This window comes from Mycobacterium parascrofulaceum ATCC BAA-614, from assembly GCF_000164135.1.
GTDB lineage: Bacteria > Actinomycetota > Actinomycetes > Mycobacteriales > Mycobacteriaceae > Mycobacterium > Mycobacterium parascrofulaceum.
Genome location: NZ_GG770557.1, coordinates 263,467 through 312,748 on the forward strand (window position 1 = coordinate 263,467; position 49,282 = coordinate 312,748).

The 49,282-nt window shown below is 69.2% G+C and carries 52 protein-coding genes and 2 pseudogenes; 32 read left to right on the plus strand and 22 right to left on the minus strand.

From position 1 onward, the window contains the following. Positions 1-143, plus strand: a 143-nt coding sequence (locus HMPREF0591_RS31325; protein WP_007170995.1) for a PPE family protein, SVP subgroup, incomplete at its 5' end; no start/stop codon positions are given. A 29-nt stretch (positions 144-172) separates the two neighbouring features. After that, positions 173-1,447, plus strand: a complete 1,275-nt coding sequence (locus HMPREF0591_RS22575) for an alpha/beta hydrolase (protein ID WP_007170996.1) — start codon at positions 173-175, stop codon at positions 1,445-1,447. Here the strand turns inward: HMPREF0591_RS22575 and HMPREF0591_RS22580 are convergent. After that, complete coding sequence (locus HMPREF0591_RS22580) at positions 1,444-2,058, minus strand: TetR/AcrR family transcriptional regulator (protein ID WP_007170997.1); 615 nt, start codon at positions 2,056-2,058, stop codon at positions 1,444-1,446. The two genes, HMPREF0591_RS22575 and HMPREF0591_RS22580, sit on opposite strands and share 4 nt — an antisense overlap. A 61-nt stretch (positions 2,059-2,119) precedes the next feature. Here HMPREF0591_RS22580 and HMPREF0591_RS22585 point away from each other — a divergent pair, with 61 nt between their 5' ends. Then, positions 2,120-2,566 (plus strand): DUF1707 domain-containing protein, encoded by a 447-nt coding sequence (locus tag HMPREF0591_RS22585; protein ID WP_007170998.1) that lies wholly within the window; start codon positions 2,120-2,122, stop codon positions 2,564-2,566. On the opposite strand, the gene HMPREF0591_RS22590 is transcribed toward HMPREF0591_RS22585, so the two are convergent. Next, positions 2,553-3,005, minus strand: a complete 453-nt coding sequence (locus HMPREF0591_RS22590) for a protease inhibitor I42 family protein (RefSeq protein WP_007170999.1) — start codon at positions 3,003-3,005, stop codon at positions 2,553-2,555. The two genes, HMPREF0591_RS22585 and HMPREF0591_RS22590, sit on opposite strands and share 14 nt — an antisense overlap. 234 nt (positions 3,006-3,239) lie before the next feature. On the opposite strand from HMPREF0591_RS22590, the gene HMPREF0591_RS22595 reads away from it, so the two are divergent. From HMPREF0591_RS22595 to HMPREF0591_RS22625, 7 genes are all read left to right on the plus strand, one after another. Then, positions 3,240-4,832: a Na+/H+ antiporter gene (locus HMPREF0591_RS22595; protein ID WP_007171000.1), complete on the plus strand. Its 1,593-nt coding sequence runs from the start codon at positions 3,240-3,242 to the stop codon at positions 4,830-4,832. A 33-nt stretch (positions 4,833-4,865) separates the two neighbouring features. Continuing rightward, a complete protein-coding gene (locus HMPREF0591_RS22600; RefSeq protein ID WP_007171001.1) occupies positions 4,866-6,053 on the plus strand; it encodes an AAA family ATPase in 1,188 nt (395 codons plus the stop codon). Positions 6,054-6,197: 144 nt separating this feature from the next. Then, complete coding sequence (locus HMPREF0591_RS22605; RefSeq protein ID WP_007171002.1) at positions 6,198-6,845, plus strand: TetR/AcrR family transcriptional regulator; 648 nt, start codon at positions 6,198-6,200, stop codon at positions 6,843-6,845. After that, positions 6,838-8,361: an FAD-dependent monooxygenase gene (locus tag HMPREF0591_RS22610; protein ID WP_007171003.1), complete on the plus strand. Its 1,524-nt coding sequence runs from the start codon at positions 6,838-6,840 to the stop codon at positions 8,359-8,361. The genes HMPREF0591_RS22605 and HMPREF0591_RS22610 overlap by 8 nt, the downstream gene beginning before the upstream one ends. 143 nt (positions 8,362-8,504) lie before the next feature. Continuing rightward, positions 8,505-8,708, plus strand: a complete 204-nt coding sequence (locus HMPREF0591_RS22615) for a hypothetical protein (RefSeq protein WP_007171004.1) — start codon at positions 8,505-8,507, stop codon at positions 8,706-8,708. 1 nt (position 8,709) lies between these two features. Further along, positions 8,710-9,495, plus strand: a complete 786-nt coding sequence (gene budA / locus HMPREF0591_RS22620) for an acetolactate decarboxylase (RefSeq protein WP_007171005.1) — start codon at positions 8,710-8,712, stop codon at positions 9,493-9,495. A gap of 85 nt (positions 9,496-9,580) precedes the next feature. Then, positions 9,581-10,726 carry a glycosyltransferase gene (locus tag HMPREF0591_RS22625; protein ID WP_007171006.1) on the plus strand — a complete coding sequence of 382 codons (1,146 nt, stop codon included), beginning with the start codon at positions 9,581-9,583 and terminating at the stop codon, positions 10,724-10,726. Positions 10,727-10,764: 38 nt separating this feature from the next. Here HMPREF0591_RS22625 and HMPREF0591_RS22630 read toward each other — a convergent pair whose 3' ends face one another. The 5 genes from HMPREF0591_RS22630 to HMPREF0591_RS22645 form a co-directional block, all read right to left on the minus strand. Continuing rightward, entirely contained in the window at positions 10,765-11,241 is a 477-nt protein-coding gene (locus HMPREF0591_RS22630; RefSeq protein WP_007171007.1) for an MPT63 family protein, read from the minus strand. Between the two features lie 203 nt (positions 11,242-11,444). After that, complete coding sequence (locus HMPREF0591_RS34095; RefSeq protein ID WP_244269073.1) at positions 11,445-11,753, minus strand: hypothetical protein; 309 nt, start codon at positions 11,751-11,753, stop codon at positions 11,445-11,447. Beyond that, positions 11,717-12,775 carry an APC family permease gene (locus HMPREF0591_RS22635; RefSeq protein ID WP_007171009.1) on the minus strand — a complete coding sequence of 353 codons (1,059 nt, stop codon included), beginning with the start codon at positions 12,773-12,775 and terminating at the stop codon, positions 11,717-11,719. The genes HMPREF0591_RS34095 and HMPREF0591_RS22635 overlap by 37 nt, the downstream gene beginning before the upstream one ends. Before the next feature lie 59 nt (positions 12,776-12,834). Beyond that, positions 12,835-13,284 (minus strand): hypothetical protein, encoded by a 450-nt coding sequence (locus HMPREF0591_RS22640; RefSeq protein ID WP_007171010.1) that lies wholly within the window; start codon positions 13,282-13,284, stop codon positions 12,835-12,837. Positions 13,285-13,297: 13 nt separating this feature from the next. Further along, positions 13,298-13,765 carry a hypothetical protein gene (locus HMPREF0591_RS22645; RefSeq protein WP_007171011.1) on the minus strand — a complete coding sequence of 156 codons (468 nt, stop codon included), beginning with the start codon at positions 13,763-13,765 and terminating at the stop codon, positions 13,298-13,300. A 102-nt stretch (positions 13,766-13,867) separates the two neighbouring features. On the opposite strand from HMPREF0591_RS22645, the gene HMPREF0591_RS22650 reads away from it, so the two are divergent. Continuing rightward, complete coding sequence (locus HMPREF0591_RS22650; protein WP_040623646.1) at positions 13,868-14,722, plus strand: sulfurtransferase; 855 nt, start codon at positions 13,868-13,870, stop codon at positions 14,720-14,722. Between the two features lie 3 nt (positions 14,723-14,725). Here the strand turns inward: HMPREF0591_RS22650 and HMPREF0591_RS31330 are convergent, their stop codons facing one another. After that, entirely contained in the window at positions 14,726-15,583 is an 858-nt protein-coding gene (locus HMPREF0591_RS31330) for a 5'-methylthioadenosine/S-adenosylhomocysteine nucleosidase family protein (protein WP_083212401.1), read from the minus strand. Positions 15,584-15,726: 143 nt separating this feature from the next. Between HMPREF0591_RS31330 and HMPREF0591_RS22665 the strand changes: the two genes are divergently transcribed. From HMPREF0591_RS22665 to HMPREF0591_RS22695, 7 genes are all read left to right on the plus strand, one after another. After that, positions 15,727-16,524 (plus strand): alpha/beta hydrolase, encoded by a 798-nt coding sequence (locus HMPREF0591_RS22665; RefSeq protein WP_007171014.1) that lies wholly within the window; start codon positions 15,727-15,729, stop codon positions 16,522-16,524. Between the two features lie 7 nt (positions 16,525-16,531). Continuing rightward, on the plus strand, positions 16,532-17,314 hold the full coding sequence (locus tag HMPREF0591_RS22670; protein ID WP_007171015.1) for an SDR family NAD(P)-dependent oxidoreductase: 783 nt from the start codon (positions 16,532-16,534) through the stop codon (positions 17,312-17,314). Next, a complete protein-coding gene (locus HMPREF0591_RS22675) occupies positions 17,311-18,183 on the plus strand; it encodes a TIGR03619 family F420-dependent LLM class oxidoreductase (protein ID WP_007171016.1) in 873 nt (290 codons plus the stop codon). The genes HMPREF0591_RS22670 and HMPREF0591_RS22675 overlap by 4 nt, the downstream gene beginning before the upstream one ends. Next, positions 18,183-18,911 (plus strand): hypothetical protein, encoded by a 729-nt coding sequence (locus HMPREF0591_RS22680; RefSeq protein WP_040623747.1) that lies wholly within the window; start codon positions 18,183-18,185, stop codon positions 18,909-18,911. Before HMPREF0591_RS22675 ends, HMPREF0591_RS22680 begins: the two co-directional genes overlap by 1 nt. Positions 18,912-18,995: 84 nt before the next feature. After that, positions 18,996-19,490, plus strand: a complete 495-nt coding sequence (locus tag HMPREF0591_RS22685) for a lipoprotein LpqH (protein WP_007171018.1) — start codon at positions 18,996-18,998, stop codon at positions 19,488-19,490. Between the two features lie 87 nt (positions 19,491-19,577). Further along, a complete protein-coding gene (locus HMPREF0591_RS22690) occupies positions 19,578-20,588 on the plus strand; it encodes a zinc-dependent alcohol dehydrogenase (RefSeq protein WP_007171019.1) in 1,011 nt (336 codons plus the stop codon). A gap of 43 nt (positions 20,589-20,631) precedes the next feature. Beyond that, the gene (locus tag HMPREF0591_RS22695; RefSeq protein ID WP_007171020.1) at positions 20,632-21,621 is read left to right on the plus strand and encodes an alpha/beta fold hydrolase; all 990 of its coding nucleotides are present in this window, start codon (positions 20,632-20,634) and stop codon (positions 21,619-21,621) included. A 127-nt stretch (positions 21,622-21,748) separates the two neighbouring features. Here the strand turns inward: HMPREF0591_RS22695 and HMPREF0591_RS22700 are convergent, their stop codons facing one another. After that, the gene (locus tag HMPREF0591_RS22700; RefSeq protein ID WP_007171021.1) at positions 21,749-22,951 is read right to left on the minus strand and encodes a cytochrome P450; all 1,203 of its coding nucleotides are present in this window, start codon (positions 22,949-22,951) and stop codon (positions 21,749-21,751) included. A gap of 17 nt (positions 22,952-22,968) precedes the next feature. Beyond that, complete coding sequence (locus tag HMPREF0591_RS22705; RefSeq protein ID WP_007171022.1) at positions 22,969-23,622, minus strand: TetR/AcrR family transcriptional regulator; 654 nt, start codon at positions 23,620-23,622, stop codon at positions 22,969-22,971. A gap of 190 nt (positions 23,623-23,812) precedes the next feature. On the opposite strand from HMPREF0591_RS22705, the gene HMPREF0591_RS22710 reads away from it, so the two are divergent. Next, positions 23,813-24,598: a spirocyclase AveC family protein gene (locus tag HMPREF0591_RS22710; protein WP_007171023.1), complete on the plus strand. Its 786-nt coding sequence runs from the start codon at positions 23,813-23,815 to the stop codon at positions 24,596-24,598. A 9-nt stretch (positions 24,599-24,607) separates the two neighbouring features. Here the strand turns inward: HMPREF0591_RS22710 and HMPREF0591_RS22715 are convergent, their stop codons facing one another. Together HMPREF0591_RS22715 and HMPREF0591_RS22720 are read right to left on the minus strand one after the other, a co-directional pair. Then, entirely contained in the window at positions 24,608-25,582 is a 975-nt protein-coding gene (locus HMPREF0591_RS22715; RefSeq protein WP_007171024.1) for an LLM class flavin-dependent oxidoreductase, read from the minus strand. A 95-nt stretch (positions 25,583-25,677) separates the two neighbouring features. Continuing rightward, positions 25,678-26,226: pseudogene (locus tag HMPREF0591_RS22720) on the minus strand (LLM class flavin-dependent oxidoreductase); the annotation flags it as partial. 152 nt (positions 26,227-26,378) lie between these two features. Between HMPREF0591_RS22720 and HMPREF0591_RS22725 the strand changes: the two are divergent. Both HMPREF0591_RS22725 and HMPREF0591_RS22730 read left to right on the plus strand, forming a co-directional pair. Continuing rightward, positions 26,379-27,473 carry an NAD(P)H-dependent amine dehydrogenase family protein gene (locus HMPREF0591_RS22725; RefSeq protein ID WP_007171026.1) on the plus strand — a complete coding sequence of 365 codons (1,095 nt, stop codon included), beginning with the start codon at positions 26,379-26,381 and terminating at the stop codon, positions 27,471-27,473. 66 nt (positions 27,474-27,539) lie between these two features. Beyond that, positions 27,540-28,691: a MalY/PatB family protein gene (locus tag HMPREF0591_RS22730; protein ID WP_425270242.1), complete on the plus strand. Its 1,152-nt coding sequence runs from the start codon at positions 27,540-27,542 to the stop codon at positions 28,689-28,691. Here the strand turns inward: HMPREF0591_RS22730 and HMPREF0591_RS22735 are convergent. Then, complete coding sequence (locus tag HMPREF0591_RS22735; RefSeq protein ID WP_007171028.1) at positions 28,688-29,416, minus strand: DUF2652 domain-containing protein; 729 nt, start codon at positions 29,414-29,416, stop codon at positions 28,688-28,690. The genes HMPREF0591_RS22730 and HMPREF0591_RS22735 overlap by 4 nt on opposite strands. A gap of 114 nt (positions 29,417-29,530) precedes the next feature. Here HMPREF0591_RS22735 and HMPREF0591_RS22740 point away from each other — a divergent pair, with 114 nt between their 5' ends. Next, positions 29,531-30,439 (plus strand): haloalkane dehalogenase, encoded by a 909-nt coding sequence (locus tag HMPREF0591_RS22740; RefSeq protein WP_007171029.1) that lies wholly within the window; start codon positions 29,531-29,533, stop codon positions 30,437-30,439. 137 nt (positions 30,440-30,576) lie between these two features. On the opposite strand, the gene HMPREF0591_RS22745 is transcribed toward HMPREF0591_RS22740, so the two are convergent. Beyond that, positions 30,577-31,320: a 3'(2'),5'-bisphosphate nucleotidase CysQ gene (locus HMPREF0591_RS22745; protein ID WP_007171030.1), complete on the minus strand. Its 744-nt coding sequence runs from the start codon at positions 31,318-31,320 to the stop codon at positions 30,577-30,579. 164 nt (positions 31,321-31,484) lie between these two features. Here HMPREF0591_RS22745 and HMPREF0591_RS22750 point away from each other — a divergent pair, with 164 nt between their 5' ends. Beyond that, positions 31,485-32,039 carry a hypothetical protein gene (locus HMPREF0591_RS22750; protein ID WP_170826150.1) on the plus strand — a complete coding sequence of 185 codons (555 nt, stop codon included), beginning with the start codon at positions 31,485-31,487 and terminating at the stop codon, positions 32,037-32,039. A 23-nt stretch (positions 32,040-32,062) separates the two neighbouring features. Here HMPREF0591_RS22750 and HMPREF0591_RS22755 read toward each other — a convergent pair whose 3' ends face one another. After that, positions 32,063-33,238 (minus strand): thiolase family protein, encoded by a 1,176-nt coding sequence (locus HMPREF0591_RS22755; protein ID WP_007171032.1) that lies wholly within the window; start codon positions 33,236-33,238, stop codon positions 32,063-32,065. Between the two features lie 127 nt (positions 33,239-33,365). Here HMPREF0591_RS22755 and HMPREF0591_RS22760 point away from each other — a divergent pair, with 127 nt between their 5' ends. Beyond that, positions 33,366-34,496 (plus strand): NDMA-dependent alcohol dehydrogenase, encoded by a 1,131-nt coding sequence (locus HMPREF0591_RS22760; protein WP_007171033.1) that lies wholly within the window; start codon positions 33,366-33,368, stop codon positions 34,494-34,496. 30 nt (positions 34,497-34,526) lie between these two features. Continuing rightward, complete coding sequence (locus HMPREF0591_RS22765; RefSeq protein WP_007171034.1) at positions 34,527-34,919, plus strand: DoxX family protein; 393 nt, start codon at positions 34,527-34,529, stop codon at positions 34,917-34,919. A gap of 60 nt (positions 34,920-34,979) precedes the next feature. Here HMPREF0591_RS22765 and HMPREF0591_RS22770 read toward each other — a convergent pair whose 3' ends face one another. Next, positions 34,980-35,567: a TIGR03086 family metal-binding protein gene (locus tag HMPREF0591_RS22770; RefSeq protein ID WP_007171035.1), complete on the minus strand. Its 588-nt coding sequence runs from the start codon at positions 35,565-35,567 to the stop codon at positions 34,980-34,982. Positions 35,568-35,658: 91 nt separating this feature from the next. Here HMPREF0591_RS22770 and HMPREF0591_RS22775 point away from each other — a divergent pair, with 91 nt between their 5' ends. The 4 genes from HMPREF0591_RS22775 (at position 35,659) to HMPREF0591_RS22790 (ending at position 40,672) form a co-directional block, all read left to right on the plus strand. Beyond that, a complete protein-coding gene (locus tag HMPREF0591_RS22775) occupies positions 35,659-36,546 on the plus strand; it encodes a DMT family transporter (RefSeq protein WP_007171036.1) in 888 nt (295 codons plus the stop codon). Positions 36,547-36,719: 173 nt separating this feature from the next. Next, entirely contained in the window at positions 36,720-37,469 is a 750-nt protein-coding gene (locus HMPREF0591_RS22780; protein ID WP_007171037.1) for a sensor domain-containing protein, read from the plus strand. A gap of 195 nt (positions 37,470-37,664) precedes the next feature. Beyond that, positions 37,665-38,990: a magnesium transporter MgtE N-terminal domain-containing protein gene (locus HMPREF0591_RS22785; RefSeq protein ID WP_040623750.1), complete on the plus strand. Its 1,326-nt coding sequence runs from the start codon at positions 37,665-37,667 to the stop codon at positions 38,988-38,990. Between the two features lie 29 nt (positions 38,991-39,019). Beyond that, positions 39,020-40,672, plus strand: coding sequence for an Nramp family divalent metal transporter (locus tag HMPREF0591_RS22790; RefSeq protein ID WP_040623752.1), 1,653 nt, complete (start codon positions 39,020-39,022; stop codon positions 40,670-40,672). On the opposite strand, the gene HMPREF0591_RS22795 is transcribed toward HMPREF0591_RS22790, so the two are convergent. Further along, positions 40,662-41,687: a TIGR03617 family F420-dependent LLM class oxidoreductase gene (locus HMPREF0591_RS22795; protein WP_007171040.1), complete on the minus strand. Its 1,026-nt coding sequence runs from the start codon at positions 41,685-41,687 to the stop codon at positions 40,662-40,664. The genes HMPREF0591_RS22790 and HMPREF0591_RS22795 overlap by 11 nt on opposite strands. 107 nt (positions 41,688-41,794) lie before the next feature. On the opposite strand from HMPREF0591_RS22795, the gene HMPREF0591_RS22800 reads away from it, so the two are divergent. Beyond that, positions 41,795-42,277 (plus strand): hypothetical protein, encoded by a 483-nt coding sequence (locus tag HMPREF0591_RS22800; protein WP_007171041.1) that lies wholly within the window; start codon positions 41,795-41,797, stop codon positions 42,275-42,277. Between the two features lie 18 nt (positions 42,278-42,295). Here HMPREF0591_RS22800 and HMPREF0591_RS22805 read toward each other — a convergent pair whose 3' ends face one another. Continuing rightward, complete coding sequence (locus HMPREF0591_RS22805) at positions 42,296-42,511, minus strand: hypothetical protein (protein WP_007171042.1); 216 nt, start codon at positions 42,509-42,511, stop codon at positions 42,296-42,298. A gap of 103 nt (positions 42,512-42,614) precedes the next feature. Next, positions 42,615-44,549, minus strand: coding sequence for a molecular chaperone HtpG (gene htpG / locus HMPREF0591_RS22810; protein WP_040623753.1), 1,935 nt, complete (start codon positions 44,547-44,549; stop codon positions 42,615-42,617). A gap of 124 nt (positions 44,550-44,673) precedes the next feature. On the opposite strand from htpG, the gene HMPREF0591_RS22815 reads away from it, so the two are divergent. Continuing rightward, entirely contained in the window at positions 44,674-45,291 is a 618-nt protein-coding gene (locus HMPREF0591_RS22815; RefSeq protein WP_007171044.1) for a TIGR03085 family metal-binding protein, read from the plus strand. An 8-nt stretch (positions 45,292-45,299) separates the two neighbouring features. On the opposite strand, the gene HMPREF0591_RS22820 is transcribed toward HMPREF0591_RS22815, so the two are convergent. The 3 genes from HMPREF0591_RS22820 to HMPREF0591_RS22830 form a co-directional block, all read right to left on the minus strand. Continuing rightward, positions 45,300-46,850 (minus strand): class I adenylate-forming enzyme family protein, encoded by a 1,551-nt coding sequence (locus tag HMPREF0591_RS22820; RefSeq protein WP_007171045.1) that lies wholly within the window; start codon positions 46,848-46,850, stop codon positions 45,300-45,302. After that, the gene (locus HMPREF0591_RS22825; protein WP_040623653.1) at positions 46,847-47,692 is read right to left on the minus strand and encodes an acyl-CoA thioesterase domain-containing protein; all 846 of its coding nucleotides are present in this window, start codon (positions 47,690-47,692) and stop codon (positions 46,847-46,849) included. The genes HMPREF0591_RS22820 and HMPREF0591_RS22825 overlap by 4 nt, the downstream gene beginning before the upstream one ends. 121 nt (positions 47,693-47,813) lie before the next feature. Then, positions 47,814-48,551, minus strand: a complete 738-nt coding sequence (locus HMPREF0591_RS22830) for a VIT1/CCC1 transporter family protein (protein WP_007171047.1) — start codon at positions 48,549-48,551, stop codon at positions 47,814-47,816. 538 nt (positions 48,552-49,089) lie between these two features. On the opposite strand from HMPREF0591_RS22830, the pseudogene HMPREF0591_RS33235 reads away from it, so the two are divergent. Further along, positions 49,090-49,282 (plus strand): annotated as a pseudogene (locus HMPREF0591_RS33235) (chitin-binding protein); the annotation flags it as partial.

The window sequence follows — 49,282 nt, forward strand, 5'->3', positions numbered from 1 at the left end:
TGGCGCCGGAGGAGGCGGGGCCGGTCACGGCGGTGCCGGCGGGGATGCCGGCGATGGCGGCGGCCGGCAGGGGCGGTTACGGCTTCAGCACCCCGCGGTACGGGGTGAAGCCCACCGTGATGCCCAAGACGGTGTTCGCCTGAGGCGCGCCGCGCCTCGTTAAGGTGAGCCCATGCGGACAGCACGAATCATCCACGTCATCCGGCAGATCGGGTCGCTCGTGGTCACGGCGGTGACCGCGCTGTCCACGCTCAACGCCTACCGGCCGTTGGCGCGCAGCGGATACCTCTCGCTGTTCTCGTGGATGTTCGGGCTGGTGGTCACCGAGCTGCCGCTGCAGACCTTGGTCAGCCAGCTCGGCGGCCTGGCGCTGACCGCCCGCCGCCTGACCCGGCCGGTGCGGTTCGCGGCGTGGGCGGTCGCGGGCGTGTCGGCGCTGGGCCTGCTGAACTTCAGCCGCGCCGGGCACAAGGCCAACGTGCCGCTGACCGAGGCACTGGACCGCGGCCTGGGCGCGTCGCGCCTCACCGAAGCCGGGGATCTGTGGCGCCGCCCGGCCGGCAGCGGCACCGCCAAGACGCCGGGGCTGTTGCGAATGATGCGCATCTACCGCGACTACGCGCACGACGCCAACATCAGCTACGGCGAATTCGGCAGCGCCAATTTCCTCGACATCTGGCGCCGCCCCGACCTGGACCCGACCGGCAAGGCTCCGGTGCTGTTCCAGATTCCCGGGGGCGCCTGGACGACGGGAAACAAACGCGGACAGGCACACCCGTTGATGAGCCACCTGGCGGAGTTGGGCTGGGTGTGCGTGGCGATCAACTACCGGCACAGCCCGCGCAACACCTGGCCCGACCACATCGTCGACGTCAAGCGCGCGCTCGCGTGGGTGAAGGCGCACATCGCCGAGTACGGCGGCGACCCCGAATTCATCGCCATCACGGGCGGTTCGGCCGGCGGCCACCTGTCGTCGTTGGCCGCGCTCACCCCCAACGACCCGCAGTTCCAGCCCGGCTTCGAGGACGCCGACACGCGGGTGCAGGCGGCGGTGCCGTTCTACGGCGTCTACGACTTCACCCGCTTCAACGACGCGATGCACCCGATGATGCCCGCGCTGCTCGTCAAGTCCGTTGTCAAGCAACGCCCGTCGACGAACATGCAGCCGTTCATCACCGCCTCGCCGGTGAACCACGTGTCGGCCGACGCTCCCCCGTTCTTCGTCCTGCACGGCCGCAACGACTCGCTGGTGCCCGTCGAGCAGGCGCGCGCGTTCGTCGAGCGGCTGCGGCAGGTGAGCAACCAGCCCGTCGTGTACGCCGAATTGCCGTTCACCCAGCACGCTTTCGACATCTTCGGTTCGGCGCGCGCGGTGCACAGCGCCGTCGCCGTCGAGCAATTCCTGGCCGAGGTCTACGCGACGCTCCGCCAGGCCAATGTCGCCTAGCCGCCCAGCATTTGGGTCACCACGCTGGCGATGATGGCCTCCGGGTCCCGCTCGATGCCGACCGTGCGCAGCTCGCCGCCGATCGCCAGCGACGCGACGCCGTGCACCAGCGCCCACAGCGGCGCGGCGAGTTCGCGCGGGTCGTTCCCGCCGACTAGGCCCGCCTCCTGACAGGTCGCGATCGCACCGAGCAGGTCACCGAAGGCCTGCTCGCCGGCGGCCGCCAGGTCGGGATGATCGGCCTTCGACAGCTCGGCACCGAACATGACCCGGTAGTGATCCGGGTGGGCGACGGCCCAGCGCACATACGCACGACCGAGCTCGGCCACCCGGTCCTTCGGGTCGGGCGCGGCGTCGCCGGCCGCGGCGAGTGCGGCGTGCAGGTCCCGGAAGCCCTGTTCGGCCACCGTCGCGAGCAACGCGGCCTTATCGGCGAAGTGCCGGTACGGGGCGGCGGCGCTGACCCCGGCGCGCCGCGCCGCCTCGGTCAGCGTGAAGCCCTTCGGTCCCTTCTCGGCCACCAGTGACAACGCCGCGCTGCTCAGGGCGCGTTTGAGGTCGCCGTGGTGGTAGCTGTCGCGGTGCGCCGCCGATTTCCGCTCCCGTGCCATGTTGACGACATTAACATTGCGGACTATGTTAAAGCCATTCACATCTCTGGAAGGGGACGAAATGGACCAGCAGCTCATGACCCCCCGCGCCGGCGACCGCGACCGGGAGAGGGCGGCCGACCGCCTCGGCCAGGCGCTCGCGCAGGGCTACCTGAATCTCGACGAATACGAGCAACGGACGCAGGCGGTGTTCGGCGCGCACACCACCGGCGAACTCGACCGGATCCTCGCCGACCTGCCGCTGGAACGCATCCGGCGCGCCGACCCGCGCCGCCGTGCCGCCCGCGTCGAGGCCGCCCGCCGCGGCGTGCGCCTTCACCTGGCCGCCTACCTCGTGATGACCGTCGTCGTGCTGACCGTGTGGGCGGCCGTCGCCGCCACCACCGACGCGACGTACTTCTGGCCGGTCTGGCCCATCCTCGGCGCGGGGATCGGCGTGCTCAGCCACGCGCTGGGCGTCCGCCCGGCGGCGAAAGGCTGTGTGGCGGAACGGTTTACTGCACGGTGATGGTGGCCGTGTAGGTGCACGCCGGTTTGGGGTCCTTGCCGACGAAGCTGGTGTAGGACGTGCCGATCGTCGTGGTCCCGGGCCTGAGCGCCGTGAACTTCCACACCTCCATGCCCGGCGCGCCCAGCGCGTCGGAGCTCGGCGGCACGAACTCGTGACTGATTTGCTTGAGCACCGCCGGCTCGCCGACCTTCATGTCCGGCGCCCATCGGTACGGGGTGGTGTAATTCGAGCCCAGCTTCACCACCAGCGTGTTGCCGACGGACAGGGTCATGCTCTGCTTGACCGTGTCCTTGGTCAGCACGTCGGTCATCGGCACCTGCAGCGTCTTGGTCGACGGGGGGTTCCTGGAAGCGAAGTGGCAGCCCACCAACATCGGCGAAACGAGCATGGCGACGGTCACCAAGAGCCTGATCTTCCCGACAGTCATCGAGCCCATTATGGCCTGTTGCGCGTGCGGCGTGTGGGCGGCACTTGCGGGACCGGCTCCCGGCCGGCCCGCGCGCGCCGAGCCCGTGGGCACCACCGCACTCTCGAATTTGATAGCGCCGGCGCTATCAAATTCGAGAGTCACGCCGGCACTCCCCGCACGGGGCTGAAGTGACCGATGTGACAAAGCCGGCACGCGACCACCCGATCGGCGCGCAGCGGGCGTGTCCGGCAGGATGGGCTGGTGTTTGGCCTCGTCCTGATCGTTGCGCTCGTCTCCACCGTCATCGTCGGGACGGTGCTCGGCCGGCGCTACCGCGTCGGTCCCCCGGTGTTGCTCATCGTGCTCGGCACGCTGCTGGGTCTGATCCCCAGCTTCGCCCACGTGCACATCAACGGCGAGATCGTGCTGCTGCTGTTCCTGCCCGCGATCCTCTATTGGGAGGGCCTGAACACCAGCTTCCGTGAGATCCGGGCGAACGCGCGCATCATCGTCTTCCTCAGCGTCGCCCTGGTGATCGCGACGGCGGTCGCGGTGTCGTGGACCGCGCGGGCGCTGGGCATGGACTCCCACACGGCGGCCGTGCTGGGCGCCGTCCTGTCCCCCACCGACGCCGCGGCCGTCGCCGGCCTGGCGAAGAAGTTGCCCCGCCGGTCGGTCACCGTCCTCAAGGCCGAGAGTCTCATCAACGACGGCACGGCCCTGGTCCTGTTCGCCGTCACGGTGCACGTCGCAATCGGCGGGTCCGCGATCGGCCCGACCGACCTGGTGGTCCGTTTCGTCGGCTCGTACCTGGGCGGCATCGCCGCCGGGCTACTGGTCGGCGGCGCGGTCACGCTGCTGCGCAAGCGAATCGACGCCCCGCAGGAGGAAGGCGCGCTGAGCCTGCTGACGCCGTTCGCGGCCTTCCTGCTGGCGCAGAGCATGGAGTGCAGCGGGGTCGTCGCGGTGATGGTCGCGGCCCTGGTGCTCGCCTACGCCGGGCCGGTGGTGATCCGGGCGCGATCCCGCCTGCAGGCCTACGCGTTCTGGGACAGCGCGACGTTCCTGCTGAACGGGTCGCTGTGGGTGTTCGTCGGCGTCCAGATCCCCGGGGCGCTGCGCGGCATCGCCGGTGTGGACGGCGGGATCCGGCACGCCCTGTTCATCGCGCTCGCCGTCACCGCCGTGGTGATCCTGTCGCGCATTTTCTGGGGCGAGATCACCGTGCTGCTGATCCGGCTGATCGATCGCCGGGAGGTGCAGCGCGAACGTCGCGTCGGCTGGCGTCAGCGTTTCGTCACCGCCTGGGCCGGCTTCCGGGGGGCGGTCTCGCTGGCCGCGGCGCTGGCCGTCCCGACCACCACGCTCAGCGGCGCACCCTTCCCCGACCGCAGCCTGCTCATCTTCGTCGTGGTGGTCGTCATCCTGGTGACGGTGCTGGTCCAGGGCACCACGCTGCCCGCGGTGGTGCGCTGGGCGAAGATGCCCGAGGACCTCGCCCACGCGGAGGAGTTGCAACTGGCCCGCACCCGCGGCGTTCGGGCCGCCCTCGACGCGTTGCCGACGGTCGCCGACGAAGTCGGCATCGGCGACGACCTGCGGCGCCGGCTGCAGAAGGAATACGAGGAGAAGGCCGCCCTGGCGCTGGCCACCGAGGACGGTTCGACCGGCGACCATCTGGTCAAGAAGAAGGACCTGGTGCGCCGGGTGCGGCTGGGCGTGCTGGAACAGAAGCGCCGCGAGATCACCGCGCTGCGCAACCGCAACCTCATCGACGACATCGTGCTGCGCGAGCTGCAGAACGAGATGGACCTCGAGGAAGTGCAGCTGCTGGACGCCGCCGACAACGAGTAGGGCGCGTCGGTCCTCGACCGTACAGTCGGCTCCATGTTGCAGACGGTGGCGATCCGCGGGTATCGCTCGCTGCGCGAGGTGATCCTGCCGCTAGGCCGGCTGTCGGTCGTCACCGGCGCCAACGGCGCCGGCAAGTCGTCGCTGTATCGCGCGCTGCGGCTGCTGGCCGATTGCGGCCGCGGCGAGGTGATCGCGTCGCTCGCCCGCGAGGGCGGGTTGCAGTCGGCGCTGTGGGCGGGCCCCGAGGAGCTCAAGGGCGCCCACCGCACCGGCAAGGCCGAGGGCACGGTGCGCACCCGGCCGGTGTCCCTCGAAATGGGTTTTGCCTCAGATGATTTCGGCTACCTCGTCGACCTGGGCATGCCGCAGATGGCGGGGATCAAGTCCGCCTTCGGGCGCGATCCCGAGATCAAGCGGGAGGCGCTGTTCGCGGGGCCGGTGCTGCGGGCCAGCGCGACGCTGGTGCGCCGCACGCGCGAGTTCGCCGAGGTGAGCGCGGACTCGGGGCGCGGGTTCGACGAGTTGTCCCGCTCGTTGCCGCCGTATCGCAGCGTGCTGGCCGAGTACGCCCACCCGCACGCGCTGCCCGAACTCGCCGCCGTGCGCGAGCGGCTGCGCGGGTGGCGGTTCTACGACGGCTTCCGCGTCGACGCCGGGGCGCCGGCGCGGCATCCGCAGGTGGGCACGCGCACCCCGGTGCTCTCCGACGACGGGAGCGACCTGGCCGCCGCCATCCAGACGATCATCGAGGCGGGTTTCGACGACCTGAGCCGCGCCGTCGCCGACGCGTTCGACGGCGCCACGGTGTCGGTCGCCGAGCACGACGGGATCTTCGACCTGCAGCTGCACCAACGCGGCATGCTGCGGCCGCTGCGCTCCGCCGAATTGTCCGACGGCACAATCAGATTCCTGCTGTGGGCCGCCGCGCTGTCCAGCCCGCGGGCGCCGTCGCTGATGGTGCTCAACGAGCCGGAGACCTCGCTGCATCCCGACCTCGTGCGCCCGCTCGCGGGGCTGATCCGCACCGCCGCCGCACGGACGCAGGTGCTGGTGGTCACCCATTCGCGCGCGCTGCTCGAATTCCTCGACACCGTGCCGGTCGCCGAGGCCGAAGGAACGGACCGAGCCGTCGAGATCGAGCTCTACAAGGAGTGGGGCGAGACGCGCGTCGCCGGTCAGGGGCTGCTGAGCACGCCACCGTGGGACTGGGGCCGGCGCTAGTTTCCGTTGAGTGTGCGCCCACGGCGGGCCCGCTCGGCGTGTCGCCGCCCTGGACGCACCCGCGAAGCCAGGAAGGCACACTCAACACTTCTTGCCCGATAGGCAATCTTGCCCACCGGGCAATTTTTGCCTAGGGTGGCGCCCATGACCGAACAGCCGCGCGGGCTGCGCGAGCGCAAGAAGACCGACACCCGGCGCGCGCTCAGCGACGCGGCGCTCAACCTCGCCTTCGAGCGCGGACTGGACAACGTGACGCGCGAGGACATTGCCGATCTGGCCGGTGTCTCGTTGCGCACCTTCAACAACTACTTCGGCGGCAAGTACGAGGCCCTCGCCTACCGGCAGACCGAGCGGATGCGCCGCAGCATCGCCGCGTTACGGCAGCGCCCGGCCGACGAGCCGCTGTGGACGTCGATCACACACGTCGTGCTCGAACCGCTGGAGGCCGACTTCGGCGAGGCGCACGGGGAGGAAAACCTGGTGCCGACGCGCCAGGAACTCGTCGAGGTGCGCAAGATGCTGCTGAACCCACAGGTGCGAAACGCATTGCCGAAGCGGGTATTCGACGAATGGCTGGCCGTGATTGCCGAGCGCACCGGCACCGATCCCGAGCACGACCTGTACCCGCGACTGGTGGTGGCGGTCGTGCGCGCGGTCGGCGACGCCGCGGCGGAGGCCTACGTGCGCGCAGACCCGCCGGTCGCCATCACCGACCTGATTCGCGCCGGCTTCGCCGCCGTCAGCGCGGGCCTGCCCGAACCCACCAAGCGTAAGGAGAAAACCCGTGGCTGACGAACACGCCGACATCGTCGTCTCCGGCGCCGGCCCCAACGGGCTCATGCTGGCCTGCGAGCTCGCGCTCGCAGGCATCCGTCCGGTCGTGCTCGACGGGTTGCCCGGGCCGAGCGACGAGCCGAAGGCGAATGGCCTTGTCGGCCAGGTGGTTCGGACGCTCGACATGCGGGGCCTCTACCAGGCGTTCACCGGCGACGACCAGCCGCCCCAACCCAGCCCCGGCTGGATGTTCTCAGCCATGCCGCTGGACTTCTCCGGCGTACCCGACAACCCGATGTATGCGATGCTCATCCCTCAACCCAAGCTGGTACGGCTGCTGGAGAAGCGGGCCCGCGATCTCGGGGTAGACCTTCGCTGGGGCCACGAACTCACCGGCATCCGGCCGGGTGCGGAATCCGTTGCGCTGGCGGTATCTTCGCCGCAAAGCGGATACGGCATCGCCGCGCGCTACCTGGTTGGCGCCGACGGCGGACACAGCCTGGTCCGCAAATCACTGGGAATCGACTTTCCCGGCAGCACCTCTGCGACGGTCGGCCGGCTCGCCCACGTGCACATCCCCGAGCGGCTCCGCCGACCCGACGGCGTCATCGACATCCCCGGGTTCGGTCCGCTTCCCTTCGGCCACAGCCGATTCGACAGCGGCGGATTGATCTTCGCCGAATTCGAGCCCGGCAGGGCGTTGCTGGGCACCGTCGAATTTGCGCCCTTCGTCGACGACGAGCCGATGAGCCTGGCCGAACTGCGCGAAAGTGTCCGGCGGGTGCTCGGTACCGACTTCCCCTTCGAGGAGCCGAAAGGCGCCGGGCCGCATGCCCTGCGCCGCATCAACGGCTGGAATACGCGGCACGCGTCGCGCTACCGCGACGGCCGTGCCCTGCTGCTCGGCGATGCCGCCCACGTCCACAGCGCCATGGGCGGCCCCGGCCTCAACCTCGGTCTGCAAGACGCCATGAACCTGGGCTGGAAGCTCGCCGCTGAGATCAACGGGTGGGCGCCCACCGGACTGCTCGACACCTACGAATCCGAACGGCATCCCGTCGGCGAGCGCGTGATGATGCACTCGCAGGCCCAGACGGCGCTCATGTTTCCCGGCCCCGAGGTCGCCGCGCTCCGCACGCTGCTGGGCGAATTCTTCACCCTGCCCGGCGTCGCCGAGCACATGGCCGCGCTGCTGGCCGGAACCGACGTGCGCTATGACGTCGGCGACGACCATCCGTTGTCGGGTTGGTCCGTGCCCGAGCTGACCCTCGCGGACGGCCGGCGGGTCACCGAGCTGCTGCACGGCGCGCGTCCGGTGCTGCTCGACTTCGACGGCGGCGCCGGGGCCACGGCGTCGGGCTGGGCCGATCGGGTCGACGTCGTGACCGCGACGCTCGACGACCGCCCCGCCGCGGCGCTGCTGATCCGGCCCGACGGCTATGTCGCCTGGGCGGCCGGCGAATTCGGGCCGGTCGCACAGGCCGGTTTGCGTGCGGCGCTGCGGCGCTGGTTCGGACGGGAGTCCAGCGGTTAAGGGGCGCGGGCCCGACGCCGCCCATCGGGTGTGCGCCCACGGCGGGCCCGCTCGGCGTGTCGCCGCCCTGGACGCACCCGCAAAGCCAAGAACGCACGCCAGGTCCTATCGCGGCACGGGACATCCAGTGCTTGGCTGGGCACATGGCCCGCACCGACCCCACTGAGCCCGTGCGCAGCGCACAGCGGATCGTCGACGTCCTGTCCGCGCAGGGCGTGCAGTACGCCTTCACCGCCACCCTGCGCCGGGCGCTGGCCGAGGAGGGACCGTCCCTGATCGACGTGCCCGTGGACTACAGCCGCAACACCGACCTGGCCGCACAGCTGCACGACGACCCCTTCGAATAGCATGGACGCACATTCAGGCGCCTACGAGCGCTTCCGGCATTGGGCCGCAACGCTTCTCACCCACCAACACGAGGCCGAGGTTTACCAGTTCTCGACGATCAGCGCCCTGCTCGAGGGCGTGTACGACGGGGACGTCACCGTCGCCGAGATCCTGCGCCACGGCGACTTCGGGCTGGGCACCTTCAACCACCTCGACGGCGAGATGGTGATTCTCGACGGCGTCTGCTACCGATTGCGCGCGGACGGCACCTCGAGCCGGGCCGCGCCCGACGACCGCAGCCCCTTCGCGGCGGTGACCCGGTTTCACAGCGACTTCGAGATCGCGATCCGGGCGCGCACCGCCCGCGCGGAGGTGACCGCCGCGATCGACCGCCAAATCAAAAGCGCCAACCTGATTTACGCGATCCGGATCACCGGGCATTTCGCCGAATTGCACACCCGCACCGTGATGGCGCAAAAGCCGCCCTACCCGCCCCTGACCCGGGCCACCGAAGAGCAGGCCGAGACCGTCTTCACCGACGTGTCCGGCACGGTCGTCGGGTTCCGCACCCCCGACTTCGAGCAGGGCATCTCGGTCGCCGGGTATCATCTGCACTTCCTCAACGAGGACCGCACCGGCGGCGGTCACGTCCTCGATTTCACCCTCGAGCGCGGAGACGTCGCGGTCAGCGGGGCTTCGCAGTTGCATCTGAGCCTGCCCACCTCCGGGGACTTCCTCGGCGCCCAGTTGTCCGGCGCCGACATCGCCGAGCGGATCGACAAAGCCGAAGGCTCCGACCAGACATAGCCGGTTCGCCGGAATTCATGGACTGTTCAGGCCCGCGTCAAGCGCACATTGTTGAGTGCACACGCGCGCCGCGTGTCCTCACGTTATGCGCGTTGTACAGGTCGCCAATTTCTACGGCCCTCGCTCCGGCGGCCTTCGCACCGCGGTGGACCGACTGGGCGCCGAATACTGCGCCAGCGGGCACGAGGTGTTCCTGATCGTTCCCGGCCAGCGGGCCGAGCGCAGCCTCCTGCGTACCGGCGTGGTGCGAATCACGCTGCCCGCGCGGCTGATTCCCCTCACCGGCGGCTACCGCGCGGTGATGCCCGGACCGGTCAAGACGCTGCTGGAGGCGCTGCGGCCCGACGCGTTGGAGGTGTCGGACCGGCTCACGCTGCGGTCACTGGGCCGGTGGGGCCGCGACCACGGCGCGACGACGGTGATGATCTCCCACGAGCGGTTGGATCGGCTTGTCGGGCAACTACTTCCACACCGGGCCGCCGTCAAGTTCGCCGATTTGGCCAACGCGCGCACCGCCGCCGATTACGACACGGTGGTGTGCACCACCGGTTTCGCGCGCGAGGAGTTCGACCGCATCGGCGCGACCAACACTGTCACCGTTCCGCTGGGGGTCGACCTGCAGACCTTTCACCCGCGCCGGCACTCTTACCTGGTGCGTCGACGCTGGGCCACACCCAGCCAGCTGCTGCTGGTCCACTGCGGCCGGCTGTCGGTGGAAAAGCGCGTCGACCGCAGCATCGACGCGGTCGGCGAGTTGCGCCACGCCGGGATCGACGCGCGGCTCGTCGTCGTCGGCGAGGGTCCGTTGCGCGCCCGGCTGGAGCGGCAGGCCGCCCGGTTACCGGTCGACTTCACCGGATTCGTCTCCGACCGGCACACGGTGGCCGGCCTGCTGGCCACGGCCGACGTGTCGCTGGCGCCCGGGCCGCACGAAACGTTCGGATTGGCCGCGCTGGAGTCGCTCGCCTGCGGGACGCCCGCGGTGGTGTCGCGCACGTCGGCGCTGAGCGAGATCATCACCGCCGACAGCGGCGCCCTGGCGGACAACCATCCGGCCGCCATCGCGCGGGCGGTCGGCGCCGTCACCCGTCGTCCCGAGCACTACCGTCGCGTCTCCGCGCGGCGCCGCGCCGAGAACTTCACCTGGCACCGGGCCGCGACGGGCATGCTGGCGTCGTTGGGAGCGCCGGCGCTGGACGACCCGGGCGCCGATTCCGAACAAACCGCGTAACGCCTGCGCGTTTCCCGGTTATCTAACGGAGGCCGGTCTCACGGTCCCCAAATGAGCAGGTCTTCCATCCCGTTGTTCATCGTCACCGTGGTCGGCGCCGGGCCGGTGACGTCGAAGTGGATTTTGCCGGTCGCCTGCGCACCGTCAGGAATGGTCGCGCCGCTGATGTTCGTCGGGCTCGCGACATACCAAAGAACCCGGTACGCGGCCGCATTCGGGGCGATGGCGTTGAACTGCGAAATCGCGGGAGTGACAGTGCCCCGGATCGACCTGACGGTCGCCGTGGCCTCCCACAGCTTGCCGGTCGGCGTGTAACCGGGGGTCACGTCGTTGCTGGGCTGGAGGTTGCTGACCGTCCACGCCAGGACAACCTGGCCGACGCTGTCGGTCATCGTCAGCTCGCTGCCCAGTTTGCCGACGACCGGATAAGTGGCCGATGCGGTCGGTGCGGTGATGCCAGCCATTGCAGTGGCGAGGGTTGCTAGCGCGGCCACCATCAATTTTGTGATCTTCACTGGTGTTTCTCCCTACTCGCTTGTGCAACGAATTATTCGTCGCCAATCGACTCTGGAGACTTGATCGTGTCCACCGCGGCCCCTTTCCCAATAGAGCCATTTGACCTCAACCTTCTTGGAAGTCACGTCGGCCAATTAGTCGGCGCATTATTTGCGGGCCCTGAATCGGGGAGAGCTATTGTCAGGACAATCCGCGACGGTCGTTATCGCTGCGGTAATGACAGCGGCGGATGGCTGACGCTTCGACCACGCAGCCGGACCAGGCCTTCCACGCCCACCGCACCGAGCAGGAAGCCGCCAAGGACCCACAGCTGGCCGGGCATCTTCGTCGCGGTGTATGTCGTCATCGCACCGAGGGCGCCCAGGCAGCAGGCCGCGCCGAGGACCGCCAGCAGTTTGGTTGTCCGGCGGACCCTAAACCGCAGCACGGCGAGGTTGACGGCGGCGAAGATCAGCAGAAATCCGGCCGACCCCATCAGGCTGATGCCCTCGATGTGCACAGCGTTGACCACCGCCAAAGTCCCGGCCGTCGTGGAGAGCAGCCGCCGATCGGGCGATCCCATACGGGCTTGGCCAGGCCGGGCGGCAGTTCGCCGTTGCGTGCCATCAGGTAGGTGAACTTCCCCGTGCCGTAGAGGGTTGCGTTGATTGCGCTCGCGGTGGAGATCACCGCGGCGATGCCGATCAGAATGAAACCGGCCGACCCGAGAAACGGGCGCGCCGCGGCGGCCAGCGCGTAGTCGCGGTCGCGGTCGATCTGCACGACACTGAGATTCCCGACCGCGACGAAAGCCACCAGGACGTACAGGAGGATCACCACCCCGATCGAAATCAGGTACGCCCGCGGCAGACTGCGCGGCGGATCGATCGCGTCCTCGGCCGCGTTGGCGATCAGCTCGAAGCCCTCGTATCCCAAAAAGATCAGCGCACCCGCGTAGACGATGACACCAATCGACGGGTAGTGGGCCGGCGAAACCCGGTCGCCGTGTACAAAGGCCAGCCCGGCGACGCAAAAGAGCAGCAGGATCGCGAGCTTGCCGTAAACCAGGATGGCTTCGGCGCGCCCGACGATGCGCGCGCCGGCGAGATTCAGCGCCATGAAGGCCAGCACGACGCCGCTGGCGAGGACGCGGCGCCAAGGACCATTGGGATCGGCGCCCAGCAACGCGGCGCCATAGCTCCCAAACGCGACGGCGTAGAGACCCAGCATCACAAAGTAACTGAGCCACAGCAGCACATTCAATGGCCCGCCGATGGCGGTACCGAAGCACTTGTCCAGGAAGAACGCGGTCCCGCCGCGGCTGCGGATGCGGACGGACAGCAACGCATACGACCGCCCGGTGAGCGCCGCGATCACCCCACCGGCGACGAACGAAAGATAGGCGCCGGCGCCGGCGATCTGCACGGTCAGGCCCAGAACCGAGAAAATCCCACCGCCGACCATGCCACCGATACCGATGGCCACCAGCTGTGCGGTCCCGAGTTGACCGGACGGGCGATGCGCGCTTACCTCACCGTGCATTTCGGGCGGCATCCGTCAACGATATGGCGGTCGCTGCCGAAACCGGCGAAGGCCACGGCACCGCGCCGCGGTCAATGCTTGTCCGGATCGTCGGCCACCGCGCCGCGCTCGGGCTTCCACCCGACGTACGTCAGGTACACGCCGGCGGACGCGAGACAGGCGAACATCACCCATATCGCAATGGACATGCCCGAGCTGTAGATGGCGTCACCGGCCGCGTCGTAGGCGCGCGGAAGGGTCAACAGCAGCACGCCGCGTATCGCGAAGAACCAGCCCACCGCCGATACGATCATCGCCGCGAGGCTTCGCCAATACTGGTGGAAGGCGATGATGAAGAGGCCGCCCATCAAGAGGATGGCCCCATACAGCCAGGGCCACATGGGATTTGCCTTGAACTCGGTGAACAGCGTCTGCATGTAGGAGCCGCGCACGGCGACCGTGATCGGCACGATGGTGAGGTACGGGCCCAGCACGCGGGCGAAGTTGCGGGTGCGGGTGTGCGATTGCTCGGGGGTGTTCATGGCCGGTGCTTCCTCAAAAGTCGGAGGCCGCCCAGGATCCGGGCGGGTAAGGGGGCACGACGCCGGCGAATGCGCCATCGGTGAGCCGGCACAGCGTGTCGGAAATCGTTCCGGCGTTGGCCAATACCTTCGGGTCGCTGCCGGGCACGACTCGCGCGACCACCGCCTGCCAGAAGTAACCGACACCGCCGTGCTCGTACCACACGAACCAGTCGGCGTCGCGATTGCCGGCCCGGATCAGCCGGCGGAACGGCAGTGTCGGATCGCTGACCGAGTCGGTCGCGTTGAAGGGCGCGCCGATGTCGGCGACGGGCGGAAGCAGCTTGACGAGCTCGGGTGGCAGCTGGGACACGTGCCGCACCTCCCGGACGGGAGTCGTCAGCGCGCACTGGGTGTTTGGCGTCGCCTCGGCGGGGACGGCCGTCAGCACGGCCGACGCGACCGCGAGGGCCGCGGTGAATGTGTAGCTGATGCGCGCCACGACCCACTCCGATCCGCCCTATCGCCCATCAAGACGCTACGCCTTCGTTTGCTGATGGGGAACGCCGCTAGGCTCTGTGCAGACGATCAGGGAGGCGAATCGGTGGGAGCCCGAGACCAGGTGTTGGTCACCGTCGCGGAGTTGGCTGCGTTGCTCGAGGCCGGTGAGGCGGTCAGCATCCTCGACGTCCGTTGGCGGCTCGACGAACCGGACGGGCGACCGGCCTACCTGGCCGGGCACCTGCCGGGCGCGGTGTATGTGTCCCTCGAGGAGGAACTCAGCGATCACTCGGTCGCCGGACGCGGCCGCCACCCGCTGCCGTCGGGGACCGACCTGCGGGCCGCCGCGCGCCGCTGGGGCATCCGGCAGGACTCGCCGGTGGTCGTCTACGACGACTGGAACCGCGCCGGTTCGGCTCGGGCGTGGTGGGTGTTGACGGCGGCCGGCCTGCCGAACGTGCGCATCCTGGACGGTGGCCTGGCCGCCTGGCGGTCGGACGGCGGTCGGCTCGAAACCGGCGAGGTGACCCCGCGGCCCGGGAATGTCACTGTGCCGCATGATGATCTGTACGCCGGGGGCCGTCCCACCCTGACGGCCGAGCAGGCCGGCGCGGCCGGCGTGACATTGCTCGATGCGCGGGCGCCCGAACGCTTCCGCGGCGAGGTCGAACCGATCGACCCGGCGGCCGGGCACATCCCCGGCGCCACCAACCTGCCGAGCACCGCCATCCTGACGCCCGACGGCACGTTCGCCGGCGCCGGTGCGCTCAACCGGCTGCTGGCCGACCGCGGGATCGACCACGACGGCGCCGTGGCCGCCTACTGCGGTTCCGGCGTGACCGCCAGCGTCACGGTCGCGGCGCTGGCGGCGGTGGGCCGGGAGGTGGCGCTGTTTCCGGGATCGTGGTCCGAGTGGTGCTCGGATCCGGGCCGCGCGGTCGCCCGCGGCCCCGAGTAGCGATCAGGCGCCGGCCCAGTTCCGCAGGAAGGCGGCGGTCACCCGGGCGGCGTTGACCGCCGCGATCCGTTTGTAGCAGAAGAACTGAAAGGGAAAGCCCGGCAGGCGAAGCGGGTCGCCCGGCCCGTCCGTGATGCCGCGGATGCCGAGGAACGGGATGCCGTACTCGTCGGCCACAGCCTGGGCCGCCGCGGTCTCCATGTCCGTCGCGTCGAAGGCCGGGTCCGAGCTCGAGACGATCTTCAGGTTGCTGATCAGGGCGCTTCGCAGCCAGCGGCCCCCCGCTTGCCGGAAGTTGCCGGTGTACCGGCGGGACCAATCCGGCGCGGTGCGGGGCTGGCAGCCGAAAACGTCGCCGCCATTGGGGATGCACGGAAACGCCACACCGTTGTTGTTGTCCCAACTGCAGCCGTCGCCGCCGACGACGACCCGCGGTCGGCGCCGCAGATCGATCCGCCGCACGACGCTTTCCAGTGCGACCGAAAGCTTTCCGGCCTCGCCGAGCATGTCGGGGTCGACCGGGCGAAACGTCCTGCCGTGGTCCAGCGTCCACCGGGCCGGCACCGCCACGTCCGCGATGCGGGTGCGCCCCGCCCCACCGGCGACCCCCGAAAACACCACGGCGCCAATGCCGAAGCGGGCCAGGGCGACCACGGTGGTGTCGGTGGCGTTGACCAGACCGATGCCGGTCATCGCGACGATCACCTTCTTGCCGGCGATCGCCCCCAGGTAGAAGTGGCGGCCGCCGGCGATCACCACCGGATCGGGATCGAGCGCGGTGTGCGAGAGCACCGCGTCGGCTTCGCCCGGGAACGCGGACAGCACCAGGGTGCGCCGTTCGCGCCGACCCGCCTCGCCCACCGCCCCAGTAAACGCCACGCCGACCCCGTCGGGCGCCCTTCGGTCCAGGTTTGCTGATTCCGGTCCGGCACGGCGGGGCCAGCGGCTAGTCTCAGCGGCGTTGCAGCCAAACCCGGGGGCGCGGCCGACCGAGGAGCACGCTCATGCTGGAAGTGATCGAACGAAAGCCGCAGCGCGAATCCCGCAAGCCTCCGGTGCTATTCGTGCACGGGGCGTGGCATGGCGCTTGGTGCTGGGACGAGCATTTCCTCGACTTCTTCGCCGATCGGGGCCACCTGGCGGTGGCGCTGAGCCTGCGCGGGCACGGCAAGAGCCCGGCGCCCAGGTCGATGCGACTCTGCTCGATCGCGGACTTCGTTACCGACGTCGCCGCGGTCGCCGACGGCCCGCCCGAACGACCCATCGTCGTCGGACACTCCATGGGCGGCTTCGTGGTACAGAAGTTTTTGGAGTCGCACGACGCCGCGGCCGCCGTGCTGCTCGCCTCGGCACCCGCGAGCGGAATCCTGGGATTCCTGGCGCGCAGATTCAGACGGCACCCGTGGTACACCGCCACCGGCCTGGCCGTGGCCAAGTCGTTGCGCGGTGTCGGCGGCACACCGGAATTGGCGCGCGAGACGTTCTTCGCGCGGTCTGCCGCCGACGCCGACGTCGCGCGCTATACCGCGGAACTCGGCGAAGAGTACGCGCTGCGGATCGCGATCGACATGCTCTGGCACGACCTGCCCCAACCCCACCGCGTCACCACCCCCCTGTTGGTGTTGGGGGCCGAAGACGACGTGTGCTTCACCACACGGGAAGTCCGGGCCACGGCGGCCGCCTACGGCACCGAAGCCGAAATCTTCCCTAAGATGAGCCACGACATGATGCTCGACCCCGGATGGCGCGCCGTTGCCGAACGAATCCACGCCTGGATCGAAATATGCGTTCCGGCAAGTTGACCGCGCGATGACGGGCCGGCTCGCCGGCAAGGTCGCGATCATCACCGGCGCGAGCACCGGCCTGGGACCGGTGCTGGGCGCGCTGTTCGTGTCCGAAGGCGCCAGGGTGTTGCTGGCGGCGCGGCGCGAAGAGCTGGTTCGCGAGGCCGCGCGGGCGGCCGGACCCGGTGCCGTCGCGATGCGCGCGGACGTGACCGACGAGGGCGACGTCGCCGCCATGGTGGCGCGCGCCGTCACCGAATTCGGCCACGTCGACATCTTGTGCAACAACGCCGCCGCGCCGGGACAGGACCGCTGGATCTGGGAGCAGACGCTGGAGAACTGGAACGCCACGATCGCGATCGACGTCACCGCGGCGATGCTGTGCACGCGGGAGGTGCTCAACCAGTCGATGCTGGCGCGCCGGCGCGGCGTCATCCTCAACTTCTCCTCCACGGCAGGCTATTCCGGCGTCGTCCGCAAGAGCCACTACGTCACCGCCAAGGCCTCCCTTCGGGCGTTCACCAAGGCCGTGGCGCTCGAGGTCGGCCCCCACGGCATCCGGTGCAACTGCATCGTGCCCGGCGCCATCGACACCGAGCTGTGGCGTCGATGGGTCCAGCGCACCGCCGACGAACAGGGGGTCGACTTCACCACCCAGCGCGCCAAGGCCCTCAAAGGCACGGCGCTGCAAGACATTTCCACACCCGACGACGTCGCCAACCTGGCATTGTTCCTGGCCAGCGACGAGAGCCGGACCATCACCGGCCAATCGATCCCTGTCGACGCCGGGGGGTACATGCAGGGATGAGCGGCGTTCGACTCTCGGTGGCGACACCCGTGGTGACCATGTTCCCCAGGGCCAGCGGCGCCTGGGAAAAAGACGCCTCCATCGAGGACCTGGCCCACATCGCCGAAGCCGCGGACCGACTCGGCTATCACCACCTGACGTGCAGCGAACACGTCGCGCTGCCCGCCGCCGAGGCGCAGCGCCGCGGCACCCGCTATTGGGATCCGCTGGCCACCTTCGGCTACCTGGCCGCGCGCACCCGACGAATCCGGTTGGCCACCAACGTGCTGGTGCTGGGCTACCACCATCCGCTCGAGATCGCCAAGCGCTACGGCACGTTGGACAGGGTCAGCAACGGCAGGCTCGTCCTGGGGGTCGGCGTCGGCAGCCTCGAGGAGGAGTTCGACCTCCTCGGCGCGCCCTTCGCCGACCGCGGCCCGCGAGCAGACGACGCCCTCGAAGCGTTGCGCGCCTCGCTGTCCGTGCCCGAACCCGCCTACCACGGCGCGTTCTATTCGTTCGACGGCATGGTCGTCGACCCGTGCGCGGTGCAAGCCCGGGTGCCCATCTGGGTCGGCGGGCGCACCCTGCGGTCGCTGCGCCGCGCCGCGACGCTCGGCGACGGTTGGGCGCCCTTCGCCGTCGGCCTGGAGCAGGCGCGAGATTGGTTGCGCCGCTTCGAGCTTCGGCCGGGTTTCGAGGTCGTGCTGCCGCCGCCGGCACCGTTGGACCCGATCGACGAGCCGGAGCGCACCCGCGATGCCGTCGGCGAGGCCGCCGCGCACGGCGCCACCATCGTGCCCGCCGTCTTCCGGCACACCTCGCTGACGCATTACCTGGACAACCTGCAGGCGCTCGCCGAACTGCACTCCCCGGGGGGTGAGGCGTGATACGCGTCAGGGCGGGCATCTTCAGCCTCACCGCCGCCGCGCCGGACGACGACGGCAGCTACCTGCGCTGGCACCTGCTCGATCACATGCCCGAGCAGTACCAGCTGCCCGGAATCGTGCACGGCCTGCGCTGGATCGCCGACGGCGACTACCCCCGGCACCGCCTGGCGGCCGACGGCCCGCTGGGCGAGCTGGGCAACGCGGTGCACTACCTGGTCGGCGCGCCCGTCGAGGACACCTTCGACGACTTCGTCGCGCTCGGCCGCGCGTTGCGCGAGAACGGCCGGTTCCCCGTCGTCCGCCCGTCGCTGCAAGTGGCGGGCCTGCGCTTGCTGCAATGGCGGTCGTCGCCGCGAGCGCTTGTTTCCGCCGAGGTGGTGCCGTTCCGGCCGCACCGCGGCGTCGTGCTGATCGTCGAAGAACCCACCGACGGGCGACGCCCGGACGAGTGGCTGCAATGGCTGCACGCCGAACACCATCCGCGCCTGCTCGCCGTGCCGGGCACCGCCGGCGCGTGGACGTTCGGTTCCAGCGCCGGCTGGAGCCACCTGCCGCGGGGCTGGCGAACGGATCGCCAATACATCACCGTCGTCTACCTTGACGACGACCCGCTGACCACCACCGACGCGCTGGCCCCCGTCATCGAGGAACGGTGGCGGTCGGGCGCGGTGCGCCCGCAATTTGCCGGTCCCCTGCGCAGCATGGTGAATTGGGAAGCCTGGCGGTAAACCGTGCGGTCGGCTCGCCGCCAGAGAGATGAGACCTTCCCGAAACGAATGGCACCTATAGTCCTCGCGGGCAAAGGAGGTGAGATGACGAACCCGTGCATCCTCGGGGCCGCCGGGATCGTGTTGGTGGCCGGTCTGGCCGGGTGTTCCGGCAAGGGCGGCCAGCCGGCGTCCACCACGAGTTCAACCCCGGTTTCCGTGACCACCACCGTCATGATCGACGGGAACAAGCACACCATGACCGCGCGGGTCGACTGCACCAGTTCGGCAGCGCAACCGAACGCGTCGCCGCCGGAGTCGGGCGACCTGACCACCCGCATCCGCGTGCAGGACGACACGGCGTCGGTGTCGCTGGCGCTTTCGGACGAAAAGCCGCCGATGGTCGACGGATTCGCGATCTCGCTCACGCTGCCGGCCGGGCAGTACCAACTCCCCTATCAGGCGACCAAGTCGGCAACCCAGGTGCTGGCGACCAAAGAGGACAAGAGCTACACCGTGACCGGGACCGGCCAGGCGACCACCCCGGGCCAAAGCGGCACGCGGCCTGTGACTTTCGGGGTGCACGTCACCTGTCCGTGAGTCGGTAGCCCGGGGTATTGACTTGACCGCCACAGTTCTACAGGGTTGCGGGCGGGGGCACGCACCGTAAACCGCAGGGAGTGGGTCATGAAGCTGGCCATGGTGACCGGCGCCGGCAAGGCCGAGGTCGTCGACGCCGACCGCCCTCAGGCGGGCCCGCGGGACGTGCTCGTCCGGATGCGCGCCTGCGGCATCTGCGGTTCGGACGCGTTCTACATCGCCATCGGCGGCATCCCGCCTCGTCAGGGCCGCATGCCGCTCGGGCACGAACCGGCCGGGGAAGTCGTCGAAGTCGGCTCGGGGGTCTCCGGTCTCGCGGTCGGTGACCACGTGGTGATCAACCCCATGGCCGCCGCGAGCGGGATCATCGGAAACGGCGGGGCCGGCGGGGCGCTCGGTGACTACCTGCTCGTCGAGAACGCCGTCCGCGGCACCAGCCTGGAGGTCATCCCCGACCACATCCCCTGGGAGGTCGCCGCGCTCAACGAGCCGATGGCCGTCGCGCGCCACGGCGTCAACCGCTGCAAACCCGAACCGTCGGACAAGGTCGTGGTGTTCGGCGCCGGCCCGATCGGGCTGGGCGCCACGCTGGCCTTCAAATCCGTTGGGGTCAGCCATGTCGTGGTCGCCGACCTCGTCCCGTCGCGCCTGGAAAAGGCGCTGCGCATCGGCGCCGACGCCGTCATCAATTCCGCCGAGGAGGACGTCGTCCGCCGCCTGATCGAGCTGCACGGCGAGGGGCAATCGGTGTTCCCCGGCAAGGCGGGCACCGACATCTACCTCGACGCCGCGGGCGCGCCCGCCGTCGTGAACACCGCGCTGGCGGCCGCCAAGAAGGGCGCCACCCTGGCGATCGTCGGGGTGCACAAGGAACCGGTTCCCGTCGAATTCGTCAACGTGATGAGCAACGAGATCAGCATCGTCGGCTGCATGGGTTACCCCGACGAAATCTTCGAGGTCACCGACGATCTCGTCGCGCAGTGGCAGAAGTATGCGCTCATCGTCAGCCACACCATCCCCTTCGAAAATCTCGGGGAAGCCCTCGAGCTGGCCGGCACCCCCGGCGCCGCCGACAAGGTCGTGGTCACCTTCCGGTAGGCGCGTGGTTGTCTCCCGCCATCGCCTCTGCGATGCTGGCAGCTTGGACATCTTCGCGGAGTGGCAAAGCGGCGGCACGAAACTGCGTTGGCGGTCGACAACCGCCGCCAACGACTCGCACGAAGTCGCGGTATTCAGTCGCCGTTGCGGCACACCGGGCGCGCCCGCCCTGGTGCTGGTGCACGGCTTCCCCACGTCGAGCATCGACTATTTCGCGCTGGCAGGCGACCTGGCCTCCGAGTTCGACATCTACCTGCTGGACTTCCCGGGCTACGGGTTGTCCGACAAACCGCCTGAGCCGTACGTGTATTCGCTCTACGACGACGCACGTCTGCTCGTCTACGCCATCACCCAGGTGTGGAATCTGACCGACTACCGCATGCTCACCCACGACCGCGGCAGCAGCGTCGGCATGATCGCGCTGGAGATGCTGGCGGCCCTGGACCCGCCGGCCGTACCGATCGACCTCTTCGTGACGAACGCCAACATCTACCTGCCGCTGTCCAACCTCACCGCGTTTCAGACCGCGCTGCTCGACCCGGCGACCGCGCGCGCGACGGCGGCGGCGGTGACGCCGGAGATGCTGGCGGCCGGTCTGGGAGCGAGCACCTTCATGCCCAGGCGGACGCCGGACGACCCGGAGATCGCCGCGTTGGCGAAGTGCTTCGCCCACAACGACGGGATCCGGGTCCTGCCGGACACCATCCAATACCTGCACGAGCGCGCCGCGGACGAAACGGGTTGGCTGGAGGCGCTTTCCAAGAGCCCGGTCGACACCACCGTGGTGTGGGGGCTGCACGACGGCATCGCGCCGCTGCGGGTCCCCAACCATGTCTGGCAGGCGTATCTGAAGACCAAACCCGGGTGCAACCGCTACTGGGTGGTGCCCGGCGCCGACCACTACCTGCAATGCGACGCCCCCGGGCAGCTCGCCCAGATCGTCCGCCTCACGGCCCAGGGCGGCGATATCCCGCTGCAGACGCTCGGCAACCAGCCCGACGGCGCGGTATTGGTGGACCAAAGCGGGTCCTAGCCTTCGCCCAGCCTTTCGAGCGTCACGCTAGCGTGGCACTCGACCGCCCACGCCACGCTGGCGTGACACTCGGGGAGAGTTGCGGCGCTCAGCGTCCAGCGCTGGGCGCGCGGCGCACGACTACCGCTCAGCCCGTGACGACGGGCAGGCGCGCCCATCCGCGCACGCTCGCGGTGTGCGCCCGTTGGGCGTTGGCGTAGTCGACTTCCCAGTCGGGCCAGCGTTTGAGGACCTCTTCGAGGGCGACCCGGCCCTCCATCCGGGCCAGCGCCGAGCCGAGGCAGAAGTGCAGGCCCTGCCCGAAGCTCAGGTGGCCCCCCTGGCGGTGGATGTCGTAGCGGTCCGGATCGTCGAAGTGACGATCGTCGCGGTTGGCGGACCCGTTGAGCAGCAACATGTACGAGCCCTCGGGCACCACCCGGCCGTAGAGTTCGGCGTCGCGGGCCACGTACCGCGCCTGCACCGGTGACGGCGGCTCGTAGCGCAGCGTCTCCTCGACCGCCCCGGGGATCAGCGACGGGTCGGCGACGAGTTCGCGGCGTTGATCCGGATGATCCGCCAGCAGCTGGCCCATGAAGCCGATCAGCCGGGCGGTGGTCTCGTTCCCCGCGCCGGCGATCATGGCCGTGTAGGCCAGCACCTCGGTACGCGACAAGCGCCGCCGCGTGCCGTCGGGTTCGTCGATCTCGGCCCGCAGCAGGTCGGTCATCAGGTCGTCCGACGGGTGATCCGCCCGCCACTCGATGTACTCGGCGAACACCACGATGCTGTCCTCGAAGAGCTTCGCGTTCACCGCGGCGGGGTCGCGCGCCTCGGACAACTCGATGTACGCCCCGCCGCGGTCGCGGATCGAGGCCTGATCCTCTTCGGGAATGCCCAACAGGTATCCGATGGTCCGCATCGGCATCATCGCCCCGAGGTCGGCGATGAAATCGAAACCGCCCGAACCGACCAACGGGTCCAGCTCCCGAACGCAGAATCCGCGCACCAGGTCCTCCACGGCCAGCATGCGCCGCGGCGTGAACACCCGCGACAGCAGGCGGCGGTGCAGGTCGTGCAGCGGCGGATCCTCGAACAACAGAATGCCCGGCGGCACTTCGATATTGGCGAACAGGATGTCGGCCGTGGTCCCGCGACCGGATCGGTACGTCTGCCAGTTCGGCAGTTCACGCGCCACGTCCTCGTACCGGCTCAGCGCGTAGAAATTGTATTTCTCGTTGTAGTACAGCGGCGCTTCGTCGCGCATCCGCTTCCACACCGGGTAGGGGTCGTCGTCGATGTCCGAATCGAACGGGTCGTAGTACAAGTCGACCGCGCTGGTGCCCGGCATGGTCAGTCCCTTCGCTCTCAGTCGTTTCGATGCAGGAAGCCGTGCAGGACGGCCTGGGTGAGTTCCTCGACGATGACCGCTCGCGCGGGCGGCCTGCCCCCGAAATAGGTGGAGCGCAGCGCGGCCATCCCGGCGATCATCGCCACCGTCGAGTGGGCGGGCAGGTCCGGATGTTCGGAGTGCAGACCCCGCAGGTGCATGCCCTCGGCGCTGATCCGGCCGAGCGTCCTGATCGCTCGCCTGATCTCCGCGATGCCGGCGTCGGCCTTCTCCTCCTCGCTCAACGCCTCGGACGCCATCAGCGTCAACAGCAGGCCCTGATGTTCGACGAACACGTCGTAGAGCTGCCCGACGAAGTGTCGCGCCAGCTCCTGCTCGTCGGTCTCCTCGGGGATCACCGACTGCCAGGTGCGGCCGAACTCGTCGACGAAATCGGTGAAGGGCAAGACCAGCGCCTCGCGGAACAGCGCCGCCTTCGAGCCGAAGTGGCGGAACAACAGGTGCTCGGTAACGCCCGCGGCCTGGGCGATTTCCCGCGTCGTCGTGCTGCGATAGTCCTGCCGCGCGAAGCGGGCCCGCGCCGCGTCGAGCAGCAGTCCGCGCGGGGCGCCGCGGGGCCGGCGCGACGCAGCGGCCGGTGTGGCGCGCTTCGGCTGTGGCCGCTGGGGCACGGTTGAGCTCCCATCCGGATGGTTGACTGCCTTTAGGATAGTGTGCACTATCTAACGAGTCGAGCGTCGAAAGGGGTGCAACAGTGGGCGCTGTCATCATGCTCGGCACGCTGTTCGGGTTGATCGTCCTGATATTCGGGCTGGTGCTGCGCTTCGATCCACAGGCGCGCCGGGCGCCGGGAGACGACCGGTGAGCTCCCAGATGACGCCCGTGATGCAGGCGGCCAGCGACTTCGCGCTCGTCGGCGGCATCACGTTCACCGCCCTCGGCGTGTACCTGAGCGTGCGGCGGCGCCGCCTGCACCCACTGTTGCTGCTGTGCATCTCGGCGATGTCGTTCTCCTGGATCGAGGCGCCCTACGACTGGGCGATGTACGCGCAATTCCCGCCGGCCATCCCGCGCATGCCGTCGTGGTGGCCGCTGAACGTGACGTGGGGCGGGCTGCCCCTGTTCGTTCCCGTCGGCTACATCTCCTACTTCGTGCTGCCGGCCGTGACGGGCACGGCCCTCGGGCGATGGCTCAGCGGGCGGTTCGGATGGCGCAGGCCCCCAACGCTATTGGTCGTCGGCCTCGTCGTCGGCTTCTGCTGGGCGCTCTTCTTCAACGGCTTCCTGGGCGCCAAGCTCGGCGTGTTCTACTACGGCCGGGTGATCCCCGGCCTGGCGATCCGCGAGGGAACCGTGCACCAATACCCGCTCTACGACTCCCTCGCGATGGCCATCCAGATGATGGTGTTCACCTACCTGCTGGGGCGAACCGACTCCGAGGGGCGCAACGTCATCGAGATGTGGGCCGACAAGAGGGCGAAGACCCCGCTGCAATCGTCGGTGCTCTCCGTCGTCGCGGTCATCGTCGTCGGAAACGTGCTCTACGGCGCGGTTTTCGCGCCCCACCTGATCACCAAGCTGGGCGGCTGGGTGACCGCCGGGCCGACGGAGCAGCTGTTCCCGGGCGTGCCGAACCAACCCGAATAGCTATCACCGTCACCCGAGCGCCTCGGGCAACACGACTTCGCCCACCCGCTGCAGGTACGGCCACGCGATGTCGGGCGGCAGCCCGCCGCACAGCGGTGACAGGTTGAGCACCTGCCCGGAGCGCACGCGCGAAACCGCTTCGGGGACAGAGATGATCACGTGCGACGTCCCGGTCTCCCGCAGCTCGTCGACGGTGTCGACATGCGAGAAGCCGGCGGTCGTCTCGTCGCCCGGATTCCACGCCGCGTACGTGCGCACGTCGTGCAGCAGGTGCTCGCCGATCTCCTTCCACGCCCGGTCGACGTCGTCGGCGACGAACACCACCGAGGGCGTGTCACGGCTGGGGAACATCGTCGGCCCGGGCTGGTGGCCGTGCTCGCGGCAGGCCTCTTCGTAGGCCTCCTGCATGCCCGGCGCGTTGGCGTTGCCCAGCATGCCCAGCCCGTACCGGCCGGCGCGGCGGGCCGCGGCGACCGTTCCGCCGCCCCACATCAGTTGCGGCCCGCCGGGAGTCAGCGGGCGCGGCGTCACGGTGATCCGCCGCCCGTCCTCGACGACGGTCTCACCGGCGAGCAGCCGCCGTAGCAGCGCGAGTTTCTCGTCGCACAGGCGGCCACGGGATTTGATCGGCACACCGAAGTGCTCGAACTCCTCGGGCCGATAACCCAGCGCCAGGATGTACGACGCCCGCCCGTTGCTGATGATGTCGAGAACCGCCATGTCCTCGGCGAGGCGCACGGTTTCGTAGAACGGAAGGATCAGGATCAGGCTCAACGCCAGGCGCTGCGTTCGCGCGGCCAGCGCCGAGGCCAGCAGAAACGGCGACGGCAGGTAGCCGTCCTCCGACCCGTGGTGCTCACACAGCACGGCGGCCAGACCGCCGTGCTCCTCGGCCCAGGCGCACATGTCGGGCGCCGCGGCGTACAGATCGGTTGGAGACGCGGCCCATTCGGGGTCGCGCATGTCGAAGCGCAGTGTGTACACGGCAGACTCCTAGCCAGGCTATTCGTTCGACGTACGTTACACGTTCAGTCGAAGGCGTAAAGCGGCAGCGTGGTGGGGATGTCCAGCGAGCTCAGCAGTCCCGGGCGCCCCGCACGTCGGGCCGCGGCCTTGCTGCCGCCGGCGACCAGCATCATCGGCCCGCCGGGCGAGCCACACGCCGGAGTGACACGGATTGTGCGGCCGCGATATTCGACGGTCTCACCGCGCACCAGCCGCCCGAGCACCGCCAGCATCTCGTCGGCCAGGCGGCCCCGGACGCCCATGTCGACGCCGAAGTGGTCATACTCCTCGCGCCGGTGCCCGACGCCGAACGCATACGACACCCGTCCCCCGCTGATCAGGTCGAGCACACTCATCTCTTCGGCGAGCCGGACCGGATCCCACAACGGGATCGGCACCGCGGCAAGCAGGATCGCCAACGTGCGCGTCCTGGCCGCGATCGCGGAGGCCAACGTCAGCGGCGCGGGCAGGTGACCGTCGTCGGTGCCGTGGTGCTCGGAGAGGACCGCCAGCACGGCACCCCGGTTTTCGGCCCACGCGCACATGTCGATCGCCGCGGCGTACAGATCGGCCGTCGGCCCGGCCCAACCCGGAGCGCGCATGTCGAACCTGAGGGTGAACACCAGCAGCACCATAACCTAAAATTTGTTCGATAAGATAGTGTGCGCTTTCTTAACCTCTTGACCGCGCTGACGAGCGGCTGTTAGCTTGCGACGTAAGAGCCACGGCCGCCACGGGTTTCATCGCGACGCGCCCGCACCTGAGGAGGACCAAGATGACGGCTCATCGCGTGGCGGTGTGGGCGACGGGCGGCATCGGGTCGATCGCCATCCGCACTATCCAGCACCGCCCCGATCTGGAACTGGTCGGCGTGTGGGTGCACTCCCCGGAGAAGGACGGCAGGGACGCCGGCGAGCTCGCCGGCGGCGAACCAATCGGCCTGAAAGCCACCACCGACGCGGACGCACTGATCGCGCTGAAGCCCGACTGCGTCATCTATGCCGCCAGCGGACCCGAACGCGACGCGCTGGCCATCCCGGATTACGCCAGGCTGCTCGAGTCCGGCATCAACGTCGTCACGACCAGCACCACCCGACTGGTCAACCCGCACGCCTACGAACCGGCGGAGTGGCGCGACCAGCTGGTCGCCGCGGCCAAGCTGGGCCAGGTGTCGCTGTACGCGTCGGGGATCGAGCCCGGCTTCGCCGCCGACTACCTGCCGCTGGTGCTGTCCACCCAGTCGTCGTCCATCGAGAAGATCCATGCGTTCGAGATCGGCCTGTACGACGACTACGGCGTCCCCGACATCATGAGCGACGCGCTGGGTTTCGGCCGGCCGCTCGACTACCAGCCCTGGATTGGCTTCCCCGGCGCGATCGCCGGCGAATGGCAGGGCCAGATCCGGTTGGTCGCCGACGCGCTCGGCGTCGAAATCCAGGAGGTCCGCGAATTCTTCGACCGCGCGGTCACCAACCGGACGCTCGAGGTCGCCATGGGCACCGTCGAGGCCGGAACCTGCGGGGCGTTGCGCATGCGGGCGATCGGCGTGGTCGACGGCCGGGAGGCGATCGTCATCGAGCACGTCACCCGGCTCGCCCACGACGTCGCCCCGGACTGGCCGACGGGGATCGGCGACTTGTCCTATCGGGTGATGATCAGCGGCGACCCGGACATCGACTGCACCTTGGCGGCGACGCTGAAGGATCCGCGCAAGGCCGGGGTGGGCGGAATGACCTCGGGCGCCGGCGCGATGGTCGCCACCGCGATGCGCGTCGTCAACGCCGTGCCGTATGTCGTTGCGGCAGAACCCGGGCTGCTGAGCTCCGTCGACCTGCCACTGACGATCCCCAAGCACGCGTTCGTCGCATAATCTGCCCGGGTGACGGTTAACCCACTCGAGGAACTCACGCTGCAGCAGTTGCGGCTGCGCACCAGCATGAAATGGCGCGCGCATCCGGCCGCCGTCTTGCCGCTGTGGGTTGCGGAGATGGACGTGCGGCTGGCGCCCACGGTGGCCGACGCGCTCCGCCGCGCCATCGACCTCGGCGACACCGGCTACCCGTGCGGCACCGCCTTCGCCGAGGCGGTCGGCGAATTCGCCGCGCGGCGTTGGCAATGGCATGACCTGGCTGTCGGGCGCACCGCGATCGTTCCCGACGTCATGCTCGGCGCCGTCGAGCTGTTGCGTCTGGTCACCGACCGCGGCGACGCGGTCGTGGTCAACCCGCCCGTGTACGCCCCGTTCTACGCCTTCGTCACGCACGACGGCCGCCGGATCGTCGAGGCCCCGCTGGACGCCGACGGCCGAATCGACTTGGCCGCCTTGGCAGAAGCGTTCGCGCGTGCGGGCGCCGGGGGCGGCAAGGTCGCGTACCTATTGTGCAATCCGCACAATCCGACGGGGTCGGTGCACACCGCCGAGGAGTTGCGCGGCGTCGCCGAGCTCGCCCGCCGGTCGGGCGTCCGGGTGGTGTCGGACGAGATTCACGCGCCCGTCGTCCTGCCGGGGGCGCGTTTCACCCCGTTCCTGACCGTGCCCGGCGCGGAGAACGCCTTCGCGCTGACGTCCGCGTCGAAGGCCTGGAACCTGTCCGGACTCAAGGCCGCCCTGGCGATCGCCGGGACGGAGGCGGTCGCGGACCTGCACCGCATGCCGGAGGAGGTCAGCCACGGGCCGAGCCACCTCGGCGTCATCGCCCACGCCGAGGCCTTCCGCAGCGGGGGCGCGTGGCTGGACGCCCTCCTGCAAGGCCTGGAGGACAACCGGACACTGCTCGGCGATCTGGTCGCCGAGCACCTGCCGGGGGTGAAATATCAATGGCCGCAAGGGACTTACCTCGCGTGGCTCGATTGCCGGGGGCTCGGCCTGGAAGAGGAGGCCGCCGCGGGCCTCGCGGTGGTCTCCGACCTGTCCGGGCCCGCCCGGTGGTTCCTCGACCACGCCCGGGTGGCGCTCAGTTCGGGTCACGTCTTCGGAACCGGCGGCGCGGGGCACGTCCGGCTGAACTTCGCGACGTCGCGGGCCATTCTCACCGAGGCCGTGTCCCGGATGGGCCGCGCGCTCGCCGATCCCGGCAACGCGCGCTAGGCGGGGATCTCCTTGGCACCGCGACCCAGGTTGCGGAAGCCCTGGGCGGGTTGCTTGAACCCCAGCACGAACGGCAGCGAGCTCAGCTCCAGCTTGGCCGTCGCCCCGAGCCGGCGAAGGAAGCTGTACTCGGGCGGCGCCAGCGAAACCTGCGACGTCGCGAGGTCGAGGTAGTGCGTCGACGTTTCGCCGATGTCGTCGAAGACGTGCGTCAGCGGTTTGCACAGCGAGCGCACCGGCTCGTCGAGGCACGCCGCGACGGGATCGGTCATCAGCACGTATTCGATGACGGGCACCGTGTTTTTCAGCATCCGGTGCACCACGATGACGTCGTAGCCGGCGAGCTCGACGTGACGCTTCACCCGTTGCTCGGCCACCTCTCCCTGGTGTACGACGAATTTCAGGGACAGGTTGTCCAGTTGGGCGCAACTCGCGCACTCGCACGCGAGGTCCTTCTTGAAGCGCTCCCGCCGCGCGATGAACGCCTCGCGCATGCGGGACAGCCGGTCACACACGAGCACTTTGGCGTCGCCGTCGGGCGCCCAGAAGAATGCGGCGTCGCCCTCCAGCTTGGCCAGCTTCAGGCCTCTGCCGGAATCGATCACCGACTCCAGCAGCCCCGCCACCGTCAATTGGGCATGGGCCAGGTGGGTGCGGTTCCACTGCATGTAGTGGGTGTAGCCGCTGATGTCGGCAATGACCAGGACCGCGCGCCGAATCGCCATGAGCAGACCAGTTTAATGTCCGCACGACGCCTGGCCCAAGGAAATCTCCCCCTAGACGAACACGCGTTGTCGCGAGAGGCTAGCAGAGGCGCCCGCCAATCGGAGGAGCTGAATATGCATGTGCTGCGAACCCCGGATTCCCGATTCGAAAACCTGGAGGGCTATCCGTTCGTAGCGAACTACCTCGACGTCGCGGCAAGCGACACCCAGCCGCTGCGCATGCACTTTCTCGACGAGGGCCCGGCCGACGGGCCGCCGATCGTGCTGCTGCACGGGGAGCCCACCTGGAGCTATCTCTACCGGACGATGATCCAGCCGCTGGCAGACGCCGGGAACCGCGTGCTCGCGCCCGACCTGATCGGCTTCGGCCGCTCGGACAAGCCCGGCCGGATGGAGGATTACACCTACCAGCGGCACGTCGACTGGGTGACCTCCTGGTTCGAGCGCCTCAATCTCAAGGACGTGACGCTGTTCGTGCAGGACTGGGGTTCCCTGATCGGATTGCGCATCGCCGCCGAACGGGGCGACCGCATCGCGCGCCTGGTGGTGGCGAACGGTTTCCTGCCCACCGCGGAGCGGCGCACCCCTCCCGCCTTCTACGCCTGGCGGGCGTTCGCGCGCTACTCCCCCGTGCTGCCGGCCGGCCGCATCGTCGCCGCGGGAACGGTGCGCCGCGTGTCCGCCAGGGTGCGGGCCGGGTACGACGCACCGTTTCCCGACAAGACGTATCAGGCCGGGGCCCGCGCCTTCCCGCAACTGGTGCCGACCTCGCCGGACGATCCGGCGGTCCCGGCCAACAGGGCCGCGTGGAAGGTTCTGGGCCAATGGGAGAAGCCTTTCCTGGCGATCTTCGGGGCCCGCGACCCCATCCTCGGGCAGGCGGATCGGCCTTTGATCAAGCACGTCCCCGGCGCCGCCGGCCAGCCGCACGCCCGCATTCACGCCAGCCACTTCATCCAGGAAGACGCCGGACCCGAACTGGCCGAACGCATCCTGTCCTGGCAGCAGGCGCTGCGAAGCTGACGGCCCTGGGGCGCCGAAATCGGCGCCCGCATGTAGCTCGCTCTCGGCGCGCCGTTCACGCCAACTTCGATCTCGACCCGGACCGAATTCGGTTGTGGCACTTACACTCTCAGGCGGTTCGACCGAGGCGGGCGAGCTCAGCGCGTCACGGCCAGCACGGCCTCGGCCAACTCCGGCCGGCACACCACCAAGTCCGGCAGCTTCGGGTCCGGCTGGTTGTAGGCCAGCGGGGAGCCGTCGATGCGCGACGTGTGCAGACCGGCGGCCCGGGCCACGGCCACCGGGGCGGCCGAGTCCCATTCGAATTGACCGCCGGCGTGCACGTACACGTCGGACACCCCCTGGATGACCGAGGCCACCTTGGCGCCGGCCGAGCCCATTTCCACCAGCACGCCGTCGAGGGCGTCGCGGACGGACAGCGCGATGGCGGGCGGCCGGGTGCGCGAGACCACGATGCGCGGCTTGCCCGGCGCCGCGGGCGGCGCGGCGACGTCGGGGGTGGCCAGGGTGATGCCCTGCGCCGGCAACGCCACCGCGCCGGCGACCAGCTCACCGGCCTCCCACAGCGCGACGTGCACGGCCCAGTCGTCGCGGCCCAGCTCGGAGAATTCCCGCGTCCCGTCGAGCGGATCGACGATCCACACCCGCTGGGCGCGCAACCGGACCGGATCGTCGACGCCCTCCTCGGACAGCACCGCGTCGTCGGGTCGCTCCTCGGCGAGTGCCGCCATCAAGAAGTCGTGGGATCGCTTGTCGCCTGCGGCTTTCCGCTCGCTCGCGTCCGCGCCGGCGAACTCGTCCCGGACCGTGAGCAACAGGCGCCCGGCGTCGGTGGCCAACCGCGCGGCCAGTTCGTGGTCATCAGTCAGCTGCAAGGCCATCACATCCCTTAAGTTGGCAGTGTTGACCAACTTTACCCTGTGAAGCACACGCCGGTGGGCACACCCCCCGAGGAACAGGCGGCGGCCGTAATCTGGTCATCGTGAGCGGGGGCGACGTTCCTTTCTTGAGCCGGTTGCGACGCATTCCACGGGGGCGGCTGATCCTGGTCGGCATCGTCTCGGCACTCGCGGTCGGCGGCGTGCTCGCGGTCGTCGGGCTGAAGCTGGCCGAGGGCAACCGGGGCGCCGGTTCCCCCGCCGCCCAGCCGCCACCACCGCAGAGCTTTGCCATCCCCGGTTGCTACAACCTGTCCGTCCCGCCGGTCGAGCGCCCGAAGCGGCTCAACGTGCTGGGCTGCGCGAGCGTCGCCGTTGCGCTGCAAGACATGTCGTGGAGCTCGTGGGGTCCGCAGGGCGCCGACGGGGCCGGCACGGCGGTGTTCAAGGTGTGCGATCCGAACTGCGCGGCGGGGTATCAGCTCACCGAACCGGTGGTCGTGCACGCGTGGAACCCGCAGCCGCCGCGACGCGAGGCCATCTGCCAGGCCGGCCTGCAGATCTTCGCCGACATGGTCCTGGCCTTCCCGAAAGGCGTCCCCCCGCCCACCGTGCAGAAGATGAACACCCAATACAACGGGCAGCCGGCCGTGCACTTCGCCAACTACTCGAGCGGCGACACGCGCGGCACCCAATTCATCGGCTACACCTACTGCAACTAGGGATCGCCGCTAAACGGATACAGCTAGACCTCGATCACCACGGCGCCGCCCTGGCCGCCGCCGGCACACATGGCCGCCACCCCGATGCCACCGCCCCGGCGCGCCAGCTCGTAGGCGAGCGTGGTGACCATGCGGGCACCCGACGCCGCGATGGGGTGGCCGAGGCTGCAGCCGCTCCCGGAGAAGTTCACCTTCTCCTCGTCGATGCCGTACTCCCGGCACGCCGCGATCGGCACGGAGGCGAACGCCTCGTTGATCTCCCACAGCGCCACGTCGCCGACCGATAGGCCGGCCCGCTGCAGCACCTTGCCGATGACCTTGACGGCTCCCAGCCCGGTGTCCCGGGGCGGCACGCCCGCGGCGGCCCAGGCCCGGACCGTCCCCATGACGTTGAGGTTCTCGGCGGCGGCGTACTCGCGGTCGACGAGGGCCACCGCCGCGGCCGCGTCGTTGGTGCCGCTGCTGTTGCCCGCCGTGATCGAGAAGCCCTCGATCTCGGGGTGCAGCACCTTGAGCGCGGCCAGCTTCTCGACGGTGGTGTCCCGCCGGGGATGCTCGTCCACGCAGAACTCGGTGACCGACCCGTCGAGCTGGGTGATCTTGAGCGGGACGATCTCGTCGACGAACTTGCCGGCATCCATGGCCGCGATCGCGCGCTGGTGCGACCGCGCGGCCCACGCGTCCATTTCCTCCCGGCTGATGCCCACCGCCTGCGCCGTGTTCCAGCCCACGGTGATCGACATGTCCCGACTGGGCGCATCGGGCGTCTCCACGTGCGTCGGCGGCATCCACTGCTCCTGGAACTTCAGCTCGGGGCCGGGGATGCGCCAGTTGGTCAGCGGCGTCATCGACAGCGACTGCACGCCGCCGGCGATGAGCACGCGCTCCATCCCGGAGCCGATCTGGGCGGCGGCGTTGCCGATGGCGGTCAGGCTGCCCGCGCAGTGCCGGTTCACCGACTGGCCGGGGATGTCCTCCATACCCGTGGCCGTCGCCGCGTACCTCGCCAAATCGCCACCGCCGTAATGCGATTCGGCGAAGATGATGTCGTCGATGGCGGTCGGGTCGACGCCGGACCTGCGCACCACCTCCGGAAGCACCGTAGTGATCAGCGTCTCGGGCGGCGTGTTGACGAGCGTGCCCTTGAAGGAGCGGCCGATCGCCGTCCGAACCGCTCCGACGATGACGGGTGTGGCCATGTTCTCAACCTCGAACGGTCTGGCTGCGGTCGGCAGCGCGGGTGGATGAGCGGTCAGACGCCGCGACGCGAATCGTATCAAATACCGTATGGGCAATAGTAATGGGCTACGCGACGGAGGCCATGCGTTGAAAACCAAAGGCGCCTTGGTGTGGGAACGGAACCAGCCGTGGAGCATCGACGAGATCGAGATCGGCGAGCCGCGCCGGGGCGAGGTGACCGTTCAACTGGAGACGGCCGGTCTGTGCCACTCCGATCATCACCTGCTGACCGGCGACTTCCCGATCCCGAGTTACCCGGTGCTGGGCGGCCACGAGGGCGCCGGGATCGTCACCGAGGTCGGTGCGGGCGTCCAGGACCTGGCCGTGGGCGATCACGTGGTCATGTCGTTCATCCCCTCCTGCGGCAAATGCACGCCGTGCCAGGTGGGCTTGCGCAACCTGTGCGACCTGGGCATGGGGCTGCTGTCGGGCGCATCGGTCAGCGACGGTTCGTTTCGGGTGACGGCCAAGGGACACGACGTCATTCCCATGTCGCTGCTGGGGACCTTCGCGCCGTACGTGGTGGTGCACCAGACCTCGGTGGTCAAAGTCAATCCGGGCATCCCCTTCGAGGTGGCCTGTTTGGTGGGTTGCGGCGTGACCACGGGCTACGGGTCGGCGGTGCGCAGCGCGGCGGTCGGGCCCGGCGACGACGTAGCGGTCATCGGTGTCGGCGGGGTCGGTGTCGCCGCGATCCAGGGAGCACGGCTAGCCGGAGCGCGCCGCATCTTCGCGATCGACCCGTTCGAATCGCAACGCGAACGGGCGCTGAGGTTCGGCGCGACCGAAGCTTTCGCGGACGTGGCCGGCGCCGCCGACGCGATCGCGGCGGCGACGTGGGGAACGATGTGCCCCAAGGTGATTGTGACGGTAGGCCACTGCGAAGGCAGCGAGGTCGAGGCGTGGCTGGGGTTGACCGCCAAGGGCGGCACCTGCGTCCTGACGGCGATGGGCGACGTGCTGGCCACCGACGTCACGCTGAACCTGGCCGGGTTGACGCTGCTGCAGAAGAGCCTGCGGGGCAGCCTGTTTGGCGGCGGAAACCCGCAACACGACATTCCGGCCATCCTCGAGCTGTACAAGCTGGGCCAGCTCAACCTCGACGACATGGTGACGCGGGAGTACGCCCTCGAACAGATCAACGACGGCTATGGCGACATGCTCGAGGGCCGCAACGTCCGCGGCATCATTCGCTACACCGACGCCGACCGCGCGTGAGGGTTTCGGAACTCAGGACACAATGGGTCCATGACAACCGGACCAATCGCCGTGCGTGACGCCACAGAACTGGCCGCTTATCGAGTCGCGGCGATGCTGCTCGGCGTGGGGACGCTGCACTTCGTGGTGCCCCAACCGTTCGACACGATCGTTCCCGCCGAGCTGCCGGGAAGTGCGCGGTTCTACACCTACGCGTCTGGAGTGGCCGAGGTGGGCGTGGGGGCGGCGATGCTGCCCCGACGCACCCGCAGGCCGGCCGCGCTGGCGGCGGCCGCCCTGTTCGTCGGCGTGTTCCCGGCGAACGTCAACATGTGCCGGCTGTGGTGGAACAAGCCCTGGCCGATGCGGATCGCCGCCCTGGCCCGGCTGCCGCTGCAGATCCCGATGATCACGACGGCCCTCAAGATCAGCCGCAACAGCTGACGCCCGCATCTTCGTCACGCGGCGTGACCCTTCTCGCGATCCGTTGCGCGCCAGGCGAAGTCATCCGCCGACGTCGACCGACCGCCCGAGGAAGGCCATGAGCCGGGCGGTCGGCGTCGCATCCTGCGGCGCGGGCCGGGCCGGCCCGAAACCGCCGGGCCGGCGCAGCAGCTGCTCGGGCACCGAATCGATCAGTGCGCGGCACAGCCCCAGCAGGTCGGCCGGCAGCTCGATCAACCGCCCCTGGGACCGATGGATATCCCAGGCGTGCATGGCCAGGTCGGAAACCGGATAGGCCAGCGCGCGGCGCAACGGGACCTCGCCTTCCGGCGATACGCGCATCGCGTCGAGGTCGGCGCCCGGCAGGGCGTCGTCGAGCCGGGCCGCCAGCTCGCGAAGCCGCGCCGCCGGGTCGTCGCAGGCCCAGTCCGCGGGCTGCGAGGGCCGGTCCCATAGTTCGCCGTCCTCCACGAGGGTCACGACTTTCGCCGCGCTGCCCGTGACGTGACCCACCAGATCGCGCAGGCTCCACCCCTCGAGGTCGGAGGGTCGGTCCCAGCTGGCCGGCGCGATCCGGTCGACGGCGTCGATCAGCAGATCGATCGCCTCGGTGGCCAGCACGCCGATCCGGGAGTTGGTGTCATTCATCGCGTGGGATCTCCTCGAAACGCCCTCTCGCGAGCCGGTCGCGTACCGTCCAGAAGTCTAGGTCGCAACGCCGGTCACACGGGAGGTCCGCGTGGGCAGAACGGATATCGCAGCGCTTCTCGCGGTCGCGGCCGCCCTGATGGTCGGGATCGGGGACGTCATCCAGCAGCGATCCGCCCAGCAGGTCACCGACAAACCGGTCGGCACCCTCGCCCTGTTTCGCCGGCTGCTGCGCGATCGCCAATGGTGGACGGGCAGCCTGGTGGCCGGCGCCGGGTTCGGGTTCCAGGCGGCGGCGCTGGGCTTCGGTTCGGTGGTGCTGGTGCAGGCGCTGCTGGTGACGTCGTTGCTGTTCGCGTTGCTCATCAGCGCGCGGGCGAACCATCGCAGAATCACGGTCCGGCAAGCCATTTGGGCCGTGCTGCTGGCGGCCGCGGTGGCGGTGGTGGTCACGGTCGGTGACCCCCAGGAAGGGACGCCGCGCGGGTCGCTGCAGACGTGGACCGTCGTGGCGTTGATCATGGGCCCGGCGCTGGTGCTGTGCGTGATCGGCGCGCGCATGTTCCCGGGTGCGGTGGCCGCATTGTTGCTCGGCCTGATGTCCGGCTCGCTGTGGGGATTGTTTGCGGTGTTGACCAAGGGCGTGGTCGACCAGCTCGACCGCGGCATCCCGGCTCTGCTGCGCATCCCCGAGGTGTACGTGTGGGTGGTGGTGGCGATCGCGGCCACGGCCTGGGAGCAGTCGGCGTTCCGGGCGGGACCGCTCACCGCGTCGCTGCCGGCGGTGACCGTCGCCGAGCCCGTCGTCGGATCGGTGCTCGGTGTCACGGTGCTGGGCGAGACCCTGCGGACCAACGGCGCCGGCCTGGTGGCACTCGGATTCTCGGTCGCGGTGATGGCGGCGGCGACGGTGGCGCTGGCCCACAGCCAGGCGACCTCCGCCCCGCCGGCCGACGAAAGGCCCGCGGTGCCAACCTGATCGGATGCGCGAGCCGGCTCGCTGCGCCGTCGCATCCGGACCGACGCAGGCGAATTCGCGCAAACCTCATGGCGTGCTGTCGTAGGCTGCGTTCAGCAATAACTTCTGAACAGACGGCGCGCTGGGGGTGCGCGAAACGCTCGGGAGGGGACTCGAGCAGAAAGGTCCTCGACATGCGCCAGCTGAAAACCGCAGTCGCCGTTGCCGCCTCCGCCGGAATACTGATCTCCGGCTGCGCCCACAACGACGGGGGCGGCACCGCCTCGTCGTCCACCACCGCCACCACGGCCTCGCCGAAAGGCCCGCTGACAAAGGACCAGCTGGCCAACCTCATGCTCAGCCCGACCGAGCTGGACACCGCGCTCGGCGTCACGGGAACCTACAGCGACCCGCCGAAAACCGCCCTGGAGGAAGACACGGCCACGCGCAGCGACTACACGCTTCCCGCCGAATGCAAGTACGCCCTCCACGCGGCCCTGGCACCCGTCTACGCCGACAGCGGGTACACCGCGGTATACGGCTACCACGACCTTGCGCCCGCTCCCCCGGGTGGAAACAATCGGGAAAGCCCTGAGGTGTATCAGTTTGTCGTGCTGTTCCCCGCGCCCGACCAGGCGAACGCGTTTTTCAACACCTCGTCCCAGCGCTGGCCGGCGTGCGCCAATCGCCTGGACACCGCTCCGGCCGACAGCAACCACCCGGAACTGCAGTGGAAGGTGGGTCAGGTCGACAACGCCAACGGAATTCTCAGCACCACCGTGAACCTGACTATTAACGGAAGCGGCGGGAACGTCTCCATGCCGTGTCAGCGCGCGCTGACCGTCCGCAACAACGTCGTGATCGACGTCGACGCGTGCCGCAGGGACGTCGGGGACCTCGGAGTCAGCATCGCCAACCAGATCGCCGGCAAGGTCGGCAAGTAAACACCACCGGACGTTCACCGATCGGCGGTGGCTCCGCGCCGCCGCCGCGGCGTACGATCTTGCGGCCGAGCCCGGTCAAGCGCCGACACTTGCGCCACCACCGATGCTGGCGGTAAGCCGTAGCTGCACACGATGTCGCGACATGGTTTCGTGCAGTTGCTCGAAAGGTGGTCGCCGGGTGCCGAGGAGGAACGGATGAGCGCATCGGAGACGGCGGCGGAACGGCCGGTGATTCACCTCTCGCAGTTGCTGCGCGCACCGGTGCTGGCCCGCGCCGGGGAAACCGTCGGCCGGGTCGAGGACGTCATCGTGCGGCTGCGGGGCGCCGACGACTACCCATTGGTGACCGGGATCGTCGCCGGGGTCGGCGGGCGGCGGGTGTTCATCGGCGACAAATCCATCGACGAGTACGCCGCGGACCGAGTCCTGTTGACCAAGAACAAGATCGACCTTCGCGGCTTCGAACGCCGCAACGGCGAGGTGTTGTTGCGCGCCGACGTGTTGGGCCACCGGTTGATCGACGTCGCGAACGTGGAGCTCATCCGCGCCTACGACGTGGAGCTGGAAGACACCGGCGCCGGATGGATGCTCACGCGCGTGGACACCCGGCGGCCGCCACGGTTGTTCGGGCTGATCAAGCAGTCCGGCGGGCACGCGGCCCGCGATTGGAAGGCATTCGAGCCGTTGATCGGCGACGCGCGCTCCGATGCCGTGCGCCGCCTGTCGGACCGGTTCGGCGAATTCAAGGCCGCCGAGATCGCCGACCTCCTCGAGGAGGCGGACAAGGCCGAGGGCGGCGAGATCCTCGACCGGGTGCGCAGCGACCCGGAGCTGGAAGCCGACGTGTTCGAGGAACTGGAGCCGGAGAAGGCCAGCCGGCTCCTCGACGGCATGCCCGACCACGAGGTCGCCGCGCTGCTGGGCCGGATGCGGGCCGACGACGCGGCCGACGCGATCGCCGACCTGCGCCAGTCGCGCCGCCGGCGGGTGCTGGAGCTCATGCCCGCCCCGCAGCGCACCAAGGTCATCACCCTGATGGGGTTCAACCCCGAAAGCGCCGGCGGGCTGATGAACGTCGACTTCGTTGCCTGCGCGGCCACCACGACGGCGGCCGAAGCACTGCAGCTGATCACGACGGCCAGCACCATACAGCCCGAGGCGCTCATCAAGGTGCACGTTCTCGACGCGGAAAGACGACTCGACGGCGTGGCCTCGGTGATCACGCTGTTGCAGGCCCACGGCGGTGAAACCCTTGAGCGACTGATGGATTCGGACCCGGTGCGGGTCACCGCCGACGCCGACCTGACCGACGTCGCCCTCTTGATGGCCGACTTCAACCTGTACTCCATCCCGGTCGTCGACGACCAAGACCGCGTGCTGGGGGTGGTCACCGTCGACGACGTGCTCGAGGCGACCATCCCCGAGGACTGGCGTCGGCGCGAACCCGCGCCGCGTCCGGTGCGCGAAGTCGCCGAACCCGGTGACCACACCGCGCGTATGCCGGGAGGTAACGCGCTGTGACGCCGGCCCGTGAAGAGACCGGCCGGCCGGTGGCGGCCGCGGTCGAAGTCGGCACCGGCGAACCCGTCGCGCCCGGACGCAGCGCGGTGCTCGACAGCGCGCACCTGGGTGACATCGAGGGCGCATTCGGGCGCATCAGCGTCGGCGAAACCGAGCACGCCCGCACCTGGAAGACCCGGTTGCTGACCTTGCTGGCGATCGTCGGTCCCGGAATCATCGTGATGGTCGGCGACAACGACGCCGGCGGGGTCGCCACCTATGCCCAGGCCGGGCAGAACTACGGCTACTCGCTGCTGTGGGTCCTGGTGCTGCTGGTGCCGGTGCTCATCGTCAACCAGGAGATGGTGGTCCGGCTCGGGGCGGTCACCGGCGTCGGCCACGCGCGGCTGATCAACGAACGCTTCGGCCGCGGCTGGGGCTGGTTTTCGGTCGGCGACCTGTTCCTGCTCAACTTCTTGACGATCGTGACCGAGTTCATCGGCATCACCCTGGCCGCCCAGTACATCGGCGTCTCTAAATACGTCGTGGTGCCGGTCTCGGCGGTCGCGCTGATCGCGATCATGGCGAGCGGGAGCTTTCGGCGCTGGGAGCGCGCCATGTTCGTCTTCATCGCCGTCACCTTGCTGCAGATACCGATGCTGCTGATGTCCCATCCGCAGTGGGGACAGGCGGCGAAATCCTTCGTGATACCCCGGATTTCGGGTGGGGTGAGCTCCGACGCGGTGCTGCTCGTCATCGCGATCGTCGGCACCACCGTGGCGCCCTGGCAGCTGTTCTTCCAGCAGTCCAACGTCGTCGACAAGCGCATCACCCCGCGTTTCATCGGTTACGAGCGCGCCGACACCGTGCTGGGCGCCTTCGTCGTGGTGATCGGCGCCGCCGCGCTGGTGATGACCGGCGAATGGGCGGCGCGCTCCACCAACACGGTCGGCGGCTTCACCGACGCGGGCGCCACGGCCCACCTGCTCGGCGAGCACCGGGGGGCGCTGGGCTGGATCTTCGCGATCGTGCTGATGGACGCCTCGATCATCGGCGCGGCCGCGGTGACCCTGGCCACCAGCTACGCTTTCGGTGACGTGTTCGGCCTGAAGCACTCGCTGCACCGCGGATTCGCCGATGCCAAGCAGTTTTACCTGTCCTACACCGCGATGGTGGCGGTGGCCGCGGCCATCGTCCTCATCCCCGGCGCCCCGCTGGGCCTGATCACCACGGCCGTCCAGGCCCTGGCCGGCCTCCTGTTGCCCAGCGCCAGCGTCTTTCTGCTGCTGCTGTGCAACGACCGGGAAGTGCTGGGGCCGTGGGTCAATCGTCCCTGGCTCAACTGGGTCGCCGGGGTGATCGTCGGCACGCTGCTCGTGCTGTCCGGGATCCTGATGGCCACCACGCTGTTCCGCGACCTCAACGTCGTGGCGGTGGCCGGTTACCTCGCCGGCGCCCTAGTCGTAGTGGTGGTGGCGGCCATACCGGTGCTGCGTTGGATGGCCCGCCGCCAGCCGGCGGCGGCCGGCCCCCGACTGCCGGCCCGCGGGGTCGACCGCAACACCTGGCGCATGCCCCCGCTGACCCTGCTGGAGCCCGTCGTCTGGTCACCGGGCACCCGGCTCGGCATGATCGCGCTGCGCGCCTACCTGGTCGTCGGCGCACTGCTATTGGTGGTCAAGGCGATACAGCTCAGCCACTGACGGCTTGCCGTATCCGGCGGGCCACCTCGCCGTACCGCTCGAAATTCTCGGGATCCCCCACGGCGTTGTAAAGCACCAGCCGCGTGGCCTTTCCGGCGTATTTGTCGATCAGCGCGTCGGCCAACCCGCCCCACGTCGACTCGGTGGCGAAGGCGGCGACGTGGTCGTCGCTCACCTGGGCCGCCATGCCGGCGAAGTCCCCGGCCTTCTGCTTCTCACGGATGCGCGCGGTCGTGCCCTCGAACCCTGCCTGGTCCCAGATGAACGCGTAGTTGGGCGTGCTGCCGTAGAAGGCCATGCTGGCCCGCACCGCTTCCCGTTGCCTGTCGCGCTCTTCGTCGCTGTCGCCGACGATGGTCATCACCGGCACGATCACCGCGAGGTCCGACGGCGAACGTCCCGCCTTGGCGGCTCCCTCGGCGATGTTGGGCAGCACGTGGCGGGCGATGTAGCCCGGCTCACCGATCGGATGCACGTGCACCCCGTCGGCCACTTCACCCGCCATCCGCAGCATCCACGGATTGACCGCCGCGATATCGACTTTCGGATCGGGCGCCTCGATCGGCCCCGGGCTCCACTGCGGCGTGATGAAGTCGAGGTCGTAGAAGTCGCCGTGATGCTCGAGCGTCCCGGATCGGAACGCGGCGAAGCAGGCCTTCACGGCGAACAGGTAGTCGCGCAGCCGAGGGCCGGGCCGCTCGAAAGCCACGCCGTAGCGCCGGACAACGTGGGTGCGCACCTGGGTACCCAGGCCCAGCCGGAAGTTCCCGCCCGTCGCTTCCTGCAGCTCCCAGGCCGTCGCGGCCGTGACGAAGGGGCTGCGCGGAAAGGCGACCGCCACTCCCGTGGACAGCTCGAGCCCGGGAGCGGCCTGCGACGCCACGGCGGCGTTGAGGTAGGCCGTGCGGCCCGTTTCCGTGAACAACAAGCCGGAGAACCCCGCGGATTGCGTTCGGCGGGCGAGGTCGCCGATCTTTTGCAGCGGCTGCGGGACCGTCATCGCGTCGACGTGCATTCCTCGGAGCCTACGTGGGGCTCCCTCTTGCTCGGCGAGCGTGTCACGGTGTTAGCTGATGAGTCATCAGCAACCGATCATGCTTCGTAAACGGGAGGATCCCCAACATGCTTCGTGGATTGCTCATCGCCGGAGCAACCGCCGCAGGGGTTGCGGTGGCACCCGTGGCCCAAGCCGCTCCCGCGACGACGACAGCTCCACCCGCACCGTCCGCGAGTGCCAGCGCCCCGCCGGCGTTGCCGACCAGCACCAGCGCCCCGGCCTGCATCGGGTTGTCGATATGCCCGCCACCGCCGCCGGACGCCGAGGGAAATCCGGCGTGCTACTACGCCGACGGGTGGCGCGCCGACAACTCGGGCGCCGGGATCGAGGTGTGGTACTTCCGTGACCCGCAGGGCCCCAACAAGCCGGACAGGGTCACGGCGTTGGTGCGCAAGAAGGACGGCACCAACGAATCCCGGGACGCCGACATCGAGGCCGGCCAACAGGTGCACCGCTTCGCATTCCCCAACGTGGGTGCGTCCGCGGTGCAAGAGGTTTTTTTCGTCAGCGGCAGCGGCCGTTGCTTTGTGATCGGTCCGGGCGGCTGACGGCGGACCCGGCGACCGTCAGCGCTTCTGGTGGCGCTGGCTCACCGGGGCGGTGAAGCCCTGGGTGTCGTCGAAGTGCGCCCACTGGCCGTCGTCGTTGACTTCCATGCGCCAGCCCAGGTCGGTGTTGCCGCCGATCGAATGGATGAACCATGCGTGAGCGGACTCCGCGCTGGCAAAATCCTTGGTCGCGACGACCCGCCCGCGTGGGTCGATGACGCGAAACTCAGCCATGGGTGTGATTATCCCTGCCAGCGGCTTTTCAATCGCGCTAATCGTCCAATTACGGGCAACGCCGACAGCGAATCCCGCTGGCGCAAACCTGGCAAATCCAAGGTCAGACGGTGCGGGCCAACCGGTCGGCCAGCAGCTCGGCGAACCTCGCCGGATCGTCCAGCGCGCCGCCTTCAGCGAGAAGCGCCGTGCCATAGAGTAATTCGGCCGTCTCGGCGAGTGAGGCGTCGTCGCTGCGGTCATGTTGCGCCTGCCGCAGGCCGGTGACCAGCGGGTGATTCGGATTGAGCTCGAGGATCCGCTTGCCGACCGGGACCTCCTGTCCCGAGGCGCGGTAGAGCCGTGCGAGCGCGGGGGTGATTCCGAAGGCGTCGGTGATCAGGCAGGCCGGCGAGTCCGTCAGGCGGGTGGAGAGCCGTACCTCCTTGACGTGCTCGCTCAACGTCTCCTTCAGCCAGGTCAGCAGGTCGGCGAACTCCTTCTGCTGCTCCTCGCGCTCGGCCTGGCTCTCGTCGCCCTCGGCGCCGAGGTCCACCTCGCCCTTGGCGACCGACTGCAGCGGTTTGCCGTCGAACTCGGTGACGGTGCCCACCCAGACCTCGTCGACCGGGTCGGTGAGCAGCAAGACCTCGTAGCCCTTGGCTTTGAAGGCCTCCAGGTGCGGCGACTTCAAGATCTGTTGCCGGGTCTCCCCCGTGGCGAAATAGATCTGCTCCTGGCCCTCCTTCATGCGCTGCACGTATTCGGCGAGGGTGGTGGCCTCCTCCTCGCTGTGCGTCGAGGCGAAGGAGGAGATCTGCAGCAGGGTCTCCCGGTTGTCGAAGTCGGACAACAGTCCCTCTTTGACGACCCTGCCGAACTGGGTCCAGAAGGTCCGGTAGTCGTCGGGCCGCTCGGACTGGATGTCCTTGATCGTGGACAGCACCTTCTTGGTCAGCCGGCGCCGGATGGCGTTGATCTGCCGGTCCTGCTGCAGGATTTCGCGTGACACGTTGAGCGACATGTCCTGTGCGTCAACGACACCCTTGACGAACCGCAAATATTCGGGCATGAGCTGGTCGCAGTCGCCCATGATGAACACCCGCTTGACGTAGAGCTGAATCCCGGTCTGGGCGTCGCGGTTGAACAGGTCGAACGGCGCGTGGGACGGAATGAACAGCAGTGCCTGGTATTCGAAGGTGCCCTCGGCCTTCATCGCGATGATTTCCAGGGGGTCGTCCCAGGCGTGCGCGATGTGCTTGTAGAACTCCTTGTACTCCTCGTCGGAGACCTCGTCCTTGGGCCTGGCCCACAGCGCCTTCATCGAGTTGAGGGTCTCGGTCTCGATGGTGACCGTCTCCTCGCCGCCCTCCTCCGTGGGAGGTTGGCGGCGTTCGACCTCCATGCGGATCGGCCAGGCGATGAAGTCGGAGTACTTCTTGACCAGGCCGCGGATCTTCCATTCCGAGGTGTAGTCGTGCAGCTCGTCCTCGGCGTCCTCGGGCTTGAGGTGCAGGGTGACCGACGTGCCCTGCGGGGCGCTGTCGACGGCTTCGATCGTGTAGGTGCCCTCGCCGCTCGATTCCCACCTGGTGGCTTCGCTCTCGCCGGCCTTGCGGGTGAGCAGTTCGACCTTGTCGGCGACCATGAAGCTCGAGTAGAAACCGATGCCGAACTGACCGATCAGCTCCTCCGAGGCGGCCTCGTTCTTGGCGTCCTTGGCCTCGCGTAACTGCTGGCGCAGCTCGGCGGTGCCCGACTTGGCCAGCGTGCCGATCAGGTTGACCACCTCGGCACGGGTCATGCCGATGCCGTTGTCGCGGATGGTCAGCGTCCGTGCGTCTTTGTCGACGTCGATCTCGATGTGGAGGTCGGAGGTGTCGACGTCGAGCTCTTTGTTGCGGAAGGCCTCGAGCCGAAGCTTGTCCAGTGCGTCGGAAGCGTTCGAGATCAGCTCCCGCAGAAACGAATCCTTGTTGGAGTAGACGGAGTGGACCATCAGGTCCAGCAGCTGTCGGGCCTCCGCCTGGAACTCCAACTGCTCGACACGCGCGTTCATCGACATTCCCTACGTCTCTTCCCAGGTCCCCACGGGACATTGACGTTTCAAATTTACCGAGCCGCGAAGCGTCCGCGCCCGGGGGTTCGCCCGTAGCGATCACGCCGGGCCGTACGCTGAACGGATGTCGGTTGCTCAACGCGAACGTGCCGCCCTCGTCGACACCCTGCGCGGCGTCGGACCCGATGCGCCCACCCTCTGCGAAGGCTGGACGACGCGCGACCTGGCCGCCCACCTGGTGATCCGGGAGTACCGCCCCGACGCCGCCCCCGGCATCCTGATCCCGTTCTTCGCCTCGCACACCCAGAAGGTGCAGGACCGGACGGCCGAGACCGAGTGGGGTGAGCTGGTGGACAAGGTCGCGTCCGGCCCGCCGATGTACTCACCGTTCAAGCTGCTCGACCCGGTGGCCAACGTCGCCGAGATGTTCATCCACCACGAGGACGTGCGCCGCGCCCAGCCGGGCTGGCAGCCGCGCACGCTCGATCACGAGCTGAGCGCCAGACTGCGGCGCACCCTGCCGCTGATGGCCCGGCTCACGCTCGCCAAGGTGCCGGGCCGGGTGGCGCTGCGCACCCCGGAGGGCAAGACGCTGCTGACCGCCGGAAGTGGCCCGGCCGTCACCGTGACCGGCCCGCCGGAGGAGCTGCTGCTGTTCGCGGTCGGGCGAGCCGCGCGGGTCGAGTTCGACGGCGACGCGTCGGCGGTGCAGGCCGTCCGCGAGGCACCCAAGGGGCTGTAGCCCGGGCTTCAACCGAAGGCCTCGCGCAGGTCTTTCTTGACGACCTTGCCGAACTGGTTGCGCGGCAACACATCGACGATCACCAGTCGCTCGGGATGTTTGTAGCGGCTCAGGCCGCGCGAACGGCAGTGCCGCACCAGCGATTCCAGCGAAACGTCGGCGGCCGGCGCGGGCACCACCACCGCGCACACCCGCTCCCCGGTGCGCGGGTCGGGCACGCCGATGACCGCGACGTCGGCGACCGCGGGGTGGGCGGCCAGCACATTCTCGACTTCCAGCGCGGACACGTTCTCGGCGTTGCGGATGATCGCGTCCTTGATGCGACCGGTCACGCGGACGTTGCCGTCCCCGTCGACGAACCCGAGATCGCCGGTGCGGAGCCAACCGTCCTCGTCGAACGCGTCGGCGTCGAGCGCGGCGTCGGCGTAGCCGAGAAAGCATTGCGGTCCCTTGAGCCGCAGCTCGCCTTCCTGCCCGGCGGGCAGCTCGGCTTCGTCGCCGCCGATGACCCGGACGCTGACGCCCGGTGTCGGTGCGCCGACGGTGTGGTCGAGCGCCTCGGGCGCGGCGGTGAGCGTCGGCGAGGCCGCGACGGGAAATTCGGTGAGCCCCCAGGCGTTGGCGATGCCGGGCAGACCGAAGGCTTCGCGGATTTGGCGGCCCAGTTCGGGGGTGATGGGCGCGCCGCCGGCCAGGCAGCCGCGCAGGAAGGGGAACAGCGGCCGCTCGCCGTGGGCCCGCTGCGCTTCGAGGAAGCCGACGAAAAACGGGGTCGCCGTGCCGAGGAACGTCGGGTTGTGCGCCGCGATGGCATACGGCGTCGTCGCCGGGTCGAACACCTCGAACAGCGCCAACCGCATGCCGGTCTGCAGCGCGGCGGCCAGCATGACCGCCCCGCCGATGTGGGCGACCGGAAAGGCGATGGGATCGACGTCGTCGCCGGTGATGCCGATCGTGCCGACCAGTCCCGTCGCGCCGGCGATCACCGAGGCGTCGGTGTGGCGAATCCCTTTGGGCGCCGCGGTCGTTCCCGAGGAGTAGTAGATCCACCGCGCATCGTGTGCGCAATCCGGCGGCGGCGCGAGACGGTCGGCGCGGGCGCTGGGCAGCCGAAGCTCGCCGCCCGACGGCGGGGTGGTCAAGTCGACGGTCATGACCTGGAAACCCCCGGCCGCGGCCAGCGTCCGCGCCAGATCGCCGTGTTCGAATCCGCGCCAGACTTCGGGTACCACAAGGTATTCCGAGGACAATTGCGCGGTGATGAAGCCGACCTCGTGTTCTCGCAGGATCGGGATGATCGGGTTCTGCACGGCCCCAAGCCGGGCCAGTGCCGCCATGACGACCATGGTTTCGAGCGTGGTCGGTAGCTGCCACGACACGACAGTCCCCGCGCGCACCCCGGCTTCGGCGAACGCGGCGGCCGTAGCGCAGGCGGCGTCGTGGAACTGCGGTGCGGTCAGGCTGCGCCCCTTGTCGTCGGCGAGCAGCGGCCGCGGCGAGGCCGCCTGCGCCGCGCGGGCGATCAACGTCCAGTAGGTGACGTCGCCTCCGCTGGTCATTCGGTCGCCGGATTGACCAGCGTCGGGCGGAATCCGGAGTGCGCGATGGCGACCGAGACACCGCTGCCGATGGGGCCCTTGCGGTCAGCGAGCACGGCCGACCCGGTGGCCACCCCGTCATGGCTGTAATGCGTCAGGGCGGCCATCCCGATGTGGGGTCCTTCCGGCAGCCGGCTCAGCGTGAGCGTGTAGTCGGCATTGATGAACTGCAGGCCGCTGGTGCCCCAATTAGCAAGGGAGGCAGTGATATCGGCCGCCATGGCCGCGCGGACGAAGGCGCTGAGGGGTTCCCCGTCGATGAGCGAGCGTGTCTCGTGCAGCCAGGTGTATTTCGGTCCGGAGGTGTCGGCCCAGTCGGGGTCGCGGTTCTGCAGTTCGGTGCCCCAGCCGTAGGTGCGCATGAACAGCGTGGGTTGGGCGCCGTCCTCGGTGGGCAGCGGCGGCAGCTGCAGGGTCGGCGACCACACCTGCCCTTCCGGCTGGGCCCCGCGGCGCAGGAACAGCGCACTCCCCCGCGCGACCGGGGTGCCTCGCTGGGTGAGGACGGACTCGACCAGCCGTAGCCGCCGACGGTCGTGGTGCACGGTGGTGTGCGCTTCGATGGGTTCCAGCGCGACGGGCGCGGGAAGGTCGACGGTCAGCCGGGCGGGTTGCAGGTCCGGGTCGTCGACCGCGCGTTCCACCGCCCAGCCCAGCAGCCCGCCGACCACGTGCCCGCTGAGCGACGGCCCCCACCCGCCGCGGGCGATCGAATTTGGCACGAAACGGCTTTCGTCGCGCCGGAAGTACGGCGTCTGCGCCGCTGCATCAACGTCATCCGGCACAACATTCGTTTCGGTCAATGCGTGACGCTCCGCCCAGAGATTGGAATCCCTCGTATGAGGATGGCAACAGTAGATATTACGGTTTGCGTTGCAGTCTCAACGGGTCGCCCGTCTCAGGCCGATTCGCCGGCCGAGCAGGCTAAGCGATGGCCGTACCCACCAGGTGGCCGATCACGTAGGTGATCGACAGCGCGAGACCGCCCCCGATGACGTTGCGGAGCACGGCGCGACCCTTGGGCGCCCCGCCCAAGCCGGCCGACACCGCCCCGGTGATCACCAGCGCGACGAGCACCGCCACCACGGTGACCGGGATTCGCCACGCCGCGGGCGGCAGCAGGATCGCGACCAGCGGCAACAGCGCGCCGACGGCGAACGACAGCGCCGACGACGACGCCGCCTGCCACGGGTTGGTGAGCTCCTCGGGGTTGATGCCGAGTTCGACCTCGGCGTGGGCGAGGAGCGGATTGTGGTCGGTGAGTTCCTCGGCGACGGTGCGGGCGGTCGCCGCGGTCAGGCCCTTCCCCTCGTAGAGGGCGGCGAGCTCGTCCAATTCGGCGGCCGGATCGTCGCGCAGTTCCTGGCGCTCCTTGTGCAGCAGCGCCTTCTCGGTGTCACGCTGGGTGCTGACCGAGACGTATTCGCCCAGCGCCATCGACACCGCTCCGGCGACCAGTCCGGCGGTGCCGGCGGTCAGCACCGGGGCGCGCTCGACCGTCGCCGCCGCAACGCCCACCACAATGCCCGCCGTGGACACGATTCCGTCGTTCGCGCCCAGGACGCCGGCACGCAGCCAGTTCAGTTTCGACGACACCGAGCCCACATGCGGCTCGGACGGATGCGGATGCGACCGACTCGACACGGCGGCAACGATATACATCAGAAACGCGCCCGACTAGGAAACATAGCCTTGCCAAAGCGGCCGAGGGCCTTCCTTTGCGGTTCGCGTGGCTGCGTGGGCGCCTGGTCGACGGTGGCTGCGTATGCGTGGGCCACGCGCCTTGGGCACGACACATAAACCCTTGCGACGACACGCCGACGCGGATCGCAACCGTTTATATCTCGCGGGATCCCCGCGCGGGCCGTCCACCGTGCGCGACGTCAACCCGCATGTCTTCGTGGCCCTGTGCCTGATCCACGCGGCGCCTGGTCGACGGTGGCTGCGTATGCGTGGGCCACGCGCCGGTTCGCGACACATAAACCCTTGCGACGACACGCCGACGCGGATCGCAATGGTTTATATCTCGCGGGGTCCCCGCGCGGGCCGTCCACCGTGCGCGACGTCAAGCCGGCGTCGATGAGTCCCAGAAGTTGTGCTTGGTCCACGCACAGCCGTTGCATAGGGAAGCTATCTAGGGTCGGTCTGTGTCAGGGGGGATTCTGAGGAATTCACTTCGTAGCTAGACAGGTGAAGGACTATGAAACTTAAGCAACTTGTCGGGGGGATAACCGTTGCCGGCGCACTGAGCGCCGCCGCCCTGGGGGTGGGTGCCGGTGCGGCCAACGCCGCTCCCGGAGCGCCGCCGCCTGGGCCGGCCGGCAATCATGGTGGGCCGGCGCCCGGGGGCATCCATCCGCCGAACGCGCCCGGTGACCCGGGCGGACCCGGCG

What these genes read in the sequence shown, in the direction of transcription:
- HMPREF0591_RS22575 (WP_007170996.1), top strand. Translation starts at nt 173, where the DNA reads ATGCGGACAGCACGAATCATCCACGTCATCCGGCAGATCGGGTCGCTC.
- HMPREF0591_RS22580 (WP_007170997.1), bottom strand. Translation starts at nt 2,058, where the DNA reads ATGGCACGGGAGCGGAAATCGGCGGCGCACCGCGACAGCTACCACCAC.
- HMPREF0591_RS22585 (WP_007170998.1), top strand. Translation starts at nt 2,120, where the DNA reads ATGGACCAGCAGCTCATGACCCCCCGCGCCGGCGACCGCGACCGGGAG.
- HMPREF0591_RS22590 (WP_007170999.1), bottom strand. Translation starts at nt 3,005, where the DNA reads ATGGGCTCGATGACTGTCGGGAAGATCAGGCTCTTGGTGACCGTCGCC.
- HMPREF0591_RS22600 (WP_007171001.1), top strand. Translation starts at nt 4,866, where the DNA reads ATGTTGCAGACGGTGGCGATCCGCGGGTATCGCTCGCTGCGCGAGGTG.
- HMPREF0591_RS22605 (WP_007171002.1), top strand. Translation starts at nt 6,198, where the DNA reads ATGACCGAACAGCCGCGCGGGCTGCGCGAGCGCAAGAAGACCGACACC.
- HMPREF0591_RS22615 (WP_007171004.1), top strand. Translation starts at nt 8,505, where the DNA reads ATGGCCCGCACCGACCCCACTGAGCCCGTGCGCAGCGCACAGCGGATC.
- budA (WP_007171005.1), top strand. Translation starts at nt 8,710, where the DNA reads ATGGACGCACATTCAGGCGCCTACGAGCGCTTCCGGCATTGGGCCGCA.
- HMPREF0591_RS22625 (WP_007171006.1), top strand. Translation starts at nt 9,581, where the DNA reads ATGCGCGTTGTACAGGTCGCCAATTTCTACGGCCCTCGCTCCGGCGGC.
- HMPREF0591_RS22635 (WP_007171009.1), bottom strand. Translation starts at nt 12,775, where the DNA reads ATGCCGCCCGAAATGCACGGTGAGGTAAGCGCGCATCGCCCGTCCGGT.
- HMPREF0591_RS22640 (WP_007171010.1), bottom strand. Translation starts at nt 13,284, where the DNA reads ATGAACACCCCCGAGCAATCGCACACCCGCACCCGCAACTTCGCCCGC.
- HMPREF0591_RS22665 (WP_007171014.1), top strand. Translation starts at nt 15,727, where the DNA reads ATGCTGGAAGTGATCGAACGAAAGCCGCAGCGCGAATCCCGCAAGCCT.
- HMPREF0591_RS22670 (WP_007171015.1), top strand. Translation starts at nt 16,532, where the DNA reads ATGACGGGCCGGCTCGCCGGCAAGGTCGCGATCATCACCGGCGCGAGC.
- HMPREF0591_RS22675 (WP_007171016.1), top strand. Translation starts at nt 17,311, where the DNA reads ATGAGCGGCGTTCGACTCTCGGTGGCGACACCCGTGGTGACCATGTTC.
- HMPREF0591_RS22685 (WP_007171018.1), top strand. Translation starts at nt 18,996, where the DNA reads ATGACGAACCCGTGCATCCTCGGGGCCGCCGGGATCGTGTTGGTGGCC.
- HMPREF0591_RS22690 (WP_007171019.1), top strand. Translation starts at nt 19,578, where the DNA reads ATGAAGCTGGCCATGGTGACCGGCGCCGGCAAGGCCGAGGTCGTCGAC.
- HMPREF0591_RS22700 (WP_007171021.1), bottom strand. Translation starts at nt 22,951, where the DNA reads ATGCCGGGCACCAGCGCGGTCGACTTGTACTACGACCCGTTCGATTCG.
- HMPREF0591_RS22725 (WP_007171026.1), top strand. Translation starts at nt 26,379, where the DNA reads ATGACGGCTCATCGCGTGGCGGTGTGGGCGACGGGCGGCATCGGGTCG.
- HMPREF0591_RS22730 (WP_425270242.1), top strand. Translation starts at nt 27,540, where the DNA reads ATGAAATGGCGCGCGCATCCGGCCGCCGTCTTGCCGCTGTGGGTTGCG.
- HMPREF0591_RS22735 (WP_007171028.1), bottom strand. Translation starts at nt 29,416, where the DNA reads ATGGCGATTCGGCGCGCGGTCCTGGTCATTGCCGACATCAGCGGCTAC.
- HMPREF0591_RS22740 (WP_007171029.1), top strand. Translation starts at nt 29,531, where the DNA reads ATGCATGTGCTGCGAACCCCGGATTCCCGATTCGAAAACCTGGAGGGC.
- HMPREF0591_RS22745 (WP_007171030.1), bottom strand. Translation starts at nt 31,320, where the DNA reads ATGGCCTTGCAGCTGACTGATGACCACGAACTGGCCGCGCGGTTGGCC.
- HMPREF0591_RS22755 (WP_007171032.1), bottom strand. Translation starts at nt 33,238, where the DNA reads ATGGCCACACCCGTCATCGTCGGAGCGGTTCGGACGGCGATCGGCCGC.
- HMPREF0591_RS22765 (WP_007171034.1), top strand. Translation starts at nt 34,527, where the DNA reads ATGACAACCGGACCAATCGCCGTGCGTGACGCCACAGAACTGGCCGCT.
- HMPREF0591_RS22770 (WP_007171035.1), bottom strand. Translation starts at nt 35,567, where the DNA reads ATGAATGACACCAACTCCCGGATCGGCGTGCTGGCCACCGAGGCGATC.
- HMPREF0591_RS22780 (WP_007171037.1), top strand. Translation starts at nt 36,720, where the DNA reads ATGCGCCAGCTGAAAACCGCAGTCGCCGTTGCCGCCTCCGCCGGAATA.
- HMPREF0591_RS22785 (WP_040623750.1), top strand. Translation starts at nt 37,665, where the DNA reads ATGAGCGCATCGGAGACGGCGGCGGAACGGCCGGTGATTCACCTCTCG.
- HMPREF0591_RS22795 (WP_007171040.1), bottom strand. Translation starts at nt 41,687, where the DNA reads ATGCACGTCGACGCGATGACGGTCCCGCAGCCGCTGCAAAAGATCGGC.
- HMPREF0591_RS22800 (WP_007171041.1), top strand. Translation starts at nt 41,795, where the DNA reads ATGCTTCGTGGATTGCTCATCGCCGGAGCAACCGCCGCAGGGGTTGCG.
- HMPREF0591_RS22805 (WP_007171042.1), bottom strand. Translation starts at nt 42,511, where the DNA reads ATGGCTGAGTTTCGCGTCATCGACCCACGCGGGCGGGTCGTCGCGACC.
- htpG (WP_040623753.1), bottom strand. Translation starts at nt 44,549, where the DNA reads ATGAACGCGCGTGTCGAGCAGTTGGAGTTCCAGGCGGAGGCCCGACAG.
- HMPREF0591_RS22815 (WP_007171044.1), top strand. Translation starts at nt 44,674, where the DNA reads ATGTCGGTTGCTCAACGCGAACGTGCCGCCCTCGTCGACACCCTGCGC.
- HMPREF0591_RS22820 (WP_007171045.1), bottom strand. Translation starts at nt 46,850, where the DNA reads ATGACCAGCGGAGGCGACGTCACCTACTGGACGTTGATCGCCCGCGCG.
- HMPREF0591_RS22830 (WP_007171047.1), bottom strand. Translation starts at nt 48,551, where the DNA reads ATGTATATCGTTGCCGCCGTGTCGAGTCGGTCGCATCCGCATCCGTCC.